Raw genomic sequence first — 43,437 nt, 5'->3', positions numbered from 1 at the left:
GTCAAGGGCGAGGAACACTTCGTGGATGCCGTCGCGGCGAGCCCACGCCTTCTTCCACCACCGCACCAACGAGCAGAATCTCACCATCGCCGCATCCAACGCGACCTCGGCTACCGTAGCCCTGAGGGGCGCTGTTGCATTTGCCGATCGGATGGCGCGTTGAAGCGAGTGCCGGCCGGTCTTCAGATGGCGGTGGCGAGTTCGGTGAACGCCGCGACGACGCGGAGTCCGCGTGGGGCGTCGATGCCGAGTTCGTAGTGTCCGCGGCGGAGGTTCTGCATGAACGCGTGTCCGGCGATGATCGTCTGCGCGGTCCGGTCGGTCCGCAGTCCGCGCATCGGTCTGAGCCGGTGCTTGAGCTGGCTATGGTCGGCTTCCACCCGGTTATTGGCGTGGCGTTCGACGTGGTGCCACGCCGACGGAACCAGCTCACAGAGCACCGCCAGGTACACCGACGCCGCGTCGGTGATCACCTCGGTGGGTCGCACCTTCAACATGGCCATCGCCCGGCGGAAAAACCGTCGTGCCGCAGCAGCGTCGCGGCGGGCGGAGACGAGCACATCGATGACCTGCCCATCCTGATCGACGGCGCGGTACACGTACCGCCAGACACCGTTGACCTTGACATAAGTCTCATCGGTGAACCACCTGTCGCCCGGCGCGTGCCGGCCGAATCTGGCCGCGTCGGCCAGCAGCGGCGTAAAGCGCTGCACCCACCGGAAGACGGTGACATGGTCGGCCTCGACACCACGCTCGAGTAGCAGTTCCTCGACGTCGCGGTACGACAGGTTGTAGCGCAGGTAGAGCCGGACGGCGACCATGATCACGTCTGGTGGGAACCGGAACCCGGCGAACGCTGACCGCGGTGGCTGGACTGGACACCGGCGGTTCGAGTGCTTCACCGTTCCAGCCTGCCTGACCAGGGCATCGATCAATGCAACGGACCCCCTCTACACGGCCATCGACATCTACTCCCGCTACGTCGTCGGGCACCTCGTCGCCGCCGGCGAGGACGGCCAGCTCGCCGAAGCGCTCATCGCCGACGCCGCCACCCGCGAACGCGTCGACCCAGACCAGCTCACCGTCCACGCCGACCGCGGCGCAGCGATGACCTGCAAGACCGTCACCCAGCTGCTCACCGAGCTGAAGATCGGCCGTAGTCACAGCCGACCCAAGACGTCCAACGACAACCCGTACATCGAAGCCAGCTTCAAAACACTCAAGTACGACCCGACGTTCCCGGACCGGTTCGGCTCCATCCAGCACGCCCGCCAATACTGCGACGCGTTCTACAGCTACTACAACCACGAACACCGCCACTCCGGAATCGGGCTGCACACCCCGGCCTCGGTCCACCACGGCACCGCCGAACAGATCCGCCGGCAGCGGCAACAGACCCTCGACACCGCCTGGGCCACCCACCCCGAACGGTTCGGACGCCGCCGACCAACCCCACCTGACATCCCACACCGGGCATGGATCAACAAACCCGACAGCACCGACCCCGACGAGCCCGCCTACACGACCCACCCATCAGCACCGCTACCAGCAAGGTAACCAACATCAAGAAGTTGTCTCACTGGACTTGACAGGTTCCGAACGTCACGCAGGCCGCCTCGCAGATCGGCGACTCGTCCAGCCATCCGTACCGTGCGATCTCCTCCACGCGAACACGGTACGGGCGGATCATCCACCACGGTGACCCGCCCGCATCTTCCCAGGGGGAGAACCGGACCCTGATCGGGCGAGCAGCCGAGGTCCCCCGGTCCCCGTGATCCCGGCGACCGCTGGATCTGTTGGCGGCACTGCGCCGGCAGCGGCCTGATCGCTCACCACACGGAAGACCGGATGGTCGCACGCCCGCGCGCACTGCGGCACGAGCGAGCAATGCGGCTGCGGTTCGACGCGGCGGGCCGCCGCCACGAAGCGTGACGATCTCCACATCGGCGGGCCGCGCGAGACCTGCGGCATGTGCGCGCAGTCCCTCAGGACTCGGCGGAGACATCCGACCGCGTTTCCTGGGGAGTGCGGTCAGGCGACGGCGGGGAACTTGATCGACGTCCCGTCGCCGCTGCAGGTGACCCGTCGGAGACCGTGGCGGCGGTGGAGCAGCAGATCGACGAGCACGACGTCGACCTCCGGCGGATGGCGGACGCCATGCGGGCCCGCATCGACCGCAAAGGGCATGACGGCGTCAGGGACGGGGTACGAGACCAGACCCGGCGGCCTCCGCGGCCGGCGACAGGAACGCCACCGACACCGACTCCATGAGCCGCAGCACGGCCGGGCTGTACAGCTCCTTCGGCCGCCGGTGCTGGAGCAGGGTCTCGTCGACGACGGTGCGGATGAACCGGCCGCTGCCCCGGTGCCGCCCGACGACCCAGCGCCGGTCGTCGGCGCCGTTGAACCGCTCCGACACCCATACGTTGGCCCGCGGCGCGAACAGTCGCGTGCCGCGGGCGACGTTGGCGACCACACCCCAGCCGAGCCCCAGCCCGTCGGCGGTCTCGGCCGGGCCGCCCGCGAGGACGTCCAGCGGATCCTTGCCGCCGGAGGCGTGCAGGGCCCCCGCGAAATCCGCCGCGGTGAACGGCACGCCATCGTCGCGCCAGCCGCGGGTGAAGTCCCGTGCCGGCCGGCAGTCACAGAACCCGGCCCCGTCATGCTCCAGCAAGTGCGTCAGCAGCTGCACCGTCTGCGGGCCGCACCCGCCCCAGACGCGCAGCGTCACGTCGGTCAGGTCATGGCTGTACCAGTGCTGGAGCCGTATGTCGACCCCGGCACCCTCCGCACGGTCGAGCCGCCATCCGTCCGGCGCCTTCCATGCCGGCCGGCGGCTCGGGTAGAGCCCGTCCAGCAGCGACACCACCAGCGGGTGGGGCATCGAAGTCCGGACGTACACCATGCGCATGCCGCAAGGGTAGGCCCCGAGCACCCTCGGCAGCGCGTTGCAGCTGCGCGGGATCGCTTCGGGTCACTGTCCGACCTGGACGAGGCAGTTGCCCTGCTGTGCCGGGCCGCGAAGGCCGTCCGGCCCGGGCACCCGGACGCCGCCAAGTTCCTGTCGAACGTGGGCTACGGGTTGCGGCTGCGCTACGACCGCACGGGTCACGTGACCGACCTCGACGAGGCCGTGGCGTTCGGCCGTCGCGCGGTCGGCGCGGTCGAACCGGGACACCCCGACCGGGCCAGGTGCCAGACCAACCTCAGTGGCGCGCCTCGCGTGCGGTTCGACCGGGTGGGGGCGCTGGCGGACCTGGACGAGTCGGTTGCCGTCGGCTGGGCCGCGGTCGAGGCCACACCGGTCGGCCATGCCACGCTGCCCAAGTATCTGTTGAACCTGGCTGGAGCGCTGGGCGCGCGGGCCGAGCGCATCGGCGACCGCTCGGGCCGGCGGGAAGCCCTGGCCGCGGCCCGCCGAGCGGTGGAGCTCACGCTGGCCGATCATCCAGACCTCGGGTTGTTCCTGTCCAGCCTGACCGGCAAGCTGCTCGGCCGCGGCGGGTCAGACACCGATGCCGCCAACGTCGACGAGGCCGTTGCGGTCGCCCGCCGTGGCGTCGATGTCACACTTTCCGACCACCCGGATCTTCAGATGGCGGTGGTGAGTTCGGTGAACGCTGCGGCGATGCGGAGTCCGCGTGGTGCGTCGATGCCGAGTTCGTAGTGTCCGCGGCGGAGGTTCTGCATGAACGTGTGTCCGGCGATGATCGTCTGCGCGGTGCGGTCGGTCTGTAGTCCGCGCATCGGTCTGAGCCGGTGCTTGAGTTGGCCGTGGTCGGCCTCCATCCGGTTATTGGCATGAGGCTCGACGTGGTGCCACGCTGACGGGACCAGCTCATCGAGGACCGCTGGGTACACAGGCGCTGCGTCGGTGATCACCTCGGTGGGTCGCACCTTCAACGTGGTCAGCGCCCGGCGGAAGAACCGGCGTGCCGCCGCGGCGTCGCGGAGGGCGCAAACGAGCACGTCGATGACCTGGCCGTGCTGGTCGACGGCGCGGTACACGTACCGCCTGACGCCGTTGACCTTGACATAGGTCTCGTCGGCGTACCACCTGTCGCCGGGTGCGTGCCGGCAGAATCTGGCTGCGTCGACCGGCAGCAGCGTGAAGCGTTGCACCCAGCCGAAGACGGTCACGTGGTCGACCTCGACACCACGCTCGATGAGGAGTTCTTCGACGTCGCGGTCGGAGAGGTTGTACCGCAGGTAGAGCCGGACGGCGACCATGATGACGTCGGGTAGGAACCGGAACCCGGCGAACGCTGACCGCGGTGGCAGGACTGGACGCCGGCGGTTCGAGTGCTTCACCGTCCAAGCCTGCCTGACCAGGGCATCGATCGATGCAACGGAGTCCTCCGGTCCAACCTGCAGTCGCTGCAACGCGAACACCCCGAGATCGCGGCCACGCTGGCGAGGTGCCGCACTGCTCTCGACCGGCCGTTCGCAGATCCATTGGCCGAGTAGCCGCTGAGCGCTCGGCAGCCGCCCCCGCCGTCCGCTTCACCACGTGCAACGACCCGGCCGCACTCGGCATGTCGATTTGGGTCGGCGTGGGAGTCGAGGTGCAGCGAGTCGAGTCCATGCGGGTTCCGTGAAACGGACGTGCCGACGGCGACCGCGTCGATGTCCGGGCCGCTGCTGGTGGCGTTGGCGAACGACGTGGTCGAGACCCGCCCCACGGAACGGCAGGCTTCATGGCACGATGACCGGCGATGACGATTGCGACGCTCACCTGGGCGGATGTCGATCCTGCCCGGCATCCGTTCGATCCGGGCACGGTGCATGATGTGGTGCGGGCGGTCGCTTCGGCCGGTGGGGTGCCGGCGCCGTACCGGTACAACCGCTTCACCGTCTTCGATCCGGCGACGGCCGAGGCGGACTGGAGCCGGGAGCGGGCCGCTGAAGAGGCGCGCTGGGCGTGGCAGCAGGCGATGGACGCGGCGCTCGTCGAGCACTACGGTGGCTGGGCCGCCGGCTGGAACGCGCAGATGGGCGGGCGCACCGCCGACGGTGCGCTGGTGCTGCGGTGGAACGGCGCCCGGGACTCGATCACCACGCCGGAGGAGACCCTCGAAGCCGTCGCCGGGGCGCTGCTGGACTGGCGGACGTTCCTCGAGGACCTGGCCGAGCTGTTCGCGCGGCACCTGCCGCTGCCCGCGGAGTCCAGCGCGGCGTTCGTCGCCTGGGAGGCCACGGTTGCCACGCTGGTCGCGGCGGTCGCGGCCCGGTCCGGTGCGGACGAGCACTGGTACCCGGTCTGCAGCCTGGCCCTGAAATGGTTCCTCGATGTCGCCGAGGTGCCGGGCGACGGGCACGACGCGCTCGTCGAGGCCGCGGTCGGCGGGCGGTTCTGGAGTTCGGTGTCCCCGCAGGGCGCGGAGGTGGCCGACGCGGCGGAGTCGCTGGCGGCGGCTCTCACCGGCATCACGCCACCACCGGACGATGCGTGGCCCGACATCTGGCCGCAGGACTGGCCGAGCTGGCGCAGCACGGAGCTGCCGGCCGCAGCGCGGGCGCCACGAACGCCGCCGCCAGTGGTGGTGCCCGACACCCTGGCGGCGTGGCGGCGGATCCGGCGGGAAGCCCGCTGGGAGCACGCCACCGGGCACGTCGAAGGGCCGGTGCGCACCCACCGGGACGGCATCGCCGAGCACTTCGCGAAACGCGGGTGCCGCACGGTCCTTGCCGCGCTGGCGCTGGTCCGCGAGGACGCGAACGCGGGCGGCCCGCTTACGTTCGCCCGCCTCCAGGCGTGGCAGCAGCAGGTGCTCGGCACCACCACGGCGGGGTTCCGCACGACGTCCGCGTGGGCGAGGGCGGGCCGGGAGCGGTACGCCTACCGCGACGACCTGCCGGCGGCGTTCGAGGCATGTCTGGCCGAGGCCACCGACCCACTTGTGCCGCTGCCGTCGAGGGCCGCGAGGGTGTTCCTCGACGTGCTGTTCTTCCACCCGTTCGCTGACGGCAACGCGAGATCGGCGGCGCTCGCGCTGTACTTCGTGCTCGGCAGCGATGGGGTGGTGCTGGCCCGGGCCGCGCCGCTGCTGATGACCCGCTGGCCGGCGGCCGACCCGCGCGGCGCTGAGGGGCTGGCCCGTTTCGTCGCCGCGCTCATCGAGCAGACCCGGCGCTGAGGACCGACCAGCCGGGCACGAACTCCAGTCGTGTCCGGCGGGGTCCGCCGGGTCGCAGTCGGCGACGGCCCGTATGTCTCCGACTCCGCGGTCGCGATGCGTTCGCGCGGTGATTTCGGCGTCGGTGCGAGTGATTGACGTCGCCGCTGTGGCGGATCCCTCGATCGGGCGACCGCCCGGGCCGCGGAGTCGGACCGGCCGTGACGCACCGGCTGGCCGCCTCGTTGGTATAGGTGAGAGATGTTCGTGGTGCGGGGGCCTTGACCGAAGTTGAGGTGATCGTCATGGCCGACACCGACATGATCATTCGAGATCCAGCGACGGGGACGTTCGGGTTCCGGCTGGAGTTGGGACGCGACCGCAACGGGGCGCGTATGCAGGCCCGGCGGGCCGGGTTCGCCACCGAGCAAGCCGCGCTGGTCGAGTACCGCCGCCTCAGCCGCCGCCGGGATGCGAACCTGGCCCGGCCACGGCTGAGCGACACGATGCAGACCGTGTGTCAGGACTGGTTGCGGTCGCGGGAGCAGGAACTGCAACCCAACACCTTGTACAACTACACGTGGCTGCTCGGGCTGCTCTACCCGTACATCGGCAAGGTACGAGCCTCCCGGCTCAGTGCCCGGATGACGGAGCGCGCCTACCGGGATCTGGAGCAGGCCGGCTATTCCCGAAGTACCCTGCGCACGCTGGACTTGGTGTTGACCAAAGCCTTCGCGGCGCAGACCGGACGCACTCTGGGTACGCACAAGCCGCGGGTGAGCGACCGGGTGCGACCGGTGTGGACCCTGGCCGAGGCCCGGCGTTTCCTCGAGCAAGTCCAGGGTGATCGGCTCTATCCGCTGTGGCGGCTGCTGCTGACCACGGGCCTGCGGCGTGGCGAGCTGTGCGGGCTGATGTGGCAGGACTTGGAGCAGGATCAGGGCAGTCTGAAGGTGTGCCGGCAACGGGTGATCGAAGACCCGACCAGCGAGGTCCGAGAGAAGCCGCCCAAGTCGCACAACGGCACCCGCACCCTGCTGCTGGACCCGGCGACCCTCACAACGCTCACCACCACCAAGACGCACGCGAAGGCACCGGCGGGTTCGCGGTACATGTTCACCGGTCGTACCGGCCGGCCGCTGCGCCCGGACAATGTCACCAGCCGGTTCAACCGCCTCGCCGCGGATGCTGGGGTCCGTTCGATCGGCCCGCATCAGGTCCGGCATCTGCTGGTCTCGAGCTTGCTCGATGGCGGGTACGGCATCCATGAGGTCGCCGAACGTCTCGGGCATGACCCCGGCACCCTCATGCGCTACTACACCCGGGTCAGCGCCGCCCGCCGCCGCCAGGCCACCCACCGAATCGCCGAGCTCATCGCGCCCTGACTTGGGCAGGCGGATGGGACCGACAGGGCCGGCAGTCGTCACGATGAGGTGATCCGTTGGACCCCTTTACTCGGCAGGTTTATGCTTGTGGTGACCTGGGAGAACGTGCTTGAGCACGTCGCTGGGGCCTCCGACGACTGGGGGTCAAGGGGTCGTGGGTTCGAATCCCGCCGTCCCGACGCAGGTCAGAGGGCTGATCCACTTCTTGGGTCGGCCCATTTTGGCGTCCTGGGGACCAGATCGGTCAAGTTCGGCCCATGTAGCGCTCCTTGACCGCTGGTCAAGGTGTACAGGGGCCTTGTCGCCGGGTCATGGCAGTTGTGCCTGGCCGTGCACGGGCGTCATTGTGGGTGGCTTTGCTCAGTTGTCTCCGACCTCTTGGATTGCGTTGGCAAGTTCGCTGCGCAGGTCAGCCGGAACGATAGCGGTGATGTGTGCGGTAAATACGTCTGCGGTCACCTCGCGACTGATGCGCTTGAGGGCTTGCAGCGTGTCAGTTGGCCAGGTGCCAATGGTGTGATGCCAAGCGACGGCGACGTTGAGGTAGGCGTCGGCGGCTTCCTCGTTCCGCAGTTGCAGCTGCGCGACGACGCCGAGCTGGTGGTAGGTGCTGGCGGCGCTGTGCCGGTCGCCGAACTCCAGCCAGATGGTGAGGGCTTGGCGGTAGTGGCCTTCGGCTTCCTCGAACCGCCGCTGCTCCTGCGCGACCATGCCGAGCTGGTGGTAGGTGCGGGCGGCGTTGTGCCGGTCGCCGAACTCCAGGCTGATGGTGAGGGCTTGGCGGTAGTGGCCTTCGGCTTCCTCGAACCGCCGCTGCTGCTGCGCGACGACGCCGAGCTGGTGGTAGGTAAGGGCGGTGCTGTGCCGGTCGCCGAATTCCAGCTTGATGGTGAGGGATTGTTGGTAGTGGCCTTCGGCTTCCTCGAACCGCCGCTGCTCCTCCGCGATCCTGCCGAGCTGGTGGTAGGTGCTGGCGGTGCTGTGCCGGTTGCCGAATTCCAGCTTGATGGTGAGGGATTGTTGGTAGTGGCCTTCGGCTTCCTCGAACCGCCGCTGCTGCTGCGCGACGACGCCGAGCTGGTGGTAGGTGATGGCGGCGCCGTGCCGGTCGCCGAACTCCAGCAGGATGGTGAGGGCTTGGCGGTAGTGGCCTTCGGCTTCCTCGTTCCGCCGCTGCAGCTCCGCGACCATGCCGAGCTGGTGGTAGGTGCTGGCGGTGCTGTGCCGGTCGCCGAACTCCAGCCAGATGGTGAGGGATTGTTGGTAGTGGCCTTCGGCTTCCTCGAACCGCCGCTGCTCCTGCGCGATCATGCCGAGCTGATGGTAAGTAATGGCGGTGCTGCGCCGGTCGCCGAATTCCAGGCTGATGGTGAGGGCTTGGCGGTAGTAGCCTTCGGCTTCCTCGAACCGCCGCTGCAGCTGCGCGACGACGCCGAGCTGGTGGTAGGTGCTGGCGGTGCTGTGCCGGTCGCCGAACTCCAGCCAGATGGTGAGGGCCTGGCGGTAGTGGCCTTCGGCTTCCTCGAACCGCCGCTGCTCCTGCGCGACCATACCGAGCTGGTGGTAGCTGGTGGCGGCGTTGTGCCGGTTGCCGAGTTCTAGGCTGATGGTGAGGGCTTGGCGGTAGTGGCCTTCGGCTTCCTCGAACCGCCGCTGCTCCTGCGCGACCATGCCAGCTAGGTGGTGCAAGTGGGCGAGCTCGCGTTGGAGTTCGGCGTTGCCGGGAGGTCGGGTGGCGGTGATGGCGTGGTCTAGGAGGTGCCGGCGGGTGTCTTGTTGTTTGGTCTGGTCGACGTATTCCTCTAACGCTCGCAGGATCGGGAGGATGGGTTGTCCGGTGTCGAGTCCGTGGTCGAGGGCGGTGGTGAGGTTGGCGTATTCCGTCCGGACAATGACTAGTCCGAGGTGTCGTTGCTGCGGTTTGTGGGAGGTCAGCAGTCGCTGAATTTCGGTGCCGAGTGTGGTGTAGAGCTGGTAGTGGGCTTGGTTGGCGGCGGCGGGTAGTTGGGGTGGGTGGGTGGTGAGGCGGGTGCGTAGGAAGTAGGGCAGGACGGGCAGGACGTGCACCCAGTCTTGGAGTTGTGGGTGTGGGGTGGCGAGACCGACCCGGATGACCTCTGCGACGGCTGCTTGCAGATCGATCGGGCTGAGGGTGTGGACGGCGTTGTGTTCGTTCAGGAGCTGCTGGTATGTCTGTAGGGCGGGGCCGGGGATGCTGGCGGTGAACGGGGCGAGGAACAGCAGTGAGTGTTGGGTGGCGGGGTTGAGTTTGCCGTGGCTGTATTCGATGGCCCTGCTGATGAGTCCGACGGGGTCGGCACTGTCACCGCCGGCGCGGAGTTCCGTGAGGATCTGTTCCGGGGTGCTGGTGGCGAGGCTGGGCAGGACGACGTTGAGCGGGAGTGGGTAGCCGCCGAGCAGGGCGGTCAGCTGTTGCAGCGCGTCGCGTTGGGTGGTGTCGGTGAGGTGACGGGTGGCGCCGTGGTGCTGCAGGATGCGCTCGGTCAGCACTGACGCTGCCTGCGGGTCCAGCCCGGGCAGGACATGGATGTTGTCACGGAACGTCCGTGGTGCCAGCCATTGTTCGGCTTCGCGTGAGCCGATCAGGATTAGGGTGCGGCCGCCGCGGAGCCGGGACAGGAATGTGGCCAGGCGTTCGCGTTCCGGTTCGGGCAAAGCGTGGGGGATGGCGGCGGGGCTTGCTGCGATGGATTCGGCGTTGTCGAGGATGAGCAGGTATCGGCGGGCGCGGAGCAGTTGTGCGACCCGCTCCGGCTGCGCTGGTTCGGGCAGCATTTCGAGCTTGGCTTGCTCGACCCGGTCCAACAGGACTGTCGCGATGTCGCGGATGATCTGGCTGGTGGTCCAGGCGCGGTCTTCGTAGCTGAATCGGAAGACGTGCTCGACGAGGCCGGTGTGCTGCCACCACCACGCGACGTGCCGCAGCAGGGTCGACTTCCCCGCGCCGGCCATCCCGCGCAGGAGCAACAGGTTGCGGTCGGCGGTGATCAGCAGTCGCCGTTCCAGGACCTGGATGTCGAGGTCGCGGCCGACGAACCCGTACTCCACCACCGGTTCGTCACCGACCAGCGCTTGGCGTTGGAAGAACCGTGCGGACTGCTCCGCGGTCATCTCACCCAGGCCGAGGTTGACCGGGTGCTGTCCGAAGACGACCGGCAGGACCCAGTCCTCCAGCTCGAGGTCCTGCTCGAAGTACCCTCGGCGGCACTTCGTCTCAAACAGGGAACGGCGGGCCGTCAGCATAGCCGCCATCGGGTCCTCGCCCTGGCTGAGTTCCTCGTAGAACAGTGGCATCGCCTGTTCGGCGGCGGTGACGGTTACCGAGTAGGCCATGCCGACCGCGACTGGCACACCGGCCTCGACCAGCCGCTGGGCCAGGCTCGCCTCGCTGACCGGTTCCTTCGCCGACTGGCATGCGCTGAGCACGACCACCGGCACCCGATGTTCCGCCAGCAGCGCGGCGATGTCGGCTGCCGACACCGGTTCGGCCTTGCCTTCGGTCGCTGTCTCAAAGAACACGAAGGCGCGTTTGCCCTCGAACGCGGGTGAGCCGAACAAGAACCGGTCGGCTCGGCGCCCTTTCTCCAGGTCCGCGAACTCGGCCACCGAGCCGTGGACGTCGAAGTGCACCACCTGGTAGAAGCCGTTGCCGTGAGCTTTAGATACTTGGCGCAGGTGCTCGCGCAGCGCCGGCCAGGTGCCGGGCCGAACCAGATCCACCACCACCGGCCGGTCCGCTCGGCGCATGCCGTCCAGCAACGGGCGCGACAGGGTGCGATACCCGACATCCTTCGCCCCGTCCGGGCGGGCAGTCACCACCAGGATGTTCAACGTCGAGCGTTGCGGCGGCAGCTCGAACCCCTGCGGCTGCGCCGCCACCCGCCGAGCCAACGGCATACGCACAACCAGCGGCACCGGCAACTCCGGATCCCGCAGCGCCTCCCAGTGCAGCCGGTGGAACGCCGCGGACCCCGACACCTCCAGCCGGCAGCCGTCGAACGCCCGCCGGGCCAGTTCCCGGTACCGCTCGCCGCATCTGCCGGTGAACACCTGCCCGAACAACTCTGTGCCGTAGGCATCGAGCTGTTCGACAGCGTCCTTAGCAAGGTCGCGGTCGAGGAATGGGAACTGCAGATGTTCCTCGAAGTACCACGCCAGCCGCCGCTCCCGGGACTCCGACCCGGGGTCGGTGATCTCCACGTCGTACTCGCCGCCACCGGTGAACGACACCCGGGCGGCGAACGTGCCGTCCTCCGTACGGTGTCGCTCTTCTACCCGGATCACGGTCACGGCTGCTCCCGGCGCAGCCGCACCACCATCACCCGATCCCCAGACGGTGTATCGGTCATCTCCAGCTGAATCTCCGCCACATCCACCGCTGGCTGTGACCGCACGATCAGCCGCCGCACCACGTCATACAACAGCGAACTTGCCAGATTCACTGCCAGGGGCACGACCACCAGCTCCAGCAGCCCCGGCACCATAGTGCCGTTCACGGCCTTCTCGACCTGCGCCACACCCAGCGCCGCGGTCTCCTCGCCCACCCCCCACTGCGCCGCCAACTCGCCGGGTGCAACCCCAACCGCAGGGTCGACCGCCACCAACAACCTGCCCATGCCGCCACCCCTTGATCACCATCAGTGAATGTATCCATCACCCTGGCACGACCAGGGCAATACGCGACAGGGCGGAAACTCGACAGAACGACCCGAACTCACCGGCCGAACGGCGACCACGCCACCAACCGCTCATCCATACCGGATAGGCAGACCGGCCATCGAGAACCGTCAGCGCAGTCTGGGGACCGTTCGGGGACCGCACGCCATGCACGACAGCGGACGACACACGTCCGGCCACACGCCATCGATGCGGGCATACCGTGTCTGACGTGCAGAAACGCTGACCCCCATGGCCTGGGGGTCAAGGGGTCGTGGGTTCGAATCCCGCCGTCCCGACCAGGGCTGACCAGGCAAGATTCAAGATCTTGCCTGGTTTCCGCTAACGGTTCCGCTAACGGAGATCGCGCACAGTCGGTCGAGTTCTCACCCCGTTAGCGGAGGAGATCGACCCGTGGCTATCTTTAGCTACCAGCTGTCCCGTGGCCAGACGCGCTGGCAGTTCACCATCGACCTGCCCCCGGCATCTGACGGCAAGCGCCGCCAGATGAACCGGAAGGGCTTCCTCCGTCAGGAGGACGCCCTGGCGGCGGAGACCGAAGCCCGTAAGACGTACGCCCGCGCCGACTTGGCCGCCGATGGCAGCTTCGCCGCGGAGCTGGAACAGTGGCTCGGCGAGCGGGAGTTGGACGTGCAGGAAACGACGCTCGGCAACTACCGCGACATCGTACGGTGCTACATCGTGCCCCACCTGGGCAGCCGGCAGGTGTACACGCTCGACAAGCGCGCCATCCACGACCTCTACAAGACGCTGCTCACGCGGGGCAGCAAGCGCGGCGGTCCGCTGTCGCGCACGACGGTGGGCAACGTGCACCGGGTGCTAATGAAGGCCCTGTCGGATCTGCACATCGAGATCGAGGGAGTCCGTAAGCCGCGTCGGGAGCAGCGGGAGACCGCCGGTCGCAAGGGTGTGTGGACCGCCGAGCAGGCCGGCCGGTTCCTGGCCTACCACACCGAGCACCGGTTGTACGCGGCGTGGGTCCTCGCAATCGTCGGGGGACTGCGCCGCGGTGAACTGCTCGGGCTCAAGTGGGACCGCGTGGACCTGGACGACGGTGTCGTGCAGGTGTACTGGCAGCGCACCACCACCTCCCGCAACGGCGCCATCGAGAAGGCGCCCAAGGGCAAAAGCAAGCGCTCCGTGGCCATCGGGCCCGCCGCGGTGGCCGTGCTGCGTGATCACCTGGTGCGTCAGGACGCGGAGAAGGAAGCCGCGGACGAGCTGTACGAGGATGGCCGCTACGTGTTCTGCCGGGAGGATGGCCAGCCGTACTACCCGCGGTACCTGACCCAGCAGTGGGAGCGGGCTTGTGTCGCCGCCGGCGTGCCGGTGATCGCCCTGCACGACGCTCGACACACCTCAGCGACGGCCGGCGCCGATGCCGGCGTGCCGCAGCACATCATGCAGGGCCGGCTTGGTCACGCCAGCGGGCGCACGACCGACGAGGTCTATACGCACGTGCTCGATCTGAGCGCGCGCAAGGCCGCGGAACTGATGGAGATAGCAATCTTCGGCTCTACCGAACCACCCGCTGAGAACCGCCAGGCCAGCGCGACTTCGCACCCCACGCGGAGCCTGGCTGCCGCCCGCCGCCGTATCCGTCGCGCGGCGTAAGCGTCCGAAGACCGTGGCCGCCGTGTCGTTTGCGGCGGCCACGGCCGACTGGACGGCGGGTCACGCACCAGGAGCAGCAGGAACTGTCGCAGCCTCTCGATCTGCCGGCGTGGACTGAGGAATTGGCCATTCATGTTGGCATCAGCGAGCAACCTATCCTCGTTCGCATCGAGGTGGTGCGGGGGTTCAACTCTCGCCACAACGCGGGGGCGCCGACCGCGACCGGTGCCTTCACGCCACCGGCCCGCTCTCCGAGGGTGGCCGACGTGTGTACGGAGGGCTCGGGAGGGCGACGGGCCGCTATCGCGCCGCATGATGGAACCAGATTCGCTCGCTCGTGCCGGTCCTTGCCGAGCTCGTCGTCGACCTCCTGTGGTGGCTGGACGGCGGTACACTCCGCCGTCATGGCAGCCGTGGCGATTGGCGATCCTTTCGAAAATGTGCAGATCATAGGAGGGCTGTGGATCTGTGGGCTCGTTTGCATAATAGTGCTATGGCTCATTTCGCGCCTCATTGCAGCAGTTGCGAAGGATCGCGCCGACACGGTATGGAGGACTATTGGGTGGGTGCTGCCCATCGCGATCGCGCTAGTCGTTTGCACCTGGACTGGCTTCGCTGTCTTCTCCGATCCTGTGCACGATGTCGAATATGAGGCGTATGGGGCGGGCCCACTCGATGTTTCATATGGAAAGCAGGAAGAGTCGCTAGCCAGGGAGTTTGGGGTTGCGTCTCCCTGGCAGAAAAGAGCTACTCTCCAAGGATCCGGCACCGTTGTCTTCTTACGTGTCCGCACGAACGATACCGATAGCACCTCCGGTTGTCGGATTAAAGTCGACGGTGTCGTCAAAAGCAGTTTGAACAACGGCAGGCATTCTCGGTCCAGTACCGTTGACTGCCGTGCAAATCTTTAGGTTCCACAACAGCAACGAACGGCAACCGATCACCCGAGTGACACTCAACGCGACTTAATGCCGTTGTCGGGAGGCGGTACCGGGCCAATCCGACCGCACTGTCGGACTTGGGGGTCTGGGGGGTAACGGGGCTGGACGTGTTTGATGCAAGCGAACTCCAGCGGATGAGCCGTCAGGTCAACACAGCAGCAATGTGCGACATATTGGGCGCGAGTCTGGCACCAAACGTATCTGATTGATGCTTGGTACCATGCTCGCATGTCGATGTGGTCGTTAGCTGAGTTGAATGCGTTAGAGCCTTGCAAGGATTATGGAGACGTACTCAGTAATCTTGAGTCGATCTTTAGCAGTAGTGCGTTTCTTCAGTGCTGGCGGCTTGAAACTGTTCCCGTCAACGAGATTACCCAGTCGCAGCTTATTGATGATCCGGACGATCACGATGGACACGCCAAAGTCAAGATGCTCCGCCTCGCGGTTCGGCGCAATGCCCTCCTGTCACCGCTCGTGCTCATACACGCGCCGGCAGCGAAAGACGGGACCTACTTCCTTCTCGATGGGCGCCATCGCTTCAACGCGGCATATCTCGAGCGAGTCGAAGGCATGCGGGCGTGGGTTGGGCACATTGAGTGCTGCGGTGGCCCGTCACCAGATCTCGACTCCGACGGCTAAACCAGCCTGATGCTGGAGCATCGGATAGCAGCGCCACCGACCGGGTTCCATTCGGAATGCGACTTGGGCGACCTGCGACCGTCCGGTCGAAGTGGGCAGTCGCGTTGGGCGAGAGGCGTGTCCCCCGCTTGGGAGAAATGTGGGAGATGATCTTGCGTGCGTCGACTGCTTCAGGCTCCGGCATTCTCGTTTGACACGAGAGGCCCGGAGCGGCGTTCTCCACCGGGCGGCTTGGTGCGCCAGCGCGAGTCTGGGCCGACCGGCGGCTGGAAGGCGCCGAGGCGCGCCCATGTAGCGGCCGTCACCGCACTCTAACTGCGGCCGGAAGAGCTTGCGGACTCGCCGACGCGCGAGGTGCGACGACAGCCATCACCGGTAACTACGTCCCCGGTGGGAGCGGGGTGTTGTTCAACAAAGAGTGCGTGCATTGCCGGCTGCTGTTGGAACGGGGCGCTATCGTACGTCGATGAGTTCCTTGCCTGCCCTCCGCGGCTACCTTCTGGAGGAGGCCCTCGCTTGGCTGGTTCGGGCGAGTGGATACCGACTGCTGACGAACGTTGCCGACGATCCGGACGGTGCGTTGACGTCGGCCGGTAACGGGTTGCTCGTCAAGGGCCGGGGAGCGAACCATCAGGCGGACACGCTCGGCGAGTTCGTGTATGTTCCGCCGTTCTCGCTGCCGATCCGGTTGTTCGTGGAAGCCAAGTTCCGAGATGGCACGACCGGGATCGAAGCGGTGCGCAACGCGCTTGGCGTTGTGAGCGACGTCAACGAGAACTACATCCAGCTGGAGCCCGGTCGGCGGCCTCGGCGGCGTTACCGGTATGTCTACACCCTGTTTTCGACCTCAGGGTTCTCGGCGCCGGCGCAGGAGTACGCGATCGCGCACCAGATCTCGCTGGTGGACCTGTCCGGAGATGCTTTCGACTGGCTGAGGTCTGCGGTGGGTCAGGCCGCGGCAGAGGTGTTCGAGCTGGAGCAGTCGCTGAAGGCTCAGCACCCGAAGGCGTCGATCCCGCAGGCAAAAATTCGCGAGGCGATCAGGAGGCAGCTGGAAACCACCGGGCCAGCCCTGACGTCGATCAATGTTCCGGGCTGGTGGTCGGAGCGCATCGAGCGCAGCTTGGCGCGGATCGCGACGGCCATGCACATGGGGCTCCAAGCGGCCGATGGTCAGGAGTTGCTGCTCGGCTTTCCACCTGCGCCGTTCGTGCTGACGCTGGCGGCGCAGCCTCCATACACGATGAAGCATTTCCTCACCTTTGCTCGGCATCGGCAGCGACATGCGGTGGGGCTTCGCCGGCAGCGGGTGGACGCCCACGTGACGCAGTGGGAGGTGTTCGCGAGGGAGAACCCGGATGCGTACCGGTTGTCGTTCACGGTGCCCGATCGGGTCGAGGAGTGGATCGGACAGAGCGAGAGCACGCGCAAGAGGGTGCTGGTCATCAAAGAAAGTTTGCTGGCGACGATCGTCATGTACCGCGTACACAACGGCCACGTCACGGTCTACCAGCTGGAGTACCGGCCAGCCGAACTGAACACCCCCGACCGGCCTACAGCGACGTGACCCACCGGAACGGTGAGGCAAGCACGGTGTGCGCGGCAGGCCCGTCGGCTGCCCGTTCGGCGAGTGTTGTGGTGGCGAGATCGGCCGGGAGTACTTCGCCGAACTTGAGCCCGGTGACCGCTTCGCCGTCGATCTCCGGTGCAGGCAGCCCGTGGGTGTCGACGGTATCGATGAGCTGCCGAAGCGCGGGTGCGGTGAGGTCGCCTCGGAGCCGGATCATGTGATCGTCGAGGCGGGCGCCGTCGACCGCGGCTTTCGGCAGCGAGGCGGCGAGAGTGGCGTTGGCGCGTCGACCGGCCCAGGTCCACCAGCGATGCTCGTCGTCGACGACCTGGACGACCGTCCCGCCGTCCCAGACCTGGGATGCGCGGTCCTCACGCAACGTCGCGAGGGTCTGCTCGGCGCGGTGGGAGTGGTTGATATCGGGCTGAGTTCCGAGCAGGACGCGACGTTGAGCCTGGGCGAGCTCATAGGACTGGGGTGGCAGGAAGCCGTGCCACAGGCTCCGGCCGGGTAGGTCGGTACCTTCGACGTAGCAGCGTTGGCGCTTCCAGTCGACGTGGGTGACTTTCCAGGTCCGGCCACCGAGGACGATGACGCGTGGCCCGTCGACCTTGATAGTGAGGGCGAGCGCGTCGGTGCTGCCGATCTGTTGCCGGCCGTGCAGGACGGTGAACTCGGGTGCGGCTGCGAAGACGGTGAGCAGTTCCATGAAGTGGCGGCGGCCGTAGCGGCGTTCGGTCTCGGGTCCGATGGCGAGCATGCCGTTGTCAAGGTCGAGGTGGCCGGTCGCGACGAGCCAGTCCACGATGCGGGGGGTGGTGTCGTCGAAAAGGGAGAGGTCGCCGTACCAGGCGGGCCAGATGTCGGCGCCGATGCGGCCCTCCTGCAGGCACAGCGCCAGGAGTTGCTGCGCGACGATGTGCCGTGGCGTCGGGGGCGGTGTGACCGGTTCGACGTATCCGTCACGCCACAGTGTCAGCAGGCCAGCCGCTTTCAGCAGTGTGTCCTGCTTGGTAGCGAGGAACAGGGTGTTGCGTGCGGTGTCAGGCCGGCGGCCGGTCCGGCCGAGGCGTTGCAGAAACGACGCCACCGTGCGGGGGGCGTCAAGCTGGATCACGCGGTCGAGGTCGCCGACGTCGACGCCGAGTTCGAGGGTCGAGGTGGCGACGATGACGCAGTCGCGGGCCTCGGCGAACGCTTCCTCGGCCTGCCGGCGTTCGTCGGCGGCGAGGGAGGAGTGCGAGACGAACGTCTGGACGCCTCTGCCGCGTAACGCGAACGCGAGCTGTTCGACCTGGCTGCGGCTGTCGCAGAATGCGAGGCGTTTCTCCCCGCGGTGCAGGGCGGCGATGACGGTCGCGGCGTTGTCCACGCTGCCGACGTAGTCGAGGGTCACGTCCACCTGGGGTACGGGGCCGGCCGGTGTGTCGGGTGCGACGACGGTACCGGTGCGGTGCCCGACGTTGGCGCCTTGCAGCCAGTGCAGGAGCTGGTCCGGGTTGCCGACGGTGGCGGAGAGCCCGATGCGCTGGAGACGTCGGCCGGCCAACCGCGAGAGGCGTTCCAGGACGGCGAGAAGGTGCCAGCCGCGGTCGTCGCCGGCGAAGGCGTGGACCTCGTCCACGATGACCAGACGCAGATCGGCGAAGAGCTGCCGTGGGTCAGTGAGGGTCGATACGAGCATCGCTTCGAGGGACTCGGGCGTGGTGAGCAGCAGGTCCGGCCGGGCGATGCGAAGGCGTCGGCGTTGGGTGGCACCAGTGTCGCCGTGCCAGAGTCCGGCGGTGCGGCCGATCCAGCTCGCGTAGCCGGCGATGCGAGGGTGCAGGTTGTTCAGCAGCGCCCGGAGCGGGCACAGGTACAGCACGGAGATGCCGGACCAGTCACGGTCCGCCATCGCGCTGAGAGCGGGGAAGACGGCGGCTTCGGTCTTGCCACCGGCGGTGGGTGCCAGGAGCAGCGCGTCGTGACCGCCGAGGATCGGTTCGATGGCTGCGGCCTGCAGCGGCCGTAGGTCCGCCCAGCCGAGAGTGTTGACGATGTGATGGACCAGGCCCGGGTGGAGGCGGTCAACGCCGGTCATAACGGCAGATGCAGGTCGATGTCGTCAACGCTTTCGATGGCCAGGCCGGCGGCGTTGCGTTCGACGTCGGTGAGTTCGGCGGCGGTGAGGGTGACGGGGTAGTGGCGGCGGGGGTCGAAGTCGGGGAACTGTTCGACGCGGTCGAGGACGTCGGCGACCAGTTTCTTCAGGTACACGCGGGGTGCCACTCCGACCTTGCCGCCGAGCTGGCCGGTCACGGTGTCGGCGAGCAACGCGACGTAGGCGTCATCGACGGTGGCGGCGACCCGGTCGCGGTCGGGAAGGCCGCTCGCGAACAGGTCCCGGACGCGCCCGCCGAGTTCACGCAGCCCGTCGGTGGTGAAGCCGGGCAGCCGCAGTTGTATTGCCCGCGGGTTGTCGAACCGGATGTCCGCGGTGAAGTCGGTGGCCAGCCGCTGCGCCAATGGTGGCAGGCGCTGCGCGCCCTGCACACCGTCGAAGAACGCCGGGGTACCGGTGATGACGAGGTAGAGGCCGGGGAACCGGCCGCCGTCGACCTCGTCGATGAGCTGCCGCAACGCGTTGAGCGCCTTGTCCCGGACGTCGGAGCGCATCCGTTGCAGGGTCTCCACCTCGTCGAGGACGATTAGCAGGCCGGGATGTCCACAGCCGCGCAGGACGGTCAGCAGCCCCTGCAGGAACGCCAGCGCGCCGAAGTGGTCCAGTTCGCCCTTCAACCCGGCGGCGCGGCGGACGACTGATGCGACGTTGGGCTGCCCTCCGAGCCAGGCCGCCAGCCCTTCAGCGGTAGCCTGGTCCCCGGCGCCGGTGGCCGTGCGGTAGCCGCGCAACGCGGATGCGAAGGCAGGTGCGTTGCGGGCGATATCACCGAGCCGCCGGTCGAGCAGCTGATCGACACCGGCGCTGAGCGCGTCGGTGTCGGTTTCGGCGATGTCGCTGGTGGCGAGAACGTCCTCTTCGAGAGCATAGATCCAGGCGTCGAGCACCGGGCGCAGCGCCGACGGGGGGAACTCGGCGGTGGCGAGGTTGTCGCAGACGCGGCGGTAGACGGTTTCCAGCCGGTGCAGCGGCGTCTCGGTCTCCGAGATCTGCACCTCCGCGACGGCCAGACCGCGGTGCTTGGCCCGCTCGGCCAGCCAGCGGGTGAAGAAGGTCTTGCCGGCGCCGTACTCGCCCCGCACCGCCTTGAAGACTGCTCCGCCGTTGGCGGCGACCTCGAGTTCGGCGTCGATCGCCGCTTCGAACCGGCCGAGCCCGACCGCCAGCAGGTCCAGGCCGTTGCGGGGGACGGTGCCACGGCGCAGCGCGTCGATGACCTCGCGCCGCCGCCGCTCGCTGACGTCCACGCTCACGCCGACGTCCCGAGCTCGAACTGGTCGCGCAGCATCTTCTCGTCGAGCGTGACGATCTGGCCGTCGACCTCCACCGCCTGGTAGCCCTCGACGGCCAGGACGCGTCGCAGGACGGTCACCACATTTGCGATGCGCTGCGCCGGTACGTCCGCGCGGGCGGCGAGGGTCTCCAGCGGCAACCGCCCCCCGGCCTCGTGCAGCGCGGTCAGCAACGCGGACACCCGCTCGTCGGGCAGCACCGGACGACCGGCCAACCGCAAGGCGCGGTTGCGTTTGTACCGGGTACTGGCCAGCAGCGCTGCGACGAACGTGGGCGCGGCACCGATCGTCTCCGCGTGCGGCGCTGCAGGTGTGATGTCGAACAGGGTCGCTTCCTCGGCCGGTGTCACGACGCTCGTCGCGCTGACCGGTCCTCGCCACCATGCCGGGGACGCGACGGGAGCCGCGGACCATCCGGCTGGCGCGGGTTCGCCGGCGGCGGTCAGGATCGTCAGCGGGATTACCACCTCGGCGGCGCTGGCGCCGCCGTGATAGCCGGCCTTGCGCGCGCTGTAGCGCACCGTCTCCCGCCACGGCAGGATCACGTCGCCGTCGGCGAGGACAACTCGCCGTCCCGCGACGCGGATCTCGCCGTCTCCGGCTGGCGGCCCGTCGGCGGTGGGCCGCCATCGGGCGGACAGCACACCGGTACCGCCGCGCAGTTCACCGTCCGGGCCCCGGTCTACCACGTGTCCGTGGTCGGAGAGCATGACGACGACCCGCCCCCTGGCGGCGTCGAGCAGGTGCCGCACCATGCGTACGGCGTCGAGGGTCCACGCGGTGGCCGCCGGGTCGCTGCGGTCCAACGCGTCGTCGATGGTGTTCACCACTGCGGCGACCGTCCGGATCGATCGGTCCCGCAGTGCGGCGACCACTGGTGAGGCGAGGCTCTGCCCTGCTCCGGAGAGCAGGTCAGCCTTGTGGAACAGCACCGCGTCCGACCCCAGTTGCTGCCGTAGCCCGGCCCGCTCCTCGGCCTGTCCTCCTCGGCGCAGTTCACCGGTGAACAGACTGGTGCGGCTGACCTCGGTCACCGTTGGCAGCGCCGCGACGACACCGGCCCGGCGGCCGCCAGCCGCGGTGAGTTCCCACCAGTCGGCGACCATGGCGGACTCGACAAGTTCGGTGCTGGCTGCCACCCCCATTCCGTCCACGACGAGCAGAAACACCGGCCGGTCCGCGTCGACGAGGGGTTTCACCACCCGGCGCACCACGTCTTCGACGAAGTACATGCCGCCGGCTGGGCTGTCCGCGCGGGTGGTCGCCGCGAGCAGCGCCGCGAACTGCTCGTCATGGCGGGTGCGGCGAGCGTCGACGGCGGCGTGCAGCTCACGGTACACAGCGGCGAGCGCCGGGTCACTGACCCCGACCCAGAGCCGTAGCCTGGCCCGGTCGAGCCAACCGTCGGTGGTGACCTGCCGGTCCACCGCGTCGGCGAGAGTCGCCGGTGGCTCGTCGGGCGTGGCCAGCCATCGTAGCGCCCGCATCGCCATTAACGCGGTCAGATGCTGGTCGCCGACCGCGGCGAGCCGGTGCTGGGCGACCATCCGCAGCGCAGCCTCGGCCGCTTCCAGCGCTGATGTACTCATCCGGCGCAGCGCTGCCCGTACGTCCTCGGCGAAGGTCTTGAGCCGGGCGTCGAGGCCGCCAGGCAGCAGGTCGGAGCGGCCGACCAGGCTCGCCGCCTGCAGCTGGCGGACTAGGTCCTCGGTACGGCCGAGGATGCGTTGTACCTCGTGCTTGTCCTCACCGCCGAGGGCGCGCACGACCCAGGCAAGCACGGTCCGGTTCCACTCCGCCGCCTCGTGCTCGCGTGGTGTGGCACCGCCGAGGTACTGCTCGAATCGGACCCGCGCGGCGGCCACCGCCGCGGTTGGAGCCCGGCCGTCCCACAGCAGACCGGCGATCAGTCCGAGCGGGATCGCGTCGGTGCCGTGCCCGGCGTCGACTGCGGCGAGCGTCCACCGCGCGGTCGGCCCCGCGGTCTCCGCCAACCAGCCGGCCACGATTGTCCGGAGCCGCGCGTCGACCGCCGTGTACCGCACCACGTCGCTGCCGCGGAGCGTCCACTGCACCACACCGGTGGCGTCGAGGTCGTCCGGGCCGATCCCGAGCAGGCGGGCCGACAGCAGCCGCATGGCACCGTCGCGGGTGACCACGCCACCGCGCACCGGCGGCCAGCCACCGGCCGGCGCGTACTCCAGCAGCGCTTCGGCCAGGTGCCGGCGCTGCCGCACCAGCGCCGGGTCGAGCGCGGCGGCCTCGAAATGGGCCCGCACGATCTCCCACGGGTCGATGTTGAGCACCGTCTGGTTGGAGCAATGGGCGAGCACCCCGGCCCCGAGGTCGTCATCGTCTCGGTCGGTGAGCACTACCAGCCGCTCGCCGGGTGCCAGCTCCACCAGCGCTGCGCGGACCGCCAACGACGAGCGGGCCGGCATGATCCGCACCACGGTGTCACTGATCCGCAGCATCGGCTCACCGGTCCACTGCGGACGAGCGAATAGCGCGAGGACCGGTTCGCGTCGCCCGCTGCGCAGCCAGTCGACCACCATGGCCCGCACTTGCGCCTCGGTGGCCACCGGCGCGGCGATCGCAGCTGCGGCGCTGGTCACTCGACCGACCATTCCAGCCGGATCCGCCGACCCGGATGCTCGTCACGGAACCGTCGCAGCGAGGCGACTGCTTTGTCGAAGGACGCGTCGTCGGAGACGTCGGCCTCGCCGCCGGTACGCACCAGTGGCGGCACCACCGGCGGATCTACCACCGGCGGATCTACCACCGGCGGATCTACCGCTGGAGGTGTGACGACAGGCGGTGTCACGACCGGCGGAAGCGGTGGGGGCGGTGGGAGCATCTGTGCCAGCAGATCGGTCGCCTCCCGCACCGCGGTCCGCAGCGCTTCGGCAAGATCGGCATGCAGCTGCTCCCGCCTGGCCGAGTCGGCCAGCTTGTCCAGCAGGACGCGTGCCTCCTCCGCCCGAGCGTCCTGCAGGCCTGCCACGGTGCTCAGCAGATGCCACGACGTACGGGCCAATTCGTCGGTCTGCGTCTTCCCCTCAACCAGATACTTGCTGGCCGTGATCGCATCGACGTCGCCCAGGTTCGGATTGGCCAGTACCTCGACGAGCACCACATCGTCGTGTTCGTTGACAATCTCGTCGAGCAGCGCGGCGACCCGCTTCGCGGTGGCCAGCCTGCTAACTGGGGTGGTCCGGTCGATGCCCAGCTGATCGGCGTGCGACTCCAGACCCTTGACCAACTCTCGGACGTCGGGCGCCGCCTGGCGGGCGTACTCGCGGACCGTGGCGCCGAACCGGGCGAGGTTCGCGGCGGAGAGCCTGCTCGCGGGCCGCAGCGGCGTCAACCCGTTGACGGTCGCCAGGGCGGCCTTCCACTTCGTGTCGTCGGGGCGCCGGTCGATCCGTAGTTCCATGTCGTCGGTGATGTTGTCTAGCGCCGGCGACTGGATTTTCGTGTCGTCGCGGTACCAGGACAGGTCCTGGTCGAGCGCGAACACCGCGATCAGCAGGTGCTGCACCATCCGGTCCAGACCGCGTGGCTGCGGCGAGTCGGTCAGCCGCCGCAGCAGGGTCACCGGGAACCGGTCACTGGCCCCCTCGGCGGCCTTGGCCTCCTTCAGGAAGTGGGCGCTCCACCACAGGTACGTCGGGTTCACCGTGTAGATGCCCTCGTCGGTGCATTCCCCGAGCCGCAGCGGGTTGACGACCCGGCGCACGCTGCGCCGATCGGCCTGTTCGATCGTGACCCGGCGAGCCGGGTCGGCGACCGCCCGCTGCACGTACTCCAAAATCTTGCGCAGCAGCACGATGGGGACGAGTGCCTCATCCTCGGGGAGGTTCGGGGTTCCCGGGTACACCCATGCGAGCATCTGTCCGGTCAGATGGTCGAACGCTGCTCGCAGCGTCCCGCCGATCGGCTTCGCCGGGGTGAAGCCCCGCGCGATGGTCTGCAGTACCGGATCCGGGTCGTCGACTACATCCGCCGGCTGCGCCCGGATCACACCGTAGGCCTGCTTGAGGCAGTCCACGACGCGGACCCGGGTCGCGCGCAACTGCTGTTCCAGCATCGCCTTCGCCTGTGCCCGCTCCGCCGGGGAGAAGTCCGACGCGAGCGTGTACAGCCGGTCGTCGCCACCACCGGCGAGCAGGTAGTTCAGCTTGACCAGCGTGCCGACCAGGCCCAACCGGTCGTCGGTCAGGAAATACGGCAACCAGAACAGTGTCTGACTGTCGAGGTGACCACCGATCGACCGGATCCGGGCCGAGTCGCTGCGCCGAGTGTGGATCTCGTCGTCGAACGGATAGTCCACGACGATCCGCCACCGACCGCCGACCGCGGCGGCCTCGGCCTCGGGCAGCTCGTTGGGGTCGCGCACGTTGGCGAACACCACGTCGACGTGATGACGCCGACCGCGCCACTCCCGCGGCTGCTGCTGCGCGGCGAACATCCCGTCCGGTGCGGTGATCCCCAGCTCGGCGCAGACCAACTCCCGGATCAGCCGCCGCCGAGCACCCGGCGTGTCTTCCGTCGTCGGGACCCGCTCGATCAGGACCGTGTAGTCCACTTCGGACAACTCGAGGCGGATCACCGGATCGGTGCCCTCACCGATCTGGATCTCCGGAATGTGCACGGCCAGCTCACGCAGGCGCTGCAGCACCATCGGCGGCTCCGATCCGATGATCGGGCTGACCATGCTGCCGTAGTTGAGCGCGTTCAGTCGAGCCGCTGTCAGGTTCGTCAACGCCGGTACGTCCGGCACCAACGCGGCCAGCAGCAGCGTCTTCACGAGCTTGTCATCGGCATGGACCTGATGACTGGCCGGTAGCGCGCCTACCGTCGCCTCGGTCTGTTTGTTGTAGGTCAACACCAGCGGACGCAACCGCCGGTACAGAGTCCGGGCCGTCTCGAAGTGCTTCTTCAACTGCGGGTTGTCCGGCAGCTCACCCTTCGCGACCAGCTCGTCGAACAGCTCCGCGACCCCGATGACGTCGTTGACCCGCAACCGGTCCCGCCCCGCGACCAGCAACCGCGCCATTACCTTCAACGCGGTCCGTTCCCGCTGCAACGCCTGCGACAGCGACACCAACGTCGCCACCAGCGCCGGGCTGAATGGGTACAGCCGCCGGAACACCGCCGCGTCCGACCCGACGCCGGCGTCGCCGTACTGGTTGCCGGCCACGAGGGTGTCCCACACGTCCCGGCGCCGCTGTACCGCCGCGAACGCCTCGTCGATGATCCGCTTGCCGTCCCCGATCGGCCGCAGCAATCGCCGCTCGGCGATCAGCGGCAAGTTCCGGTCCGGCAGCGTGATCTCCGCGAACCGTCCACGACCGTGCCGGAACACATCGGAGAACGCCTGCCGCTCCGCGCCCGGCACGTGCGGGCCGAGGAACTCGACCAGATCCCGCTGCCGCGCCACGAACGACACGAGCGGCACCGCGCGGTGCTTGTCCGCCGACTCCACGAACTTCGCGAGCTTGCCGCCCTCCTGGTTGACGAACTCCAGGTTCGACAGGTGCTGCGACAACCAGAGGATCAACTCGTCCAGGAACAGCACGATTACGTCGTAGCCGAGCGACTTCGCGTGCTGCGTCACCACCGCGAGGCCCTCGTCGATGTCCAGGTACTCGCCGCTGTGGACGGCGCCGGTGAACACCGTCGCGGTCAGATCCGAGACCAGTCGGTCACGATCCGGCGTGCCCGGCGGCTGCACCGCCGCCGCCGCGTAGCGGGCAGCGTCCCAACCACCGCGGTAGTTACCCCACCCGGCCGACCCGCCACCGGACGCGCCGTTCAACCGCGCGAAGAACCGCTCATCACCCACATCGGCCCGGTATTCGGTTGCGTTCACCAGCAACGTGTCCGACCGGTGTACCGCCGGTGGTGGTGCACCGGGCTCGAGCTCGGCGATCTGCCGACGGTATCCGCTGAACACCGCCTCCTCCAGCGACCGCGCGCCGAGCAGATGGAACGTCAGGGGCAGCACCTTACGGCCCTTGAGCCACCGGTCCGCGTCTGCAACCGGACCCGCCAACTCCGCGATCGCACGCGCATCCGGGTTGCCCCGCAGCAACTCGTGCAGCACCACCATGAAATGGCTCTTGCCCGCGCCGAACGACCCGTGCAGGAACGCCGCCTGCGACCGTCCGGTCTCCACCGCCTGACCAACCAGCCCCAATGCGCTGACGAAGTCGTCGCGCAGGTTGTCGGTGACCACATACTCCCGCAGCGTCTCCTGGGCGTGGCTCACACCCTCGGACAGCCGCATGACGAAGTCGGAGTCGGTCACCCGCTCCGGGATCTTGATAACGTCACGCAACAGCGTCACACCAACACCCCCAACGCGATCTCAGCCCGGTCGGCCTCCCACGACGCCAGCTCCGCATCGACGAATGCCGTGTAAAACTCCGCAGGGCTCCCCGGATAGCCCGGCAGCGGCCCAGAGTGCCACTGGTGCAACCACGGCTCGAACTCCGCCACACCGGCCAACAGCGGCAGCAACTGCTGCTTCGTCCACCCGTCGTACTGCTTGCGCTCCATGTAGAGGTTCGCCAGCGCCTGTGCCTGCTCCAGATGATCCCAACCGGCCCAACCCAACACCGGCAACGCATCCCGGCCGGCGTTCGGGTACACCACGAACCGCTCCTTCGGCACGTCCAGTTTTCCCCGGTTGCGCCAGTAGGACGTCCGGGCAAAATCGGCCTGGGCATACTTCGGCGGCACCGGGATCGGCGACGACAGTCGCTCGCCCCCGTCCTCCTTACGCTGCAGCTCCCAGACGTCCTCCCACTGCTTACGCTTGGCCAGACCCGACGGCTTGTAGCGGTACGCGGCAAGGAACGGCACCGTCTCGTCCGCGACCAGCTTCGTCAGCTCGGCGGCCAGGTCGTAGTCGTCCCGGCCGCAGAACAGCGCCAACACTGACCGGAAATCTGGATCAATCCCGACCCGGTCAGCGAGGACACCCACCGGCAATGCCCGGCCTGCATCGGGTCCCCGCCAGAGCGCCTCGGCCTCAAGCCGGTCCAGCAGCCAATCGCGCAGCGCTTGATGCTCCTGCACTTCCCATGGCGTTGACGACCACCGGCGCTTGCACTCCGGACGCTCGATCAGCGCAAGATCCGCACGCGACTCGATCACCGCGATCCGCTTCAAGACCATGTCTTTGTACGCCTGAGGCCAGTCCTCCGGCACCACGGGCGTGGGCTGCGACCGGTGCCGGACGAACCACTCCGGGATCGGATCGCTTTCACCGATTTCACGCGCCATGAGAATCTCGAACGCCCGGTGCCCAAGTTGAAGCTCTGGCAACGCAGCCTCCGGCACGGTCAGATCCTCGTCGAGAAGACCGTACAAACGGTAAGCCTCCCAGTCCAACTCCTCCTGCAACGCGACCATCCGCCCACGGATGCGGTCGTGCTCCACGTGCGCGGCATCCAGCGCCTGACGAGTCGGGACGGCGTCAACACAGACAGCGGAAGGCCGGACAGCGGCCAATTCTCGCGACAACATGTCTATCGATCGGGCCCGCTCCAACGGCGTAGAGGGCGGAACGGGAAAGCTCTTCAATTTGGTTGCATTGAACTGAAAGAACCGCTCCCAGTCGGTGCTGGTAAACCCGCCACCTTCGCCACGTATGCCCTTGTCGTGGCTGACCTGCTTGAGCCAGAAGCACGCAGTTGACGAGTTCAGTAGCCCAAGCAACGCCAAGTGGTCGTCCTCGGTGGCCGAGGCTGGCAGCTTGATCACCGGCGCCGTCTGCTTGAACACCTTTCCACCCCGATCCAGTACGAAGTGGTTATGTGTCGACACTTCACCCCATGTAATCGACAGTGGAGTCCGATATCGCTCGGCCACCCATCGGTACCAGGTCCACCAGCGTTCGCCAGATTCACGGCGAGTCATTTGGCCAAACCCAATAACGCCCTCGGCTGTCGACCGGAGTGGCCAAAGGTGCCGGCCCCAAGCCAGATCAGGTTCGAGTTCTAAGAACTCTTGCTTCGAGTCGTACGGCGTCAAAGCTGTTTCGGTGCTCCAAGCCGCGTAATCGCGAACGATATCGCCCGTAATGACGGGGCGACCTACGGGATATCTGAGGCCGAGACGGCGCGCTTTGTCGTCGGGCATCAGAAATCCTTCATCAAGCCCTGGAAAACTTGCGAACCCCGGTGTGCCATCTATCGTGTCAAGCAAGACGCGACTGCCGCTGTCTTCGATCTTCGCCTTGACATCGCTAGCCCCACCTCCAGCGAGGCTCCACGGAAACGCGTTGAACATTCCCCGAGCGGCATCCACGACCGTGACGAATTCGTTGGATGTACCCGGGCTTTCAAAATTATCGACAATTGCCGACCATACGAGACCCTCGGCCGGGATGCTCGGTACACCTGGCTCACCCTGCAGGCCGAGTACCGCCCGCACTGTCGGTATCTTCGAGCGGCGACGACGACCGACCAAGATAACCGTTGGGGTACCGTGACCTGGAATGTAAGCACCGGAGGTGTCGATAATGTGACTCAGCTCGATCTTTGTTGCGAAGAATTCGGTGATGAGCTTCTTGCCGAACTCGCGTTTCATAAAGGAGTTCGAAGTGATCTGCCCCACGATTCCGGCTCGCCCTGAAGCGTCGTTTCCCCGAACGAGTTGGAAGAAGCGCTCCGCGAACGGCACCGAAAGCGCGTATTTGCCTGCGCACGCGTCGTACATGTCGCGGTACAGGTCGTTGAGGTACTTGTCTTTGACGGTGATGTAGGGCGGGTTGCCGACCGCGACGGTGTACTGCGCCGGCTTCAGAAGCTTCTTGAGAGCCGGAGCGTCCTCGGTGTAATAGGCATACGCCTCGCCGGTTTCCAGCAGGTGCAGCATGTCGCCTTGGTGGGAGGAGCCCGCATCGTCCCAGCGCAGCAAGGAGTCGCCCACGGCGAGCCGCATCGAGAAGCCCGGTGATTCGGCAAGGCTCTTTTCGTCGCAGTACCGCAGGGCTTCGACGAGCAGTCGGAAGCGGGCGATCGCGACGGCGAAGGGGTTGATGTCCACGCCGGTGATCTGGTCGAGGACCTTTTGCGCTCGTTCACGGCGGTTGAGGTCCGGGTGACGGTGTTCCCACAGCGGCAGCAGGCGGTGGAACGCGCCGAGCAGGAAGTGACCGGAGCCGCAGGTCGGGTCGATGAGAGAGGTGTCCTCCAGCCCGTAGTCCTTGATGGACTCGTCCAGGGTCAGCCTGAGGATGAACTCCTCGACGAACTCCGGCGTCTGCAGCAGCGCGTAGCGTTTGCGCGCGTCCAGCGACAGCTTTTCGTAGAGGTCACCGAGGAATCGGGTGCTCAAGTCCGGGTCGGTGTAGTCGTGCACCCCGGCGCCGCGTCGCCAGAAGTCGAGCAGGTCGGTGGCGGCGTCGGCGGAGAGGTCCCAGCGCCAGATCGGGTTGTGTTCGTCAAAGAGTGCAGCGGTGGCGCGCAGCGAGGCGAGGTGCGTAAACGCCTGCCGGAGCCAATGCCGGTCATTGTCGGTGGGGTGCTCCAGGAAGTACTCGGTGCCAGCCTCGACGGCCTCGTCGGTGCGTTGGCCGGGGCCGGCGATGAAGGGCCGGTCGATGAGGTCGTTGTCCTCGCAGAAGCGGACGAACACGGTGCCGAGCACCCAGGCGACCGCGGCCTGGTCGAGCTGTTCCTCGCGCCACGCCTCGTAGGTGGCGCCGGTACGCCTGCCGTACGCCTCCTTATATTGGATCTCCAGCCAACTTTTCAGCGCCGGGACCGCCTCGGACTGGTCACGCAGGTCGGCCGCGACGGATTTGAGCTGGCGTTGTAAGGCGGCGAGCTGGGTCACGCGTTGGCCTTTCCGGTTGCCGGGACGGGCTGCCACCATACGTCCGGGAGCCAGGTCAGTTGGCTGCCGGAGGTGACTGGGATGGGCTGGTCGTCGAGAACCTGTTTGCTGCCCGGCGCCGGCACGAGCAGCAACCGAGCCGCCGGCCGGGGCACGCCGTTGTCCGCCAGCGTGGCGATGACGTCCATGCAGCCGTACCGGGCAAGCGGCGCTGCCTCGGTCAGCAGCACTGCGTGGCCGGTCGCGAGCGACGACTGGAGGCGCGGTACCACCTCGGCCCGGACGGCGCTCTCAAGGTTGCGGCGGTCCGGGTGGGCTGGTTCCCGGGCGTCGGATTCGAGAATGAGCTTCCACGGGACGCCCAATGACCGCAGTGTCTCGACCAGGACCGCGGTGACGTTCAGCTCGGTGAGCCCGAACCGTTCCAGCAGCGCCCGGCGCGCCCCGTCGAGGGCGGACGGCTTCACAAGCACTGCCAGGAAGCCGTCCCGGTCGAGGACGGCGGCGAGTCGGGCGTCGGCCTCGGCGGCGGCGTCCGGTCCGGCGGGCAGCAGCGGGCCGGTGGTGGCGCGGGTCCTGCTGGCGAACAGGTCGCTGCCCGGGCTGGTCGGTGTGGTGTACCGGTCGTGGCGCCATTCCAGGGCGACACCGTTGGCGGCGAGCAGCCGGTCGAGGGCGGGCCGGCCGGGAAGCTCGGCGGCGCGTGGGAACCGGGCCCGAACCCGTTTGCGGACCTCTTCGATGGACAGCGACCGGCCGGGCGGGACCGCGAGACTTGCCGCGGCCAGCCGGAGCGCGGTCTCGGCCGCGAGGCCGATCGGGTAGAGCTGTTCCTGCGCGTTGACGGCCACCGCCCCGGCTGCGGCGGCGAGCGACAGCAACCGGCTGTCAGACATCTGCGGCAGGCCTGCCGGGGGAGGGAGCTCGCGGAGCCGCTCGAGGACCCGGGTGCGGGTGGGCAGTGACGGGGTGGCCGCCAGCCGCTGTGCGATCTTGCCGAGCCGTGAGGCGTACTGCAGGAACTCCTCGGCGGTGTGCTCGGAGTCCGGGTCGTCAGGCTCGCGCCCGATGAGAACGGTCGAGCCGATGCGGAGCTGGTCCAGCCGTGCGTCGCCGCCGCGGGCCAGTTCCGTTTCAACCGCGGCCCGGACCAGCCCGATCGCCTGCGTGGTGCGTTTCGGTTCGGGGCTGAACGAGCCGTGCGCGGCGATCAGTTCGTCGCCCAGTTCGTCGACGGACATCACGCCACCGTTGCTGTCGAGCAGGGCGACGATCTCGTTGCGGACCTGGTCGAGCGCGGTGACATCCAGCCAGCGGTCGGTCAGCCGTTCCATGATCTGGCTGACCCGCTGCGAGGTGACTCCACAGTGGCGGGCCAGATCGACCTGCGACGGCCAGCGCAGCGGCTCGTTGCCACCGGGCGGCACCGCCGTGCCGAGCAGCAGCGGGACGACGGTCGTGTCGGCCGACCGGCGCCGCGACGACGGTGGCGTCGCCAGCAGTTCGATCAGCGTCTCGACACCCGCCACTGGCAACAGACCAGGGTCAGCCGTCGGCTCGCTGGTTTCAGTCTGCGACCCAGAGAACACCGTGCGGAGTTCCTTGGCGCGGCGACGGATCTCGGTCTTCGTCGCCTGGGAGACACCGGCCAACCGGGACAACGCCATCTGGTCCTGATGGACCAGGTCGGCGACGGTGTGCACACCGATGCGTTCCAAGGCCGACCGGGCCTTGGGGGTGAGTCCTACCCGTTCCAGCGGCGTGTCCAGTCCGAGCGCTGCCGGGCCGCCGTCGATGACGGTGCCATGATCGGTACCCGGGGCGGGCAGCGCGACGAAGACCCGGCGCCAGGCGTCGGCCATGTCCTCGAAAGTGTCGAACCGCTGGCGGGCATCCCGCGCGAGCGCTTTGGCGAAAAAGGCGACCATGCCTTCGGCAACTGACGGGTCGAACAGCTCCGGCGGGAGGGAGACCTCGTCGGTCAGGTGCGCCGGATAGGTCACGCCATCACCCCAGCGAGGGAGGGTGCCTGTGGCCATCTCGTACAGCGTGACACCGATCGCGAAGCGCTCCGCGGCTGCGTCGTAGCGTGCGCGGCGCGGCGGCCCGAGGAACGGGTCGAGATAGGGCGGGGTCCCCGCGGTCAGCTGGTCGGCGGGTGCGGCGGCCAGCGAGAAGTCGAAGACGCAGAGGTGCAGCTCGCCGTCCTTGGACCTGGGGCGCGCCGCCAGGTTGGCCGGCTTGATGTCCCGGTGCGTGATCCCTTCGGCGTCCAACGCCCGGATCACGTCGAGGAGGTCCTTGCCGTACCGTTCGAGCTGCTCAAGGTTGAGCCGGCCGCCTGAGGCGAGCTGGTCGGCGAGAGTCTTCGGACCGGCGTAGTCCAGGAGCAGCCCGATCTGGCCGCCGACCTCGATCGGTCCCCTAATCAAGCGGATGATCTGCCAGTGCGGCACACGGTCGAGGACGGCCGCCTCGTCGAGAAGACGCTGGTTCTTCTCAGGGTCGCGGGCGACCTTCAACACGACCTCGGCGCCGTGTTCGTCGCGGACCAGGAACGCGATCGACGTCGCGCCGGCACCGAGCCGGTCGACGACGGTCAGCCCACCTTCGAGGACATCGCCGCTGCGGGCCTGGAGCGGATTGATCTGTGGCACCGGATCCGGGGCAGTCAGGTCCTCCTCGACCTGGTCGAGACCAGCCAGGAACAGCGCAACCGTCTTGGTACGGCTCGGCACGATGGCGCAGGTGGCGTCGAACACGAGGTTCACCAGGCTGCTCGGCGCGGCATCGAACGATGCGGTGATGTCCAGTCCGCCGAGGAGATCCAGCACCGCCTTACGCTCTGCGACACTTGGGGCTGGCGGACGGCCGGTCAGGATGTGGTACGCGACCGCGCCGAGCGCGAAGACATCCAGCAGCACGCCGGGTGCCTCAGGGTTGGTGACCTCCGGTGCCTGGTAGACGCGTGACTGCTCATCGACGAGCTGCTCGACGTGTTGCGTGCCCACGACTGCGCCTTGTGACGTCGTGGTGGTGCCGGGGACACGGCCGCCGGTTTGCCAGTCGATGATCACCAGACCGGGCCGCGACGATGTCGGCTTGCGCACGAAGATCGATCGCGGGTTGAGGTTGCGGTGGACCAGGTGGCGGGAGTGGGCGTACCGCATCGTGTCGGCCAGCTCGCGGACCAGGTCCAGGCGCTTGTCGATGGTCAGTTCGGCGTCGTGCTCGGCGAGCCACTGATCGAGGCGTACCCACTCCTCGCTGTGATCGAAGATCACAGCCGGCCCGTGCGCGTGCTCGACAAGATCATGCGCCTGCACGATGCCGTCGTGACGGATGCCCTGCAGCAGCCGGAACTCCCGCTCCGCCGCGCGCCGAATCATGTCCTGGTCGGCGTCGGCGCGCCCGGTCAGGTAGAACCGCACTCGGCGCACCAGGTCGGTCTGCTGGTGTCCGGCAAGGAAGTCCTGCCAGCCCACACCCTCCGCGAACGGGCGCGGCGCCAGTAGCAGCTGGCCCACCATCCGCTTGGACACCGACGGACGCAGGCCACACGCTTCGATCAACGCCACGATGTCCCGTGCCGTCGTGCGGTCGATCCCGCCGCTGGCCGGCCGGTGCATCAGCAGTCGTTCGACGTCCTCGAGGCCGGCGGCAGCCGACCGGTGGGGGCCGTAGACCCGCTGCCGGCCGATCGGATCCAGTGTCGACCGCACGTTGGTTGCGTGCAGGAACACGGCGGCGTCGACGTATGGCACCCGGGCGCGCCGGCCCGGGACCCTGCTGGCGTACTGCTCAAGGAGCGAGCGCAACCTGCGCGCCTTGCGGTTCGCCAGGATCACCGGATTGTCGACGATGCGGACGTGGCCGTTCGGCATGGTCCGCCGCCACTGAAAGCCGTCCCCACCGATCTCGCCCTGCCAGTGCTTGAGCTCCAGCACGTACAGTCCCTGCGGCAACAGGACCAGCAGGTCAACCTCGTTGACCGAACCGTCCGTGCCCTGGAACTCGACATTGGCCCACGCGTGGTAAGGATCGCCGTCCGGAAGCAGCGACTGAATCTGCTGCAGACCCTCACGCTCATGCGGCCAATCACTGGCGTTGATCTCCCGCCAACGTGGCGAATCTGGCCGGATCGTGATCACCCCTCAGTGCCGCACCGTAGTAAAAATCGTCGCAAACAGCGATCTTTACAGTACAGACTTCCGAAGGAACGCCCAGAGCGGAGTACTCCGCTCGTACGGTGATCGTGTTCGATCAGGTGAACAGTCCAGCCAGATGGACTGCCCTGTGACGTTCGCCTACTTTGCAAATCCGAAATATCCGGCTAAGCGGTCAAACTCGGGAGCGTCAGCCTCCAAGCGTGATCGTGGCGTGCGGCTCCCACACATACATGCCCTCGTCCCTGTTTATGACGATGAGCTGGCACGAGGTGACGAGCGCGTCAGCCGTGATCTGTGGGGCGTCGTCGAGCATCTGCACGAGCGGCGCGCCAGGTCCAGGGGCGTTGATGTACGCGAGGCTCATGTGGGGGTTGTACGGCTCGGCTGCTTCCGGTACCCGGTCCTCGCCCCACACATCGGCGATCGCGCCACGGATCGCTGACCGCAGCTGCCGGACCGGCTCCGCCGGCTGGACCGCGATCTGGATCGACTCGGAGTCGACGTGGGGTGTCCCGATGGTGAGCTTCATAGGGCTGAGCGCCGCGCATCGGACACGGGCAGCCTCGACGATCGCGTCCACCTCCGCTTGGGGGACCTGGTCGACGAAGCCGATGCCCTGCATGGTCAGGTGCAGCCACTGGATGGGGATGACGTCCAGGGCAGGTTGCGGGGGAGAGCACGTCGCGGTACTCGTCGGCAAGCGACGCCACCGACGGCTGGTTGCTGAAGGTGATGTGCCAGGTGTAGAAGCGGGAGCCGACGCCCCAGCCCGGACGCCAGTACCAGTGGTCGCGGACTTCGGCTGCGTGTGCGGTGGACATTGCATACTGTCCGGGATCCAAATCCCTCTTTTCCGTCGAGGACACAAGTCCATTCAGGGCGGCGGTGAGCACGTGCCGGACTCAGTTGCCGCGGCCAGAGCAGCATGCCAGGGAAAGTTGGCGAGCTGCTGGTCACCGGTTCCGGGTGGGTGTGGGACCCATTCTCCTGGGCCAAGCAGTACCCGGACGCCTTCCGCGCGCAGCGATTGCACCGAGCGGCTGCATGGCTGCCTGGCGGCGAGAGCGGAGTTGACGAAGGGCAGGATGACGACCGGTGTGCCTCGTCCGATGGCCTCGGCGACGACGTTCAGCGCGTATGTGTCGTTCACCCCGGACGCGAGTTTGTTGATCGTGTTGTAGGTAGCTGGCGCCACGATTAGCACGTCGGCCTGGCTCGACCGGCGGCCAGTGCCGCCTGTCAGCCGATAGTCGCTACGTATCTCAGCTCCGCACTGCGCGACCAGCGCATCGATGTCGAGGAACCCGACAGCGGCAGGTGTGGCGACGACGCGGACCGACCAACCCGCGCTCTGGGCTAACCCGACCAGCACGCCCACGTTCGGGGCAGGACCGGCACCACACACGACGACGCACAGGTCGAGCCCGGACGCGGCCCCGCCCTACGGATCGCATCCAGCGCACGCTCATGCTTACCCCACTGAGTCAGCCCCCGCGCGGTGTCCAGCATCAGCATCGCCCGGCGTTCCGGCACCGCTATCGTGCTCAGATCAACAGTCTCGGCAAGGTTCACCGCCGTGCCCGCGTCGCCCAGTTCTACGGCGACGGAAACCCGGTGAACGACAACGTTGGTCGGGCCGAACGCCGTCCAACAAGCGTTGCCGTCACGGCCGATACGCGTGGCCGCCGCCACTGCCTCATCGAGCAACGTCCCGGCTTGCGTCCGATTCTCGGCGCGGGCGGCGGCGACCGCGCCGCGTAGCAGCAACGCTCCGTATACCGAGAGAACTTGCCGGGAGCTGAGGCCAACATCAACGGCAAGCCTTTCGGCCGCGGTGGCTGCGACTTCAGCTGCCCGTTGCGGATGGCCACCCGCCAAGAGGCCATGGACCACCGCGCGCATGCTGCTCGCCACGACCAACGGTTCACCGCTGGCATCCGCCGCAGCGCTCTGTTGGTGTTCTCAGACCAGTGCGGCCATGGCTAGGAACATGGCATCGGCAGACTCGCGGGGGAGGACCAGTTCGCGGTTCGCAACCGAATCGGTCAGGTACCACGGCTTTGCGGAAGCAATCTCCAGCATCGCCAGCTCCAGGCACTCACCGGACCCGTCCACCTCCGCGAACCTGTGGATGAACAGACTCACTCTGGGGTTGTCGGTTTGGATCACAAGGGGCTCGGAGCGGTGCCACAGCTCGAACGTCTGGTCTCTGTCGCCTTCGACGCCGTAGGCCGTACACGCGGTACGGGCACACCAGTCCGGGTGATACAGGCGCATGATTCCTCCCCTGGTCATTGGTTTCGCAAGCAGTTCCCCAGCCTATACAAGCTATCTAGATAACCTAGGGAACACAAGGAATGCATGTTCTCTGCTGCCTTGGTAGCCGAAGATCGAGGTGTGCCAGCAATCCCGATGTCGTCCGGTCAGATCGTTGACGACCTTGCTGCCCGAATCAGGAGCGGCGAGTATGTGCCGGGGACGCAGCTACCCACGTACGCGTCCCTCGCTGACCTGTACGACGTCTCACCCGCGACCATCGCGATCGTCATCCGTATCCTGAGGGAGCGCGGTCTGGTCGTCGGTGTCCCAGGACGTGGGACATTCGTAGCCGAATCTTGAACGACTTCGGCGCCGAATCTGAGGTGTTCGGAGACCAAGGGACTGCGCCTAGTGCCACGGTTGGCGCCTTCCGGGGTGCGGAGCCGGTCGCTGCTGGTCGAGGCGACCCGCATCTCCGGGCTCTGCAGAAAACACCGCAATGCTGTGCGCTGCCGTGCGTCACCCGCCACCCCGCTCATGCCAGTTCGGCCGCCGCGTCGTCGAGGTAGTGCGCAACGCGGGACCAGATGGTTCTCCGTGTACTGGAATCGAACGCGGCGGCTGCTGCTGTCGCATAGAGGTCAGCGAGACGTTTGACGAGTTCGGAGGCGGCCTGGCGAAGTTCAAGGCTGTCGGGTCCGGCCGCAGGGGCGCTGTGCGTGAGCGCCAGTATGTCGCCGGGATCGGCTTGCAGCGCTTGGACTGCATGCTGGACGGCGCCGGCGTAGGACGCCCAGTCCTCTGCGGCTGCACCGTCGGCGGTGGCGGTCGCTGCACGGACGGCGAGCATCAGCGCTTGACGTACGGATCGGTCGTCGGGGCTGGCCGTTGATGGCAGGGTGTACGCCACGCTGGTAAGCAGGTCGCTGAGGGTGATGGATGCCTCGGGCACGGTTATGACCTCTCAGGAGACATAGACGTCCGCGGGTTTGCACCAGTACGGCGCAGAGCCGCGATGGCGGAGAGCTACTCCCACCAGTCCGTTGGCGCTGGAGAGACGTCGGGGACGGTGAGCGGCTCGTGCTTGCCGGCCCTGGCACCTTCGGGTTGGCGACAGTTGCGGAACGGGCCGTCAGTTGCGAGCAAGATGTGCAGGTGGTGGTCGAAGTCGAGCCACCAGCCGGGTTTGGCTTCGGGTTGCCAGCGGGCGGCTTCCCAGGTGGTCCACAGGAGGGTGAGACGGGCGATGGCTTCGGCGTGGTCCCACCACTCGGCGCACCAGCGCAGTCGCGGATTGCCGGGGATGCGGTGCAGGAACATGGGGGTGAAGTAGCCGACCACCCACGCCTCGAGGCTGGGGTACAGCGGTGGGTGCTGCTCCTGCTCGCTCGTGTCGACGCTGGCCGCGGCGGTCATCGTGCCAAGCCCGCCGTGCGGCCCGCGGTGTTCGCGGAGACAGCGGTGGCCGGCGCGCGGCGGGCCACGTCGTGTGGCATGGCGTGGGGATGGTTCAGCCCGTCGGGGTACCACTCGCCAGCCAGCTGCGCGGCGGTGCGCTGCGCGGCGGCGGTGTCGCGGTTGGCGGCGCTGATGTGGGTCGCGTTGTCCGGCATGCCGTCGACGGTGTGTTCGTTGATGCCCTTCGTGGCCGGGTTGTCGGGCGCCGCCGCGTCGGCGAGTCCGTGCGCGGTCTCTCGGCCGGCGCGCTCGAGGAGCGCAGCCCGGAGTGCTTCAGCGGCGGCATCACCGCCTGGCCCGAGCCGGCGCAGCTCGGCGAGGTAGTCGGTGGGGTCGATACCGGTGGCGAGGCGGATCTGTTCGTCGGCGACCGCGGTATCAAACGCTGCCCTGCCGACGGCGGGTTCGTCCGCGGCGCAGAGAGCACCAGCTCGGGTTCCAGGGCCGTATGGCCGCATGACCGGGGTATGAGCCATCTCCTCGGCGGCAGCGCGCATCGCGGCGGTGCGCGGCGTACCGTTGCGGACGGCTTCGTCGTACAGGTGCATCGGCCGCGGATACATGTCCCGGAGCTGCTCTTCGACCGTTTCCGCGGCGGCGCGCGCTTCAGGGAACTGCTGTTCTCGGAGCCGGGCAGTTCGCCACACGGTGGCAAGGTCGTAGAGGTCTGCGGTGGCGACCCAGTTCGGGTCGAGCGTCTGGTTGATGAGGCGCCGGTCGTGCGTCGCGCGTTGCCGGGCGGCGTATTCGGCGAGCCGGTCGCTGTGTTCGCGGAGCTTCTCGGCCTGTTCCTGCCGACGCTGTTGCGCTTGCGTTTGGGCCTCCTCCCGGCCCTGTTTGTGGCGACGCTGTTCGGCGGCGAGCCGGGCCATGGCCTCGCCGAGGGTACCGAGGACCGCCAGGGCTTGGCCGGCGCGTTGGGTGACTTCCGCAGCGATGTCCGGGTGCTGCTCCTGTCCGAGGTCCATCAGCCTTCCCCTATCTGCCCTGACCGACGCCCGGCCCGGGTTGACGTCGAGCGTCGTTGCGGCGCGTTGGCGGCATGGTTGATGGCCGCGTTGACGGCGGCGCTGCGGTCACGTCCGGGGTGCGACCCCCGGGCATGCCGTTGCGGGTGCCGGCCGAACGCAGCAGCCGCGCGGCGGTCCGGGCGGCGCGCTCCTGGTGCAGCCGGCGCTGGGCGTCACGCAGGTCGGCGAGGGAGTCGGCGAGCATCGACATGGTGAGGATGAGGCGGAGCATGGCAAACACCGCGTTGTCGTCGGTGAGCTCGCCGGCCAGCCGCAGGAGCCGTGCCATCGACCGCAGCCCTTCCCGGCGAATGGTCGTTGGCAGTGGTCGCCGGTACGGTTCCCGGGTGGCCCGGTCGAGCGCCTCTGCCGCACGGTGCAGCGGGCCGCGTCGATCGCCCTCCAACAGGCGGGCAGCAACGGTGAGCGTGTCGGCTGCCGCACTTGCTGCGGCGCTCGCACTGGCCGGATCTCCGCCGGCCTGTGCAACCTGCTCGGCCGCGGCGCGGATCTCGCTGGCGGCCTGGTCATACAGCTCGGCCTGAACCAGGCGCGGGGGCGGCGGGACCGACCCGGTGGGCTGGCCCCAGCGGCGATGCAGCTGCGGGAGCGTGAGGTCGGGTGCGAGCCGGCCACCGCCGTACCAGATCGGTTGACCCGCGGCTGTGGTGTGGCTCGCCAACGCCACGGCGTAGCCGGTGACCTGCTCCGGGTTCACCGTACTTGTTCGGGTCCGAACGAGTAGTCCGGCGTCTCGCAGCAGTGTGAAGAACTGCTGCTGGCTGTCGGCGACCGCGGCGGCGTGGCGGACCTGGCGGCGCAGCTGGTCGCGGGGCCGTTCGCGCCGACCGGTGCGGGCGGCCTTGTGCACCTCGCGGGTGGTCGGTCGGGTGTGTGCGGTGCGGTCGGCGGGGCCGACCCGGTGCAGCCCGTAGCGTTCTTCAAGGTCTCGGCATGCTGCCTGGGCGAGCCAGCGGTCGTTGCGCGCCCACTCGGTGCGCCGGTCCTGCCGTACGAGGGTCGCGACGATGTGGATGTGGTCCGGTGCGTGCCGCACCGCGACCCATCGAACCGCACGGGAGTCGCCGTGCGGCGCGAGTCCGACCTTGGCCATGACCTCGGTCCCGATCCGGGCCCACTGCTCGTCGGTGAGCCACCGGTCTTCCGGGTGGGTGCGGATCGAGCAGTGCCACACCGGCTTTCGCGGCGGGTTGGCCCCACGCCGTACCGGTTGCTCCAGCAGGTCGACGAGTTTGCGCAGGTCCGGTTTGCCGTCCTGGCCGATCGGCGGCTCCAGGGTAGACAGCGGCCCGGCGCCGTCCCACGCGGCGACGAGGTGCGGGTCGATGTGCTCTTCGCGTCGCCCCGGCCCGTACAAGTAGCGCAGCAGCCCGTACACCCGACGGCCGCGGCCGATCTTCGGGATCATCGCAGTGCCCGGTCGATCCGGGCGATCACGTCATCGACCCGCCGCATCCGCTGCTCGCACAGGGCCGCGGCGCGCACCAGCCAGGCCGGCGCGTCGCCGGTGGCGTTCAACGCGGTAATGCCCTGGTTGAGGTTGGTGCCGATCCGCCCGACCGCGACCCGGGCGTCGAACAGCTCCACCTGAAGCTGCGCGAGAGTCTCACGGCCCAACGTCATCGGCTGCTCGCCGCGGGCGGCGGCCAGGCCGGCTTCGCCGACGAACCCGGTCGGGGTCAGTCCCGCGGCGGCGGCTGCCGCCGCGATGTCGGCCATCTCCTGCTCGGTGTAGGTCGGGGCGATCCGGCGAGGGCGCCCAGGGAAGAGGTGGGTCCGGTCGCGACCGCGACCGGACCGCGCGGACGCGGCCACTTTCATCGGTGATTGCTGCTCGGTCACCAGCTCACCGTTGCCGGACACCCTTGCCGACACCGTTAGCGGCCCGGAGGCCGATCACCCAGCGACGATGCATCGCCGCTGCTCAAGGCTGACCGCGCCCGGTCAGCCCGGGGCTCCTGGTACAGGAGCCCATAACTTGCTCCCGCAACCGAGCGGGAGTCCGTCCGTTGCTGTTCAAGGGCGTTGTCCTGTACGCGGCAAGATTGCACCGTCCGCACCTAGAGTGCACATGACCTTGCACCGTTCGGACTTACCTCGCTGGTCCGTGACTCCATCCGGCCTTGTGACTGATGGTGCTGCTGTGGTTGCACCACGCACTATGGGCGCTATGGCGAAGGGTCGGCAGCGGTGGCGTGGCCGTGCGGTGGGTGCGCTAGTCGGGGTGGCGATTGCCGGGGGTGCGGGTGCGGGCGCTGGCCTGCTCAACCCCTGGGTGGGAGTACCGCTTGCCGCGGTCGGTGCGCTGCCGGGGTTCGCGGCTGGGCTGGGCTGGGACCGTCGCCGGGAGCACGTGGTGGCGGCTGAGCGGTGGTCGGAGGTGTTCGCGGCTGGTCCAGGCCCGGGTCGGGGTGGTGACGGGTCCGGGGACAGCATGCTGGGCTGGCTGGCCCCGTGGGAGGCGATGGTGCCGTTCGAAGTGCGCCGCCAGCGGTACGTTGCTGCGGTCCGGCGATGGTGTGTCGAGGACCAGCCGGGTCTGGTGTGGCTACTGTCGGGTGGGCCGGGTTCGGGCAAGACCCGCCTGGCGATGCAGGTCGGTGCCGCGTTGCCCGGTGAGGAGAGCGGGGCGTGGGCGGTCGGCTGGGTCCGGCCCGGGCAGGGGCGGGCGGCGATCGAGGTCGCGGCTGGCTGGGACCGGCCGGTGCTGGCCGTCGTCGATGACGCCGACGTGTGTGACGACCTCGGTGAACTGCTGACCGTAGTGCACCGGCCCGGCGGTCCGCAGACCGTTCGGGTGCTGCTGGTGGCCCGGGAGTTCACCGATTGGTGGACCGGTGTGCAGCAGCCGCTGCCCATGGCCGTCGACGTCGCCGAGACCCGGACCCGGCTGGGCACGATCGCCGATGACGTCCCCGGCCAGCGGGTCGCCGCCAGAGCCGCTATGGCCGTGTTCGGCGAGCAGGTCGGAGTCGACATGACCGGGATGACGCTGACCGGGATCACCGCCGGCACCCCGCTGATGCTGATGCACGCCGCCGCACTCGAAGCGGCTTGGCAGGCCTACGAGGGGCACCTCGGACCGGTCGACGTCACCGACGCCATCGCCGCGCTCCTCGAGCGCGAGGAGCAGCAGTGGCAACGCCACGCCACCGAACACGGCCTCGACGGCTACCCGAACATCACCCTGACCGTGCTGCGGGACCTGTTGGTGTTCACCATGCTCACCGGCGCCCGCACCCGCACCGACACCCACCAACTGTTGCCGTTGCTGCCCGGCCTGCACGACGCCACACCCGACCTGATCGACACTCTCACCGTGTGGCTGCACCTGTACCCGCGGGTCACCGGCTACTGGACCCGGCCGCACCTTCCCGCCATCTTCATGGAGCACCTCACCGTCGATGCCCTCGCCGGCAATACCGACCTCGCCGCAGCCGTCAGCCTGACCGCCGCCACCCCCGAACACGCCACCGCCGTACTGACCACCCTGGCCCGCGCCGCCACCCACACCACCACCGCGACCACAGCGATCACCACCCTCCTTGCCGCCGACCCGCAGCGACTGATCCCGATCGCCATCCGCACCGCCCTCGCCGGGTACGGCCCCATCGACATCGCTATCGCCACTGCCGTCAACCAGGCCAACCCCGACTGGGACACCGCCCAACGCCTCAGCCAACTCCTCCCTAACCGAATGATCGTCCTCAACCACACCCAGATCGCCGTCGCCCACGCACGCGTCACCCACGCCCCCACAGCCGACGACCACGCAACCGCGCTGACCGTCCTGGCCGTAGCGCTGCGTGTGGCCGGCCGGTCCGGGGAGGCGGTCACCGCCGCCGCCGAAGCCGTCACCATCCTGCGGGCGCTGGCCACCACTGACCCCAGCGCCCACCAGCACTCCCTCGCCAACACGCTGGTCAGACTCGCCGAAGGGCTGCGCCAGGCCGGCCGGTCCAGGGAGGCGGTCACCGCCGCCACCGAAGCCGTCACCATCCTGCGGGCGCTGGCCACCGCCGACCCCAGCGCCCACCAGCGCTGCATCGCCGACGGACTGGTCAGCCTCGCCGAAGGGCTGGTCCTGGCGGGCCGGTCCGGGGAGGCGGTCACCGCGGCCGCCGAAGCCGTCACCATCCTGCGGGCGCTGGCCACCGCCGACCCCAGCGCCCACCAGCGCTGCATCGCCGACGGACTGGTCAGCCTCGCCGAAGGGCTGGTCCTGGCGGGCCGGTCCGGGGAGGCGGTC

General features: G+C 68.2%; 29 protein-coding genes. 9 read left to right on the top strand and 20 right to left on the bottom strand.

Going from position 1 to position 43,437, the window contains the following annotated elements:
* Window positions 1-182 precede the first annotated feature (182 nt).
* Window positions 183-821 carry an IS6 family transposase gene (locus tag ABD332_RS58015; protein ID WP_344515411.1) on the bottom strand — a complete coding sequence of 213 codons (639 nt, stop codon included), beginning with the start codon at window positions 819-821 and terminating at the stop codon, window positions 183-185.
* On the opposite strand from ABD332_RS58015, the gene ABD332_RS58010 reads away from it, so the two are divergent.
* Entirely contained in the window at window positions 820-1,557 is a 738-nt protein-coding gene (locus ABD332_RS58010) for an integrase core domain-containing protein (RefSeq protein ID WP_344515407.1), read from the top strand. The two genes, ABD332_RS58015 and ABD332_RS58010, sit on opposite strands and share 2 nt — an antisense overlap.
* 637 nt (window positions 1,558-2,194) lie before the next feature.
* On the opposite strand, the gene ABD332_RS58005 is transcribed toward ABD332_RS58010, so the two are convergent.
* On the bottom strand, window positions 2,195-2,911 hold the full coding sequence (locus ABD332_RS58005) for a hypothetical protein (protein ID WP_344515405.1): 717 nt from the start codon (window positions 2,909-2,911) through the stop codon (window positions 2,195-2,197).
* A gap of 159 nt (window positions 2,912-3,070) precedes the next feature.
* Here ABD332_RS58005 and ABD332_RS58000 point away from each other — a divergent pair, with 159 nt between their 5' ends.
* A complete protein-coding gene (locus tag ABD332_RS58000; protein ID WP_344515403.1) occupies window positions 3,071-3,667 on the top strand; it encodes a hypothetical protein in 597 nt (198 codons plus the stop codon).
* On the opposite strand, the gene ABD332_RS57995 is transcribed toward ABD332_RS58000, so the two are convergent.
* Window positions 3,592-4,281 (bottom strand): IS6 family transposase, encoded by a 690-nt coding sequence (locus tag ABD332_RS57995; protein WP_344515409.1) that lies wholly within the window; start codon window positions 4,279-4,281, stop codon window positions 3,592-3,594. The two genes, ABD332_RS58000 and ABD332_RS57995, sit on opposite strands and share 76 nt — an antisense overlap.
* A gap of 434 nt (window positions 4,282-4,715) precedes the next feature.
* On the opposite strand from ABD332_RS57995, the gene ABD332_RS57990 reads away from it, so the two are divergent.
* Both ABD332_RS57990 and ABD332_RS57985 read left to right on the top strand, forming a co-directional pair.
* Window positions 4,716-6,137 carry a Fic family protein gene (locus ABD332_RS57990; protein WP_344515401.1) on the top strand — a complete coding sequence of 474 codons (1,422 nt, stop codon included), beginning with the start codon at window positions 4,716-4,718 and terminating at the stop codon, window positions 6,135-6,137.
* Between the two features lie 260 nt (window positions 6,138-6,397).
* Complete coding sequence (locus ABD332_RS57985; RefSeq protein WP_344515399.1) at window positions 6,398-7,501, top strand: tyrosine-type recombinase/integrase; 1,104 nt, start codon at window positions 6,398-6,400, stop codon at window positions 7,499-7,501.
* Window positions 7,502-7,861: 360 nt separating this feature from the next.
* On the opposite strand, the gene ABD332_RS57980 is transcribed toward ABD332_RS57985, so the two are convergent.
* Both ABD332_RS57980 and ABD332_RS57975 read right to left on the bottom strand, forming a co-directional pair.
* Window positions 7,862-11,812, bottom strand: coding sequence for a CHAT domain-containing tetratricopeptide repeat protein (locus ABD332_RS57980; RefSeq protein WP_344515397.1), 3,951 nt, complete (start codon window positions 11,810-11,812; stop codon window positions 7,862-7,864).
* Entirely contained in the window at window positions 11,809-12,138 is a 330-nt protein-coding gene (locus tag ABD332_RS57975) for a hypothetical protein (RefSeq protein ID WP_344515395.1), read from the bottom strand. The genes ABD332_RS57980 and ABD332_RS57975 overlap by 4 nt, the downstream gene beginning before the upstream one ends.
* Before the next feature lie 454 nt (window positions 12,139-12,592).
* Here ABD332_RS57975 and ABD332_RS57970 point away from each other — a divergent pair, with 454 nt between their 5' ends.
* From ABD332_RS57970 to ABD332_RS57960, 3 genes are all read left to right on the top strand, one after another.
* Window positions 12,593-13,813, top strand: a complete 1,221-nt coding sequence (locus tag ABD332_RS57970) for a tyrosine-type recombinase/integrase (protein WP_344515393.1) — start codon at window positions 12,593-12,595, stop codon at window positions 13,811-13,813.
* A 1,169-nt stretch (window positions 13,814-14,982) separates the two neighbouring features.
* Window positions 14,983-15,393, top strand: a complete 411-nt coding sequence (locus ABD332_RS57965; RefSeq protein ID WP_344515391.1) for a ParB N-terminal domain-containing protein — start codon at window positions 14,983-14,985, stop codon at window positions 15,391-15,393.
* Window positions 15,394-15,859: 466 nt separating this feature from the next.
* Window positions 15,860-16,960, top strand: a complete 1,101-nt coding sequence (locus ABD332_RS57960) for a hypothetical protein (RefSeq protein WP_344515389.1) — start codon at window positions 15,860-15,862, stop codon at window positions 16,958-16,960.
* On the opposite strand, the gene ABD332_RS57955 is transcribed toward ABD332_RS57960, so the two are convergent.
* The 10 genes from ABD332_RS57955 to ABD332_RS57910 form a co-directional block, all read right to left on the bottom strand.
* Window positions 16,947-19,046 (bottom strand): DEAD/DEAH box helicase, encoded by a 2,100-nt coding sequence (locus tag ABD332_RS57955; protein ID WP_344515387.1) that lies wholly within the window; start codon window positions 19,044-19,046, stop codon window positions 16,947-16,949. The genes ABD332_RS57960 and ABD332_RS57955 overlap by 14 nt on opposite strands.
* Window positions 19,043-20,380 carry a BREX system ATP-binding protein BrxD gene (brxD, locus tag ABD332_RS57950; protein WP_344515385.1) on the bottom strand — a complete coding sequence of 446 codons (1,338 nt, stop codon included), beginning with the start codon at window positions 20,378-20,380 and terminating at the stop codon, window positions 19,043-19,045. The genes ABD332_RS57955 and brxD overlap by 4 nt, the downstream gene beginning before the upstream one ends.
* Window positions 20,377-23,034, bottom strand: a complete 2,658-nt coding sequence (gene pglZ / locus ABD332_RS57945) for a BREX-2 system phosphatase PglZ (protein WP_344515383.1) — start codon at window positions 23,032-23,034, stop codon at window positions 20,377-20,379. Before pglZ ends, brxD begins: the two co-directional genes overlap by 4 nt.
* Window positions 23,031-26,771 carry a BREX-2 system ATPase PglY family protein gene (locus ABD332_RS57940; protein ID WP_344515381.1) on the bottom strand — a complete coding sequence of 1,247 codons (3,741 nt, stop codon included), beginning with the start codon at window positions 26,769-26,771 and terminating at the stop codon, window positions 23,031-23,033. The genes pglZ and ABD332_RS57940 overlap by 4 nt, the downstream gene beginning before the upstream one ends.
* Window positions 26,768-30,271: a BREX-2 system adenine-specific DNA-methyltransferase PglX gene (gene pglX, locus ABD332_RS57935; RefSeq protein WP_344515379.1), complete on the bottom strand. Its 3,504-nt coding sequence runs from the start codon at window positions 30,269-30,271 to the stop codon at window positions 26,768-26,770. Before pglX ends, ABD332_RS57940 begins: the two co-directional genes overlap by 4 nt.
* On the bottom strand, window positions 30,268-34,422 hold the full coding sequence (gene pglW, locus ABD332_RS57930) for a BREX system serine/threonine kinase PglW (protein ID WP_344515377.1): 4,155 nt from the start codon (window positions 34,420-34,422) through the stop codon (window positions 30,268-30,270). The genes pglX and pglW overlap by 4 nt, the downstream gene beginning before the upstream one ends.
* Before the next feature lie 205 nt (window positions 34,423-34,627).
* Window positions 34,628-35,140 (bottom strand): 2'-5' RNA ligase family protein, encoded by a 513-nt coding sequence (locus ABD332_RS57925; RefSeq protein ID WP_344515375.1) that lies wholly within the window; start codon window positions 35,138-35,140, stop codon window positions 34,628-34,630.
* A 174-nt stretch (window positions 35,141-35,314) separates the two neighbouring features.
* Window positions 35,315-35,818 (bottom strand): flavoprotein, encoded by a 504-nt coding sequence (locus ABD332_RS57920; RefSeq protein ID WP_344515373.1) that lies wholly within the window; start codon window positions 35,816-35,818, stop codon window positions 35,315-35,317.
* A complete protein-coding gene (locus ABD332_RS57915; RefSeq protein ID WP_344515371.1) occupies window positions 35,797-36,354 on the bottom strand; it encodes a hypothetical protein in 558 nt (185 codons plus the stop codon). The genes ABD332_RS57920 and ABD332_RS57915 overlap by 22 nt, the downstream gene beginning before the upstream one ends.
* Before the next feature lie 48 nt (window positions 36,355-36,402).
* Window positions 36,403-36,717 (bottom strand): hypothetical protein, encoded by a 315-nt coding sequence (locus ABD332_RS57910; RefSeq protein ID WP_344515369.1) that lies wholly within the window; start codon window positions 36,715-36,717, stop codon window positions 36,403-36,405.
* Between the two features lie 84 nt (window positions 36,718-36,801).
* Between ABD332_RS57910 and ABD332_RS57905 the strand changes: the two genes are divergently transcribed.
* Window positions 36,802-37,059, top strand: coding sequence for a winged helix-turn-helix domain-containing protein (locus tag ABD332_RS57905; RefSeq protein WP_344515367.1), 258 nt, complete (start codon window positions 36,802-36,804; stop codon window positions 37,057-37,059).
* Between the two features lie 175 nt (window positions 37,060-37,234).
* On the opposite strand, the gene ABD332_RS57900 is transcribed toward ABD332_RS57905, so the two are convergent.
* From ABD332_RS57900 to ABD332_RS57880, 5 genes are all read right to left on the bottom strand, one after another.
* A complete protein-coding gene (locus ABD332_RS57900) occupies window positions 37,235-37,651 on the bottom strand; it encodes a hypothetical protein (RefSeq protein ID WP_344515365.1) in 417 nt (138 codons plus the stop codon).
* Window positions 37,652-37,725: 74 nt separating this feature from the next.
* Window positions 37,726-38,115, bottom strand: coding sequence for a DUF4913 domain-containing protein (locus ABD332_RS57895; RefSeq protein WP_344515363.1), 390 nt, complete (start codon window positions 38,113-38,115; stop codon window positions 37,726-37,728).
* Window positions 38,112-39,125 carry a hypothetical protein gene (locus ABD332_RS57890; protein ID WP_344515361.1) on the bottom strand — a complete coding sequence of 338 codons (1,014 nt, stop codon included), beginning with the start codon at window positions 39,123-39,125 and terminating at the stop codon, window positions 38,112-38,114. Before ABD332_RS57890 ends, ABD332_RS57895 begins: the two co-directional genes overlap by 4 nt.
* Before the next feature lie 10 nt (window positions 39,126-39,135).
* Window positions 39,136-40,596: a relaxase/mobilization nuclease domain-containing protein gene (locus ABD332_RS57885; RefSeq protein WP_344515359.1), complete on the bottom strand. Its 1,461-nt coding sequence runs from the start codon at window positions 40,594-40,596 to the stop codon at window positions 39,136-39,138.
* Entirely contained in the window at window positions 40,593-41,030 is a 438-nt protein-coding gene (locus ABD332_RS57880) for a hypothetical protein (protein WP_344515358.1), read from the bottom strand. The genes ABD332_RS57885 and ABD332_RS57880 overlap by 4 nt, the downstream gene beginning before the upstream one ends.
* Window positions 41,031-41,622: 592 nt before the next feature.
* On the opposite strand from ABD332_RS57880, the gene ABD332_RS57875 reads away from it, so the two are divergent.
* Window positions 41,623-43,437 (top strand): P-loop NTPase (locus ABD332_RS57875; protein ID WP_344515357.1); only part of this gene is annotated, 1,815 nt, incomplete at its 3' end.

Origin of the sequence: Dactylosporangium maewongense (assembly GCF_039531485.1) — a bacterium.
Lineage (GTDB): Bacteria > Actinomycetota > Actinomycetes > Mycobacteriales > Micromonosporaceae > Dactylosporangium > Dactylosporangium maewongense.
Note: the sequence above shows the minus strand (reverse complement) of the source record. Positions and strands in the feature narration are given on the sequence as shown.

What these genes read in the sequence shown, in the direction of transcription:
- ABD332_RS57895 (WP_344515363.1), bottom strand. Translation starts at nt 38,115, where the DNA reads ATGACCGCCGCGGCCAGCGTCGACACGAGCGAGCAGGAGCAGCACCCA.
- ABD332_RS57955 (WP_344515387.1), bottom strand. Translation starts at nt 19,046, where the DNA reads ATGACCGGCGTTGACCGCCTCCACCCGGGCCTGGTCCATCACATCGTC.
- ABD332_RS57910 (WP_344515369.1), bottom strand. Translation starts at nt 36,717, where the DNA reads ATGCGCCTGTATCACCCGGACTGGTGTGCCCGTACCGCGTGTACGGCC.
- ABD332_RS57905 (WP_344515367.1), top strand. Translation starts at nt 36,802, where the DNA reads ATGTTCTCTGCTGCCTTGGTAGCCGAAGATCGAGGTGTGCCAGCAATC.
- ABD332_RS58010 (WP_344515407.1), top strand. Translation starts at nt 820, where the DNA reads ATGATCACGTCTGGTGGGAACCGGAACCCGGCGAACGCTGACCGCGGT.
- ABD332_RS57975 (WP_344515395.1), bottom strand. Translation starts at nt 12,138, where the DNA reads ATGGGCAGGTTGTTGGTGGCGGTCGACCCTGCGGTTGGGGTTGCACCC.
- ABD332_RS57965 (WP_344515391.1), top strand. Translation starts at nt 14,983, where the DNA reads ATGTCGATGTGGTCGTTAGCTGAGTTGAATGCGTTAGAGCCTTGCAAG.
- ABD332_RS58005 (WP_344515405.1), bottom strand. Translation starts at nt 2,911, where the DNA reads ATGCGCATGGTGTACGTCCGGACTTCGATGCCCCACCCGCTGGTGGTG.
- ABD332_RS58015 (WP_344515411.1), bottom strand. Translation starts at nt 821, where the DNA reads ATGGTCGCCGTCCGGCTCTACCTGCGCTACAACCTGTCGTACCGCGAC.
- ABD332_RS57960 (WP_344515389.1), top strand. Translation starts at nt 15,860, where the DNA reads ATGAGTTCCTTGCCTGCCCTCCGCGGCTACCTTCTGGAGGAGGCCCTC.
- ABD332_RS57890 (WP_344515361.1), bottom strand. Translation starts at nt 39,125, where the DNA reads ATGGACCTCGGACAGGAGCAGCACCCGGACATCGCTGCGGAAGTCACC.
- ABD332_RS57885 (WP_344515359.1), bottom strand. Translation starts at nt 40,596, where the DNA reads ATGATCCCGAAGATCGGCCGCGGCCGTCGGGTGTACGGGCTGCTGCGC.
- ABD332_RS57990 (WP_344515401.1), top strand. Translation starts at nt 4,716, where the DNA reads ATGACGATTGCGACGCTCACCTGGGCGGATGTCGATCCTGCCCGGCAT.